Source organism: uncultured Dokdonia sp., assembly GCF_947496725.1.
In the GTDB taxonomy this organism is placed as follows: Bacteria; Bacteroidota; Bacteroidia; order Flavobacteriales; family Flavobacteriaceae; genus Dokdonia.
This window is the reverse complement of the sequence record NZ_CANMDS010000002.1, coordinates 576,714-634,384: the sequence shown is the minus strand read 5'-3', so window position 1 is coordinate 634,384 and position 57,671 is coordinate 576,714. Positions and strand designations below refer to the sequence as shown.

Sequence of the window (57,671 nt, the reverse complement as noted above, 5' to 3'; positions counted from 1 at the left end):
CCTTTAATATATACCATTGTTCTTCTAGTATTGAGCCTGAGTTTTTCGTGCTCGAAAGAAGAATTATCAATTGAAAATTAAAATAGTCTTGGAGAAATTATATATTTCGAAAGCAATGAGACTTTTAAAAATACGCTAAATTTATTTAATTCTTTTAATGAAATCTCTGAATTTGAAGATTGGAGTAGACAACAAAACTATAATTCCCTTTACTCTGACAAGAACATTACTCTAAAAGAGCAAGAAGATTTGCCTCTATCATTCCTATTCCTATTAAATGAAAAAAGAGAATTTCAAATAGGAGATAGAATTATTAATTACAGTGAAGGTGTCTTTTATGAAAGGAATCTAAATGGTTTAAACCAATCTAATAAAATATTTGCAAAAGTCGAGCAATCCCCTCTTTCAACAGATAACGAAGATGGCTTAACAGATAAAATCACATCTAATAGGGTTTCAATTAATGCTAATGGAGGGGAATACAAACAAGGATGGCGCGAATATAATAGACAAAAATATCGTACTCGCTGCGGCACACCATACAACAAAAGCCTAAAGTACAGACTCGTACACTACTTAGTGGTACGAAAAGTATCTGGTCCGTTTTTTACTCAGTCAGATCTAATTTTTAAATTGAGAATGAGTCAAAAGACGGGATCTGGTTGGAAATATAACAATACGACAACTGAAAGGTTATATGACCTCAATTTATCTGGAAGTTGGTACATTAAATACAAATATGGAGGAAATATAACCTCAGTTAAATCTTTTTCAATTAATGATAAAAATTATTGTTCTTCACCATTAAAAGGAACCAAATCCTTTTGGATAGGTAATTATAATTTTGTTAGTTCTACCCCAATAAGTCATTATGAATGGCGAGTTAATTTGAGTGGTTCAATATTTCACAAAGTTAATGGTGATACGAATCAGTTAAATACAACTATTAATTGGTAATATTTTTATAAATCGCAAATCCGTATAGAGAGATTATAGTTGGGGCTTATTTTAAAAATCCTAATAAAGAAATTAAGAAACTCTTATTGTGAGCGGTAAATATAAAGTCAATAAAAATCTAAAACATTCCTATATAAACTATAGGAATGTTTTTATTATTTGGGAATTTTATTTGTTCCTACTTACATTGCTTATTTGTTGTCACGCTCAATGCCAAGAACGAAAACTTATAATAGTTGACAGTTTATCAAATAAGCCTATTGCATTTGCTCATATTTTTACAGGCAATAACAATGAAGGTCTTGCAAGCGATGTAACTGGAGCCGTGATTTTAAAACAAGGATATAAGGAAGAAGCCATTACAATAACCCATCTAGGCTACTACACAAAAACCTTAAAAAAAGAAGTATATAATGATACTATCTTTCTAAAAGAAAAGAACACAAACCTAACAGAGGTTATAGTACAGAATAAAAAAGTGCAAACCTTAGGGTATACAAATCTTAAGAAAACTCGTTATATCACAACCTATGGTGAAAATATTATTCTAGCACAACACATACCTAATAAAACAGGCGCTGCACATACCCTTAAATCGCTTAACTACAAGATACGATCAAAGAAAAAAGATAGCCTTTTAGTAAGAGCCCACATTTATAGCGTTGACCCCATAACTAAAAAGCCCAACAAAGAGTTATTGTCAAAATCAATTATCTATCCCGTACGTAGAAAAAAAGGCACACTTAGTATAGATATTCAAGATCAATACATAGAGATGCCTAGCGAAGGACTGTTTATAGGCTTAGAATGGCTAGGAGAAAATAATGATGCTGCCTATGGATTTACAGCTGGCAACGACTCATCTATAAATGCGTTTGTAACGCTTGCCAGGCTCAAAGATAAAATCTGGTTGCAGTCACAAGCAAATGGTTCTTACGTAAGAGCATCTTTTGGCGTAGAAGTTTATTAATTAAGGCACCAGCTCCTTCACCTTTTCATATACTAGATCACCTTCCCAACCTCTGTAGGAGAGATAGTCTGCGAGTTTTTTACGCTTGCGGTATTTATCGGTTTCTGAGGAGAGTTGTTCATAACGCTTTCGCGAAAGCGTATTAAAAACCCTATCATACTCCGCTTCTTCTATCTCAAGTAGGGCTGTTTTGAGATTATAAGCGCTTATGCCGCGTTGTTTTAACTCACGAGTGATACGTACCCTCCCCCAGCTTTTATGACGAAATTTACCCCTTGCAAAGGCTTTTGCAAATCGCTCCTCATTTAAAAAGTTGTGCTCAAGTAGGTGACCTATCACTACATCTATAGCTTCTGGTATCATACGCATATCTCTAAGCTTTTGTGCTACTTCTTTATGACAGCGGTCTTGATAGGCGCAGTAGGCTTCTAGCTTGCGTTTTGCCTCTTCTACAGTATATGTTTTTACGGGTTGTTGCACTGGGCAAATGTACTTGTTTTACCGCGATATCATTTTTACAACAAGGCATAAAAAAACCCCATCCTCTATTGAGAATGGGGTTTTTACTAGTTTACAATCTTGATATCCTTGCCAGAAGCGTCTGTAAAGTTATACTCGAGATACGTGTATGCATCTCGTGGCATTACCTTTACCCACTTTTTATGTTCTAAAAACCATTTAGAACGTATAGAAGGAAAGCCTTTTGTTAAATAGGCTGCAACAAAGGGGTGCGCGTGTAGCGTTACCTTTTTTGCACCAGATTTTAAAATACGGTTGAGTTGTCCTTGAAGCTTCTCTACTATTACAATAGGTGCTTCTATCTCATTAGATCCCCCGTTAGGATTATCTTCACGGGTCTTAATGTTCATCTCTGGACGTACTCGCTGCCTAGTGATCTGGATAAGTCCAAATTTACTAGGAGGTAATATTTTGTGCTTTGCGCGATCTTCTTTCATCTCATCTCTGAGGTGGTTAAAGAGTTTGCGACGATTTTCGGCTTTACCCATATCGATAAAGTCTATTACGATAATTCCTCCCATATCACGGAGGCTAAGCTGTCTTGCTACTTCTGTAGCAGCAATCATATTTACCTCGAGTGCTGTATCTTCTTGACTCTTGGCTTTATTAGATCTGTTACCACTGTTTACGTCTACGACGTGTAGGGCTTCTGTATGCTCAATCACAAGATAAGCGCCACGGCTCATTGATACTGTTTGTCCAAAAGACGTTTTAATTTGTCTCTCGATTCCAAATTTCTCAAAAATAGGCACCTGGCTATTGTATAATTTTACAATGCTCTCTTTGTGAGGAGCGATCTCGCTTAGGTATTCTTTAATTTGATAATAAAGTGTTTCATCATCAACAGTGATGCTCGTAAAGCTATCGTTAAAAATATCCCGCAGGATAGACGATGCACGGTTCATCTCTCCTAGAACTTTACTAGGGTGGTGAGCACCTTTAATTTTTTTGCTCATAGTGGTCCATTTGTCCACTAGATTTTGCAGGTCCTTATCTAGTTCTGCAACTTTTACACCTTGTGCAACAGTGCGCACAATCACGCCAAACCCTTTAGGTCTGATACTTGTTACTAGTCTTTTAAGACGTGCCTTTTCTTCTTTGCTCTCAATCTTTTGTGAGATAGAGATGCGGTCTGAAAATGGTACGAGAACAATATAACGGCCAGCTATAGACAACTCGCTACTTATGCGAGGTCCCTTAGTCGAGATAGGTTCTTTTGCAATCTGTACAAGTACACTTTGTTTAGACTTTAGAACATCGGCTATTTTGCCATTTTTATCTATGTCTTTTTCAAAGGTGAAGTTTTGTAAGGAATAGTCTTTTAATTTACCTGTGCTTATACTTTTGATGTACTTCTGTAAGGTAGGTAGCTTAGGTCCGAGATCGTGGTAATGCAAAAATGCATCTTTCTCATAGCCTACATTTACAAATGCAGCGTTGAGACCAGATACGGCCTTTCTCACGTTTGCGATATAAATATCACCTACGTTAAACTTATTTTCATCTTCATCTTTATGAAGTTCTATAAGTTTTCCATCTTTTAGTAAGGCAAAATCAACTACGGAGGAACTAGATCTTATGATCAATTCTTTATTCACGTTGTAGTAATTTTATCCCAATATAAATCGGGATGGTTGATACTTTTAATTTATCACAGGTGTATAGTGTATGTGTTTACATACTGTGTGTAATAAATACCGTTGCAATAATGACGTATCTTAGGTAGAAGATAGTGCTGTTATTGCGATGTCAAAGAACGCGTTATTGCACCCTTAGGGTGTAATAAAAGAAAAAGTAGTCTTAAGACTACTTTTTCTTCTTGTGGCGATTTGCTCTACGTCTTTTCTTACGTTTGTGAGTCGCTACCTTGTGTCTTTTTCTTTTTTTACCGCTTGGCATAAAAATGATAGTTTAAAATATTACTTATTAGTCTACACTAACGTTCGTTTTTACACCTTCTACAAATACTTTAGCAGGCTTGAACGCTGGAATATTATGTGCTGGAATCTTGATAGTTGTATTTTTTGAAATATTTCTACCAGTCTTCTCGGCTCTAGTTTTGATTATAAAGCTACCGAATCCTCTTAAGTACACGTTATCTCCTCCTTCTAATGAAGTTTTTACTTCCTCCATAAAAGATTCAATAGTCGCTTGTACGTCGTTCTTTTCGATACCAAGTTTCTCAGAAACTTTCGCTACGATATCAGCTTTAGTCATAATGTCAAATATATTAGGGGGTTAAAATTCAAGACTGCAAATATAGGAATTAAAATATCAAAGAATCAAACATAATCTTTTAAAAAATAGACACATAACATCTAGCTTTGTATAAAACCCTATTTTACATTGTCTTTTTCTAACAAACTCATTGCCTGGTATTTAGAACACAAGCGCGATATGCCGTGGCGCAATACCACCCATCCTTACCACATCTGGCTCTCAGAAATTATTCTTCAGCAAACGCGCGTAGCGCAAGGATTACCGTATTATATCGCCTTTACAGAAGCCTTTCCCACAGTACAAGATCTTGCTCAAGCCACAGAAGAAGAAGTACTTAAATTATGGCAAGGTCTAGGCTACTATTCTCGTGGTCGCAACCTGCACGCAAGTGCAAAAATGATTGTAGAAGAGATGGATGGCGTTTTTCCTAGCACCTATGAGGAGATTAAAAAACTTAAAGGTGTAGGAGATTATACGGCCAGTGCCATTGCAAGCATATGCTTTAATGAGCCTACTGCCGTAGTAGATGGCAATGTGTATAGAGTGCTATCTAGAGTATACGGCATAGACACTCCTATAAATAGTACTGCCGGAGTAAAAGAGTTTAAAGCACTGGCACAAGAACTTATTAATGAAGACCGCCCTGCAGATTTTAACCAGGCTATAATGGAGTTTGGGGCGATACAATGTAAACCTCAAAACCCTTACTGCTTGCACTGTATATATAATGACAGTTGTGTGGCGCTACAACAAAATAAAGTATCTGAGCTTCCTGTGAAGCTTAAGAAGACTAAGGTGAAGCACAAATATTTCCACTACCTATATATTAAAGATAAGCAAGAGCAAACTATCATAAAGCAACGCACGGGCAAGGGCATCTGGCAGGGACTGTATGAGTTTCCGGTTATAGAAGAACTTGCGGCGCTGCAAGAGGGGGAAGAAGACCGCTTTCGCGAAAGCGTAAAAAACCACTCCTTATTACAAGGTCTGGTTATAAATGATATTGATAGATATAATGACACACCTATTGTGCATAAACTGTCACACCAGCATCTACACACCACATTCTGGATAGTAACGGTAGATGAAATTACTGATAATGCCACACCTATAAATAGAATCACCGAGCTGCCTGTACCAGTGCTGATAGGAAATTTTATAGAGAAGTTACTCTAGTACGGTTCTAAGCTCTTTTCTATACTCTGAAGGATTTTGCCCCACAAAGGCCTTAAATTTTTTATTAAAGTGAGAGAAATTATTAAACCCGCTTGCAAAACATACCTCTGTAATACTAAGGGGTTGCTCTGCTAGTAATTTTGACGCGTGTACGAGGCGATACTCATTTACAAACTGGGTAAAGGTTTTATTTGTAATCTTTTTAAAGAAACGGCAAAAACTCGGGATGGTAAGGTTAGTAAGATCTGCCATATCTTCTAGTGGGATTTCTTCCTTAAAATTAGTCTTCACATAATTAAATACGAGATTAATGCGGTCGTTATCTTTTACATCTGAGAGTAACGAGAAGCCATCTGCATTGAGAATTCTATATTCTTCTGTCTGAGCAAGATCACTTAGGATGTTGAGTTGTGATACTAGACGTTCAAAATCTGTTTGATGCTCCATTGCTTCCATCATCGCCCCTACTCTCGCCTTTGTCTCTCCAGAAAACACAATCCCACGATTTGCTACGTGTAGTAGTCTTTTAATATTTGCCATCTCTGGAATATTAAAGAAGTCTGCTCCTAAAAAATCGGGTTTCATATGTATGACGGTCTCACAGCTGTTACCTGTATCCTCATTTGTAAAACCACAGTGAGGTAAATTACTCCCTACTATTATAAGTGTTCCCCAGGTATAATAAGACACGTTACTCCCAACCTGCCTTCTCCCTGTACCCCCGTTTACAAAAACGAGCTCTATCTCGGGATGATAATGCCACACATTATTAACGTTTGTAGTGCGCTCATCAAACTTCTGGTAGGCAAACGAGGTTCCAAAATCTGGAGAAATAGACTCAAAAGTAGGTTTTTGCAAAATCATAGTAGAACTGCTTTACGAGGCAAAATTAAATAGGTTTAAAACCTTACATCACTAGAGATTTACCTCAATTATGTGCTAAATTAACATTTTATGATTTATTAACACATTACCGTGTTAATTACACACATATATTTGAAAATATGCGTGTAGTAGAAACTTATAATCGACCGTATGTTTGCAGTGTAAAAAATTAGAAATCAATCTTTTAAATTGAAATATTATGAAAAATGCAATCAAATTACTAGCAGCCTTTGCAATTTTAGTAACAAGCATTCAAGTTAATGCTACAGGATTAAATAATCCTCCTAAGACATCTGCAGAGAGCTTAGTTTTAAAAACAGACGGAGAGGTCGTGTATCTTAACCTACTTAATCTTGACCAAAGCCCGGTAAATGTAGTAGTACGTGACGCAATGGGACGTATTGTTTTTACAGAAACTATTGAAGAGACAAAAACGGTACACAAGGCTTTTAACTTTACTAAAGCTTTCAAGGGTACGTATTATGTAAAAGTAAAAGACGGTGACAAGAGTTACACCAAAGAGGTGGTTATCGGATAAACAAGACTAGTTTATTTTGTGTAAAAATTAGTATGCTTAGTTTAATCCCTAAAAGGTGGTTCTTTTAGGGATTTTTTATGTCTTGTTGTGAGGTATCACTGTTAGTTAAGGAGATTAGAACACTATGGCCTTTATATGATACAAGTGTGTTTTGGTAAACTTTCGCGAAAGCATAACCGCCTTGCATCGCAATATTTATTACATTTGATACTATGGCAGGAACTATCAATAAAGTGATCTTAATAGGTCACACCGGAGATGACGTAAAGATGAATTACTTTGAAGGAGGTAATTGTATAGGAAGATTTCCTCTAGCGACTAACGAGGAGTATGTAAACCGTACCACGGGAGAGCGCGTAAGTAACACTGAGTGGCACAACATTGTTGTGCGTAATAAAGCTGCCGAAATCTGCGAGAAATATCTAAAAAAAGGTGATAAAGTATATGTAGAAGGTCGCCTTAAAACTCGCAAGTGGACAGATGATAAAGGTATGGACCGCTACTCTACAGAGATACAGTGTCAAGAGTTTACCTTCTTAACACCTAAAGGCGAGAGTCAAGGGCAAGGGCAGCAAGCCCAGCAACCAAGACAAGCTGCTCAACCAGCACAGCCTAAAGCGCAACCTTATAATACAAATCAACCATCTCAACCTGCGCAACCTACTACAGACACTAGTGATGTAGATGATTTGCCATTTTAAGTTAATTTAAATTTTTGAACCTTTGGATCCCGATCCCGAACCCTTACTTATACTTTTACTCGCCCTTGACACCTCAAGTATTTTGAGTCTTGTGGCACTTGTTATACTGCTTACGTGCTCTGCGCTTATAAGCGGTGCAGAAGTAGCTTTTTTTTCATTATCACCTAGTGACTTACTAGAAACCGAAGAGCTGGTAGCAGATCGCAAGATGATGGTGGTAAAAAAATTACTCACCAAACCAAAAAAACTACTAGCAACTATACTTGTGGCAAATAATGCCATAAATATTGCTATTGTACTTCTATTTGCCAGCCTGGGTGAAGTCATATTTGCAAATATTACGGCAGAGATTCTTACCATCCCCGTGCGCTTCTTACTGGAAGTGGTACTTATCACGTTTTTGATATTACTCTTTGGAGAGATTTTACCTAAGGTATATGCAAACAGAAACAATAAGAAGTTTGCAGCGCTAATGGCATACCCTCTGCGTTTTTTAGATATGATCTTCACACCACTGAGCAGCCCTATGCGACTTGCTACGATGTGGATACAAAATAAGCTAGGTGAACAAAAATCTAGTTTTAATGTAGATCAATTATCACAGGCACTAGAGCTTACAAGTGAAGAAGACACAACAAAGGAGGAACAAAAAATTTTAAAAGGCATTGTATCTTTTGGTAATACAGATACAAAACAGGTAATGCGACCACGTATGGATGTCTTTGCCCTTAATAAGGATGACGATTACCAAAAAGTACTTAAAGAAATTACAGAAAATGGTTTCTCCCGCATCCCTGTGTTTTCTGAGAGTGTAGATACTATAGTAGGTATTCTCTATGTAAAAGATTTACTACCACATCTTACTAAAAAAGACTTTGACTGGACAAAACTTATACGCGAGCCTTACTTTGTGCCAGAAAATAAAAAGCTAGATGACTTACTCGCAGAGTTTAAAGAAAAGAAAAACCACCTAGCCATCGTAGTAGATGAGTACGGTGGTACTAGTGGCCTTATCTCTCTAGAAGATATTATAGAAGAGATCGTGGGAGACATCTCAGACGAGTTTGATGATGAAAATATTATCTATTCTAAACTTGATGATTATAACTGGATCTTTGATGGTAAGACATCGCTCAAGGATTTTTATCGCATCATAAAACTAGAAGACACCACTATCTTTGAAAACAAAAAAGGTGAAGCCGAAACCATCGCTGGCTTTGTACTAGAAGTATCTGGAGGCTTTCCTCGTAAAAATGAGGTAATAAAGTATGACACCTATGCGTTTACTGTGGAGGCTATAGATAAAAAGCGCATCAAGCAAATTAAATTTACCATTACATCTTGAAAAACACAGCAGCCATACTCATCTTAATCATTGTAAGCATATCACTTATTTCTTGTGGAGGCGACACCTTGCCTAAACCTAAGAGCCAGCTTAGTTTATCATACCCTGCGCCTAACTACAAGACTACTGCTAGCGAATGTGATTATAACTTTGACCTCAACAAACTAGGGATTGTACGCTACAAAGATGACTGCTCTGCAGTAATAGATTACCCAACCATAAACGGCAGCATCTTTTTAACCTACCGCAAGGTTAATAATAATATTAATGCATTGCTCAATGACGCTCAAAAGCTCACCTATGAGCACGTGCGTAAAGCAGATAATATTATAGAAGAAAAGTATGTAAACGAGACCCAAAACGCCTACGGGATGTTTTATGATATAAAAGGAGATGCAGCCTCACAGTCTCAATTTTATATTACAGATAGTACAAATCACTTTCTAACGGGGTCTATATACTTTAATGCAAAGCCTAACTATGATAGTATCTATCCTGCAGCTATGTATCTCAAAAATGACATACGCCACCTTATGGAAAGTATAGAATGGCGTAAATAATATCGCACTACTTTACCTCACAAACCTTTTAGATTTTTACCTTAAAAACGCCGACCTTTGCATTCTTAAATCAAAGCAATGCCAAACAAGTCTTTAAAATGGATATATCTCTTTGTATTATCCATTATCTGGGGTAGTTCTTTTATCCTTATTAAAAAAGGGCTTGTAGGTCTAGACCCATTGCAACTAGGGGCTTTACGTATTTTATTTTCGGCAACGGTGTTATTGCTCTTTGGGTGGAAAAGTCTCAAAAAGATTAAGAAATCAGACTGGAAATGGATAGGTATTACCGGTATACTAGGCACAGGGCTGCCTGTATTTTTATTTGCCTTTGCAGAGACAGAGATAGATAGTGCTGTGGTAGGTATTTTAAACTCTAGCGTACCCTTATTGGCATTTATTTTTGGGATACTACTCTTTGGTGCACAATTTATACAACGGCAATTTATAGGCGTGCTTCTAGGGCTTGTGGGTGCTGGGGCTCTTATTTATATAGGCGCTCAAATTAATGAAGGTCAAAATTATTGGTATGCCTCACTGGTCATTATAGCAGCCTCCTTTTATGCACTTAATGTAAATATTATAAAAAGACACCTACAAGAAGTGCCTGCCATCGCTATTGCGGCTGGTAACTTTGTCTTTCTCATTATACCCGCGGCAATTATACTCGCTATTTCTGGGTTTTTTGATTTACCCGTTACTACAGACGCTACGCTACAGCAGTCTATAGGGTACATCGTGATCCTCTCTATATTTGGCACTGCACTAGCAAAAGTGATGTTTAACAAACTTGTGCAAATGAGCAATCCCGTCTTTGCATCTTCTGTCACCTACTTGATGCCTATTATATCTGTAATGTGGGGCCTGCTAGATGGAGAGGCCTTTACAATGCTTCAGTTTATTGCCACCCTTATCATTCTTGTCGGTGTTTATATAGGTAATAGCGCCAGAAAAAAAGCATAAGCACTGTAAAAACAACTTTTACTTATAGGTTAACGCTTTCGCGAAAGCGTGAAAAAAAGAAAAGCGGTCTACCTAAGTAAACCGCCTTTCACCAACTAAACTGTCGTTTTTCTAGCCTAATGGTGGCTGTCCATTCATAATCTCTTCACTTGCAAATGCTTCAAACTGCTTGAAGTTTTCTTTAAAAGATCTTGCGAGCTTGTTTGCCGTTTCATAATAACCTTTGTCATTATTCCACGTTGCGCGTGGGCTCAATACTTCTGTAGGCACTCCTGGACACGTACGTGGTTGTGCTAGTCCAAAAACTGAGTGTATGTGATAGTCATCGTGCGTAGTTTCTTGTGGTAACTTACCTTCCATCGCAGCTTTAATCATTGCACGCGTGTACTTTAACTTCATACGTGATCCTACTCCGTAAGGTCCGCCGGTCCACCCTGTATTGATAAGCCATACGTTTACTCCAGCCTCTGTCATTTTCTTACTAAGCATCTCTGCATATTTTGTAGGGTGAAGCGGCATAAATGGCGCTCCAAAACACGCTGAAAATGATGGTACAGGCTCATTTACTCCTGCTTCTGTACCAGCAACCTTTGCAGTATACCCACTTATAAAGTGGTATGCCGCTTGACCTGGTGTGAGCTTAGAGATAGGAGGTAGTACTCCAAAGGCATCTGCCGTAAGGAAGAAGATATTTTTTGGATTTTTACCTAGTGATGGTACCTGTATGTTCTCAATGTGATCTATAGGGTAACTTACACGTGTGTTTTGTGTGATAGATGTATCTTCAAAAGCTACATTACCTTGCTCATCTAGTATGACATTCTCTAGAATGGCTCCTGGCTTTATAGCATTGTAGATATCTGGTTCATTTTCGGCAGAGAGGTTAATCACTTTTGCATAACAGCCACCCTCAAAGTTAAAGATGGTGTTATCTTTAGTCCACCCGTGCTCATCATCACCTATAAGCTTGCGCTCAGGGTCTGCAGAGAGTGTGGTTTTACCTGTTCCAGAAAGTCCAAAAAAGATAGCAGTCTCACCGTTATCACCTACGTTTGCACTACAGTGCATAGGTAATGTCTCTTTCTCTACAGGAAGTATAAAGTTAAGTGCAGAGAAGATTCCTTTCTTAATCTCACCTGTGTAACCTGTACCCCCTATAATGATGGTTTTTTCTGTAAAAGATAATATCGCAAAGTTGCTCTGGCGTGTGCCATCTACAGCTGGATCTGCTAGAAAGCCCGGTGCGTTTAAGATAGTCCACTCTGGGTCAAATCCTTTAAGCTCCTCTTCTGTAGGTCTAAGAAACATATTATATGCAAACATATTAGACCAAGGGTACTCGTTTACAACGCGTATGTTGAGTTTGTAATCTTTATCTGCACACGCATAACTATCACGCACGTAGATTTCTTTTTCTGAGAGATAGTTTGCAACTTTTGTTTTAAGTTTTGCAAACGCCTCTTCTCCAAAGGGGAGGTTTATATCTCCCCACCAGACTTTATCTTCTGTTTTTGCGTCCCTTACGATAAAACGATCCATAGGAGATCTACCTGTAAACTTACCTGTGTTTACAGCGAGAGCGCCAGATGATGCGGTTTTACCCATATCATTTTCTACAGCAATTTGATGTAGTTTTTCGGGAGAAAGTTGGTAGTTGATTTTGGCATTTTTTATGCCAATTTTTTCTAATGAGAGTGTCTTCGATGCTAAGCTATCTGCGACCATACCAATGAGTTTTGTGTTGTTTTATGACACAAAAGTAAGAAGTCTAATCTAGGTACTATAACGTTTTCGCTGTTTTATTTAGATTTTATGAATTGTACTAGGAGTATTACCCAGCTCACAATGAGCAAAGTACCTCCTAGAGGGGTGATAAGAGCAATTTTTGTGAAGTTAAAACTGGTCAAATCATTAGTAGCAAGCCCATAAATAGAGCCAGAAAAGAATAGTATACCTATAACCGTAAGTATGAGAAGTATCCTCTTTGACTTTTCGCTTAAAGCGAAAACAGATATGAGCAATAGCAATAAGGCGTGATACATCTGGTATTTTACACCTGTCTCAAATGTAGAAAGTGCATCTGCATCAAGAACTTTTTCTAGCCCGTGAGCCCCAAAGGCACCAATAACTACAGCCGTTAACCCAAATATCGCACCCGCTATACGTAACTTTTTATCCATAATCTTACTATTATATGCTTTGCAAAAGTGTACATTTAAACCTGCATAAATCAAACACAAAACTACAAAATACACCATCAATGCGAAAGATTCTAGTCATAGGAGCCGGTAAATCTACTAGCCAACTCGTAAACTATTTACTCAATAAATCTGCAGCAGAAGATTTGCACATTACCGTAGGTGACCTCTCTCTTGAAAATGCTCAAAAGCTTATAAATAATCACGATAACGGGACAGCCATCTCACTAGATGTTTTTGACAAAACACAACGAGAGCAAGCCATACAAGAAGCAACCATCGTTATCTCAATGCTACCCGCACGTTTTCACATAGAGGTGGCAAAAGACTGTGTGACCTTTAATAAGTCTATGGTGACCGCATCTTATATTTCAAAAGAAATGGAAGCCCTAGATACCGCTGTTAAGGAAAAAGGGCTTGTGTTTATGAATGAGATAGGGCTCGACCCAGGTATAGACCATATGAGTGCTATGCAGGTGCTAGATCGCATACGAGATAAAGGCGGTAAGGTGATACTTTTTGAGTCTTTTACTGGAGGCCTTGTTGCGCCAGAGAGTGACACAAACCTCTGGAACTATAAATTTACTTGGAACCCTCGCAATGTTGTACTTGCCGGTCAAGGTGGTGCGGCAGAATTTATACAAGAAGGTACTTATAAATACATCCCTTACCAAAGACTCTTTAGACGTACAGAATTTTTAGAAATAGAAGGCCACGGAAGATTTGAAGGATACGCAAACCGTAACTCCCTTAAGTATCGTTCTATATATGGCCTGGATGACATCCCTACGCTTTACCGAGGTACCATACGTCGAGTAGGCTTCTCACGTGCCTGGCAATTATTTGTGTTACTAGGTATGACAGATGATAGTTATACCCTACAAGACACAGAGACAATGAGCTATCGTGATTATACAAATCTCTTCTTACCCTACTCACCTACAGACTCTGTAGAGCTCAAGCTACGTCACTATCTTAAAATTGACCAAGATGACTTGCTATGGGATAAATTACTAGAACTAGACATTTTTAATCCTTCAAAAAAATTAGGGCTTACAAACGCTACGCCAGCACAAGCACTACAACGCATACTAGAAGACAAGTGGACACTCGCTCCAGAAGATAAAGATATGATTGTAATGTATCATAAATTTGGCTACGAGCTCAATGGTACTCGCAAGCAAATAGATGCGACTATGGTAAACATAGGAGAAGATCAAGTAGAAACTGCAATGGCAAGGACCGTGGGACTCCCAGTGGCGATGGCCACGCTACGTATACTTAATAGTGAGATTACCACACCGGGCGTTCAGCTACCTATTAATCGTGAGGTGTATGAGCCTATTCTCAAAGAGCTAGAAGAGTATGGCATCACCTTTAAAGAGTACGAGGTAGACTACCTAGGTTACAACCCAGATAATGTAGGGGGATAGTTTTACGCTTTCGCGAAAGCGTCACAAAAAACACGCAACTCAATTACACATTACCAGTTATTACGTATCTTTCTCTTTCAATTTACAATCACAAGCGATGAAAATAGTTAAAGACGAACTGGTTATAGATGGTATAGATAAAATTATCTTGCGCCAGCTTATGGAAGATGCTCGTAAACCTATACTTGAGATTGCTCGTAAAGTGGGTATCTCTGGTGCTGCAATACACCAGCGTTTACGTAAACTAGAAAAATCTGGACTCATTGCAGGTTCAAAATTTATTATAGACCCAAAAGTACTAGGCTATCGCACGCAGGCTTTTATAGGAGTTCACTTAGATCGCGCTGCAAATAACGCAAGAGCCGTAAGACAACTTAAAGATATACCAGAGGTAATAGAGTGTCACTACACTACAGGTAACTGGTCTGTTTTGATCAAGATTCTTTGTAAAAACAATGAGGATCTTATGAACTTACTTAACAAGAAAATACAAGCTATAGACGGGGTTTCTCGTACAGAAACCTTTATCTCCCTAGACCAGCAAATAGACAGACAGATAAAAATATAAACTAGAGCTTATATATACTTCATAAAAAAAGCCTCTCAAAAATGAGAGGCTTTACTTTTTTAAAGAAACTATAAATTATAGTCCTGGGTAGTTCTTTGTGATTAGATCGATAAGATCTACAATAGCCCAGATTCCTAAACCTCCTAGCGTAAGGATGTATAGAATATTCCATCCTATTGGACTTCCTAAATACCATCTGTGAGCTGCAAAAAGTCCTAAGAAGAACCATAGCAATAGTGCAACAACTTGCTTGTCTGCAGCAGTAGCGGCAGGTGATGTAAGAACCTCTGTAGTATCCTCCTCAGCAAGGGTTACCCCGTTTACTGTTGCTACTGCAGTTCTCTGTACTGGAAATCCAGCATAAGTATTTGTAACGGCTAGCATTACAAACGCAAATAATAGTGTAATTTTGAGTCTCATTTTTTGATTTTATTTTGTTAGACGAATCTAATTTACTAAAAAAATACTATGCCCTTTAAATATATACTACTATTTCTCAATTGTTTAATTACAGCTATTTGCTTTGGGCAATTAGAAGATTATGAATATATGGGTGTGATAAAGCTTAATGACTCCGCCTTTATATCATACAAGCTAGCCTTTGAAGAGTTAGACGGGAAGATACAAGGCTACTCTATGTCTGATCTAGGTGGTAAGCACGAGACCAAGTCTAATATAAAGGGGACTTATGATAGTGACAAAAAAGAACTCTCATTTGCAGAGTATGATATTGTGTATACAAAATCACCTTTAGGAGAAATTGATATGTGTCTTGTAAACTTTTCAGGAGGTCTGAGAAGTTTAGAGCGTAGCAAGGCCTTTAGCGGTCCATTTCAAGGGCTTTATCCTGACAAAAATCCTTGTCTAGATGGTATGCTCATAATGTCTGCGTCTGAAGAAGTACAGAAAAGAATAGATAGAATGGACCGCAAGATTCAAAAATCAAAAAAGGTAAGCCAAGAGGTCAAGGATAAGATTTCGGCTAGAAAGCTGGTTGACACACTTACAATGAGTATTGTAAAGAAAGACGAGAACCTTAACATCTTTACAAAGGGCAAAGAGATTATGGTATCTATATACGACTCTGGAAAAGTAGATGATGATCGCATTAATCTATACGTAGATGACAAGCTTATACTAGAAAACTACTCTATCACTCGTGAGAAGAAAAACATACCCGTAACTATTACAAATAAAACCGCTGTCGTGCGTGTAGAGGCAATAACCGAAGGAACCTCATCACCTAACACAGTGAAGGTAGAAGTAAAAGACGGGCCAAGTCTTATAACCACAAGGACAAGCCTCAAAACTGGTGAAAAAGCAGAGCTTACACTTGTAAAGCAATAAGCACACTTCCAAAATTAATAAAGCCCTTATGTTATAAAACATAAGGGCTTTAGACTTTAAAAGAGGTATGTGTTTTTACTGCACGCTTATCTCTATACCTGTCATATTTCCGCTTGTTACAAATAGCAACTCATCTGGCACGGCAACGTTTTCAAGATCTCCAGTAAATGAACCAAAAACAAAATTAAGGTCTAGGTCAAAACTGTTAAGGTTTATTGCACCTACAGTTTCTAAGTTAGTTCTATAAGTCACCCCTCCTGTTTCAAATTGTATAGAAGCTGGTAATGTTTCATTTGCTGTGTTATAAGACTGTTCCATCACTAAGGGCGCATCTGGATTTGAAGAGCCTACTGTGAGAGTAAATGTCTCGCTTCCTACATCGTTTGTAGCGGTTACTACAAAGATTTTACCGTCATTACTTAATACTGCCGTCGGGGTGTCTGAACGAAATACCGCGCCACCTACAGAGGCTCTAAATTTTACGCTAGGTGCTTCTGCTGGTCCTTCATCATCACCACAGCTTGTTATGAAGCCAAATGTTATTAATAGTACTGCAATCTTTAGAAATCTTAAATTCATTAGTTGTTTTTTGAGTGAGCAGCAAAAGTAATCAGTTTCAAATAAATCTACGGCAATAAAAAACCCACGCTATAAACGTGGGTTTTTCTATTTAACATTTTCGCGAAAGCGAAAAAAAATGTTCTGTCTATACGACTCGCTCTTAGTATCTGTAGTACTCAGGCTTAAATGGCCCTTCTACTGTCACGCCGATGTAATCTGCTTGATCTTTAGATAGTGTTTCTAGCTCTGCTCCTAGTCTTGATAAGTGCAATGCTGCTACTTTCTCATCTAGGTGCTTAGGAAGCATATAAACTTCGTTATTGTACTTCTCGCTATTGTTCCAAAGCTCGATTTGTGCTAGTGTCTGGTTTGTAAATGAGTTACTCATTACAAAACTAGGGTGACCAGTTGCACAACCTAAGTTTACAAGACGACCTTCTGCAAGAACGATAATATCTTTACCATCTATAGTATACTTATCTACTTGAGGTTTGATCTCATCCTTTGTAGCGCCGTGGTTACCGTTTAACCAAGCCATATCGATCTCATTATCAAAGTGCCCTATGTTACAAACGATTACTTTATCACGCATTGCCTCAAAGTGCTCACCACGTATGATGTCTTTGTTTCCTGTAGTTGTGATAACGATATCTGCATTACCTACTACGTTTTCTAGTTTCTTAACTTCAAAACCGTCCATTGCTGCTTGAAGTGCACAGATAGGATCGATTTCTGTTACTGTAACGATAGATCCAGCTCCTTTAAAAGATGCTGCAGTTCCTTTACCTACATCTCCGTATCCACATACTACTACACGCTTTCCAGCAAGCATAGTATCTGTAGCACGACGTATAGCATCTACCGCACTCTCACGACATCCGTATTTGTTATCAAACTTAGACTTAGTTACAGAATCATTTACGTTTATAGCTGGCATAGGTAACGTTCCATTCTTTACACGCTCGTAAAGACGGTGTACACCCGTTGTAGTTTCTTCAGAAAGTCCTTTGATATCTTTTGCAAGTTCTGGGTAACGATCTAATACCATATTAGTAAGATCTCCTCCATCATCAAGAATCATATTAAGCGGCTTGCGATCTTCTCCAAAGAAAAGTGTTTGCTCGATACACCAGTCAAATTCTTCTTCATTCATTCCTTTCCAAGCATATACTGGGATACCAGCATCTGCAATTGCTGCAGCAGCCTGATCTTGCGTAGAGAAGATGTTACAAGAAGACCAAGTTACCTCTGCTCCTAGTGCTTTTAAAGTTTCTATAAGTACTGCAGTCTGGATAGTCATATGTAAACATCCAGCAATACGAGATCCTTTAAGTGGTTGCTCGTCCTTATACTCCTCACGTAAAGACATAAGCCCAGGCATCTCTGCCTCTGCTAGTTCTATCTCTTTACGTCCCCAAGCTGCAAGGGAAATATCTTTTACTTTGTACGGTACGTACGGTACTGTCTTATTGCTCATTTTCTTATCTTTATCTTAAATTCATAGACCCGTTAAGGCGGTGCAAATTTACGCAATAACTTAGACACTCTAATGCCTCTTTACAAAACGATAACAGTTTCCCCTACTACAGAAGTGTACATCTGGAAGATTGAGGAAAGTCTAGAAACGCTTAAATCTACCCTACCCTTAGGCGAAGGACAAACCCACATCCTTACACCGCATTGCCAAAAAAGACTTGACAGTATGAAGTCTGACCTGCACCAGCGTGGCTTTATGAGCATACGCCACCTACTCGCAGAGGCGGGTTATACAGATTTTGACCTATATTACTCTCCATCTGGCAAGCCTCACCTGCACGATGGCAAGCACATCTCAATAACACATAGCTACACATTTACCGCTATTATTATAAGTGATAACCCAGTAGGAATAGATATAGAGAAGCAGCGCGATAAGATTTTACGCATCGCTCATAAGTTTACACCTATTGAGGAGTATTACACCCTCACCAGCTCTGAGGCTCGCATACGTAAACTCACCTATGTATGGGGAGCAAAAGAATCGCTATATAAACTATATAATCAAGAGGGGTTGAGTTTCTTAAAACATATAGATGTGCAAGACTTTGAGATGGACGCCTCACAAACTACAGCAAGAGTGGTCTATAATGGAGCATCTTCAACCTATGCAATTTATCTTATGGAGTTTGAAGGTTTTACCTGCGTGTACGGTTTATAAAGTCTATTTATTCATTACTCAAAGGTGTTGTAGCAACTCTCACAGCAAGCACTTATTAATCCACATAATTAATTGTAAATTTGCCCCCTTAAATAGGGATGAGTACGCTTTCGCGAAAGCGCATATATAATACACTTACAATGAAATATCACTTTAACGAGATAGAGGCCAAATGGCAAAAATACTGGGCAGATAAGGGCACCTTTAACGCCTCAAACAACAGTGACAAGCCTAAATATTATGTGCTAGATATGTTTCCTTATCCATCTGGAGCAGGACTGCACGTGGGGCACCCGCTAGGGTATATTGCCAGTGATGTGTATGCGCGTTACAAGCGCCTTAAAGGCTTTAATGTATTGCACCCGCAGGGGTATGACTCTTTTGGACTTCCAGCAGAGCAATATGCAATACAAACGGGACAGCACCCTGCCGTAACTACAAAGGTTAATATAGAGGGCGGTGTAGATAACCAAGGTAATGAGATTGCCGGGTATCGTAACCAGCTTGATAAAATAGGATTCTCTTTTGACTGGAGTCGCGAGGTACGCACCTCAAATCCTGAGTATTACAAATGGACACAGTGGATTTTTACAGAGCTATTTAACTCGTGGTACAATTACGACACAAATAAAGCAGAAGGTATAGAGACTCTAGTTTCCGCTTTCGCGAAAGAAGGAAATGGAAATATAAACGCTGCTTGTGATGATAACATTGAGCCATTTACCGCAGCACAATGGAACGACTTTTCTGAAAACGAAAAACAAGTCATACTCCTACAATACCGCCTCACCTACCTTGCCGAAACAGAAGTAAACTGGTGTCCAGCACTAGGTACTGTTCTGGCAAATGATGAGATTGTAAACGGCGTTTCAGAACGTGGAGGGCATACTGTAGTGCGCAAGAAAATGACACAGTGGTCTATGCGCATCTCTGCTTATGCAGAGCGTTTACTACAAGGGCTTGACAGCTTAGACTGGAGTGAGTCTATAAAAGAAACACAACGCAACTGGATAGGTAAATCTGTAGGAGCTACTGTATCTTTTAACTTAAAAGATCACGACAAAAAGATAGAAGTATTTACCACACGCCCTGACACTATTTTTGGTGTAAGTTTTATGACACTTGCTCCAGAGCTAGATCTTGTACAAGAGATTACTACTCCAGAGCAAAAAGAAAAAGTAGATGCATACATCGCCTCTACCGCAAAGCGTTCTGAGCGCGAGCGTATGGCAGATGTAAAAACAATCACGGGAGCATTTACAGGAGCCTATGCAGAGCACCCATTTACAAAAGAGCCTATACCTATCTGGATAGGTGACTATGTACTTGCCGGTTATGGTACAGGTGCGGTAATGGCAGTACCTTGTGGTGACCAGCGTGATTATGACTTTGCAAAGCATTTTGGGATTGCTATTCCTAATGTTTTTGAAGGGGTAGATATTTCTGAAGAAGCCTTTGCAGATAAGGCAGCTACCGTCATTGCAAATTCTGATTTCTTAAACGGATTAAAGTATAAGAAAGCAGTAAAACTTGCCATCTATGAGTTAGAAAAAGTAGGTGCAGGTTCTGGTAAAACAAATTACAGATTACGTGATGCGGTTTTTAGCCGCCAGCGTTATTGGGGAGAACCTTTCCCAGTATATTACAAAGACGGGATGCCACATATGATTGATGTGGAACACTTACCACTGGAGCTGCCAGAAATAGAAAAATACCTCCCTACAGAAGATGGAGAACCACCACTAGGCCGTGCAGATGTATGGGCGTGGGATAGTAAGACTAATAAAGTTGTTTCAAATGACCTTGTTCGTTCAAGCGCAGTCGAGAACTCCGAGGATAATGGAATTTACCCATTAGAATTAAACACAATGCCAGGCTGGGCAGGTAGTAGCTGGTACTTCTTTAGGTATATGGAAAAAGCACAGCGTGATGCTGTCTTTGCCTCAAAAGAAGCGATGGACTACTGGGGTAATGTAGATTTATACATAGGAGGATCTGAGCACGGTACCGGTCACTTATTATACTCGCGTTTTTGGGTAAAATTCTTAAAAGATAGAGGTCACGTATCTGTAGATGAGCCTTTCCAAAAGATGATTAACCAAGGGATGATCTTGGGGACGAGTGCTTTTGTTTACAGAGAGGAGAATAGCAATACATTCTTGTCACTAGGATTAAGTAAAGACAAGCAGGTACAACCTATACACGCTCCAGTAGCATTTGTAAATGCATCTGATGAGCTAGATGTAGAAGCTTTCAAAAAATGGAGACCAGAATTTAAAGATGCAGAGTTTATCCTTGAGGATGGGGTTTACAAAGTAGGCCGCGAGGTTGAAAAAATGTCTAAGTCTAAGTACAACGTCGTAAATCCAGATGAGATTTGTGAGCAGTATGGAGCAGACACCTTACGTATGTACGAGATGTTTTTAGGGCCGCTCGAACAAGCAAAACCTTGGAACACGGCAGGTATTACGGGCGTACATAACTTCTTAAAGAAATTCTGGAAGTTATATCATAATGGCGCAGAGGCTACTTTTAATGTTACAGATACACCAGCAAGTAAGGACAGCTTAAAAACGCTACATAAAACCATAAAAAAGGTACAAGAGGATATTGAGAATTTCTCTTTTAATACCTCTGTATCTACATTTATGATTGCAGCAAATGAGCTAAGTGCTCAAAAATGCACTTCACAAGAAGTTCTTGAGCCACTTGCTATTCTTATTGCACCTTATGCACCACACATTGCAGAGGAGTTATGGAGTAAGCTGGGTCACACCGAAAGTATTTCTGAAGCTGGCTTCCCGGTTTTTGAAGAAAAGCACCTTGTAGAAAGTGCAAAAAACTATCCTATCTCTTTTAATGGTAAAATGAAATTCACCCTTGAGCTACCATTAGATATGAGTAAGGATGAGATAGAAAAAACCGTGATGGCACACGAAAAAACACAAATGTATCTTGATGGCCGCACACCAAAAAAGGTGATTGTTGTGCCTGGTAAGATTGTAAACATAGTGGGTTAACACACATATACTCTTGCCTGTAAGTCATATTATGGGCAAGATTTAATTACATACTAATGTCTGAAATAGATGATATAGAGATCATAGGTCTCATTGCTGCTACACTTACCACTGCAGCCTTTTTACCCCAAGTATATCAAACTTGGAAAACTAAGGATGTATCAGGGTTGAGCTTACCTATGTTTACAATGTTTTTTGTAGGCATTGTGTTCTGGCTTATTTATGGAGTGCTTAAAGAAAGTCTATCTATCATACTGGCAAATGCTATTACAGTTATCTCCTCATTTTTACTATTGTATTTTAAAATCAAATACGGCAAAAACTAGCATTTACATATTGTTAAAAATGGCAGTCTATTTTTAATAATATCACTTTTTACACCCCTGATTTTTAATATTTTATCAGCTTTCATTTTTTACATTTCTGCTACCTTGCCGCAAAAATTTAAGCGATGGTTATAGGGGTACCCACTGAGATTAAAAACAATGAAAACCGAGTGGGCATCACCCCAGGAGGTGTATATGAACTCACAAAACGCGGTCATACAGTATATATTCAAAAGGATGCTGGCGTAAACAGTGGTTTTGTAAACCAGCAATACATAGATGCTGGAGCAAACATACTAGACACCATAGAAGAGGTATATACAATTGCTCAAATGATTGTAAAGGTTAAGGAGCCTATAGCTCCAGAATACACGCTTATTAAAAAAGACCAGATTGTCTTTACCTATTTTCATTTTGCCTCTAGCGAGCCACTCACAAAAGCAATGATAGCTAGCGGCGCTACTTGTATCGCATATGAAACGGTAGAAGAAGCAGATAGGTCTCTACCACTTCTTACCCCTATGAGCGAGGTCGCTGGGCGTATGTCTATACAACAAGGAGCAAGATATCTTGAAAAACCCGTAAAAGGGCGCGGTGTACTACTAGGTGGTGTACCAGGCGTGAGCCCTGGTAAAGTACTCGTTCTGGGTGCAGGCGTAGTAGGTATACAGGCAGCCAAAATGGCTGCAGGTCTAGGCGCACACGTCACTATACTTGACATAAGTATGAAGCGACTACGCTATGTAAATGATATAATGCCACCACACGTAGTTACAGAATTCTCAAACGAATTCAACATAAGAAAACATATCAAAACACACGATTTAATCATAGGAGGTGTATTGATACCTGGAGCAAAAGCACCTAAGTTAATCACACGTGATATGCTCAAGGAGATGCGACCTGGTACCGTAATAGTAGATGTAGCGGTAGACCAAGGTGGCTGTGTAGAAACCTCAAAACCTACCACACACCAAGATCCAGTTTTTATCATAGATGATGTGGTGCACTATTGTGTTGCAAATATGCCGGGAGCAGTGCCTTACACCTCTACGGTAGCTCTCACAAACGTTACATTACCCTATGTGCTCAAACTAGCAGACAAAGGCTGGAAAACAGCCTGTGCACAAGATGAGGTTCTTAAAAAAGGGGTGAATATTGTTTCCGGAAACGTGGTTTATGAAGAAATCTCTGAGGTTTTTGATATCCCATACACACCACTAGCGATTTAAAAAGGAGGTTGAGTACGCTTTCGCGAAAGCGTAAAACTCTTTATAGACCTATCACTCCACTAAAGCAATAGATCTACCGACTATTGACACGAAAGAGGTGAGAAAATGTCGTTTTATATTTTGGCGTAGTTTATGCGCTATACTTTTGTAACTTTAAAAACGTAAAACAACTAAAAAAATAAACGACTATGCTAGCAGGATCTATGGGTTACTACATTATAGTAGGAGCCATTGCACTCATAAGCGGACTTGTAAGTTCTAAGCTTAAGAGCAAATTCAAACATTATTCTAACCTACAACTACGCAACGGGATGTCTGGCGCTGAGATTGCCGAAAAAATGCTTGCAGATAATGGAATTACAGATGTAAAAGTAATCTCTGTTGCAGGCCAGCTTACAGACCACTATAACCCTAGAGATAAAACGGTAAACTTAAGTGAGGTTGTTTACAGCCAGCGCAATGCCGCAGCAGCTGCCGTGTCTGCCCACGAGGTAGGTCACGCTATACAGCACGCTACAGCATACAGCTTTTTACAAATGAGATCTAAGCTCGTACCTGTGGTAAATATTGCTTCTAAGATGAGTATGTGGGTAATTATGGGTGGTGTTGCACTTATGGCTACTACTAAGATAGGTGGTACTGTTGCCATTATAGGTCTTGCACTTTATGCAATGGGAACACTCTTTAGCCTTATCACACTTCCGGTAGAGTATGATGCAAGTAATAGAGCACTTGCCTGGCTCAAAGCCGAAAATATGGTAACACCAGAAGAGTATGATGGTGCAGAGGATGCCTTAAAATGGGCAGCACGCACCTATCTTGTTGCCGCTTTAGGATCACTTGCCACTCTCTTATATTTTGCACTACAAGTTTTTGGAAGTAGAAGATAAAAGACTATATAGTAGTTAATTACTTACTATAACCTGCCACAATGACGCGATAGTCAATCCTGATATGCGCATTGTAAGGTTTGGAATTATTATTGACTAACTTTGTATTACAAATTAGAATAACAATTTAACACGATATAGTTATGGCATTAGAAATCACAGATGCAACATTTGAAGAACAAGTATTAAAAAGCGATAAGCCAGTATTAGTAGACTTTTGGGCTGCTTGGTGTGGACCTTGTCGTATGGTAGGGCCAGTTATCGAAGAGATTGCTGGAGAGTACGAAGGTAAAGCTATCGTAGGTAAAGTAGACGTAGATGCAAACCAAGAATTTGCTGCAAAATACGGTGTACGTAACATCCCTACAGTACTTATGTTTAAAGACGGTGAAGTAGTAGGACGTCAAGTAGGTGTTGCTCCAAAGGCTACTTATACTGAAGCAATAGACGGACTTTTATAGTCTCCCCTATTTTAATAAGATTATCAGAAAGGTTTGGCACAGTGCCGAGCCTTTTTGTATTTTTAAAGCATTAGATAGAAGGTGTACGCTTTCGCGAAAGCGTAAAATGCACACTTTACTATTTATGAAATTTATATTGTCTAACACCAATAGATTTTTGCGCAAGCGAAAATGACTAATAGCTGCCAGAGCAGCGATATTTATGGAAAAGAAAATAAAAGTACAAGACGCTATTGACAACCAGTTGCTCAATGATAGAAAGGTATTCCTTTGGGGAATGGTAGATGATAAGAGCGCAAAGCACGTTATAGATAGATTACTATATCTTGACGCACAAGGGCACGATGAGATTCAGTTATTTATAAATAGCCCTGGTGGTTATGTAACTTCTGGATTTGCAATGTATGACACTATAAAGATGATTAAGAGCCCAGTCTCTACCATCTGTACAGGTCTAGCTGCTAGTATGGGGTCACTATTACTCTCTGTAGGAGAAAAAGGTCGCCGCTTTATACAGCCACACGCTCGTGTTATGATACACCAGCCTTCTGGAGGAGCTAGAGGTCAAGCATCTGATATAGAAATTACTGCACAAGAAATTGTAAAAACAAAAGAGCTTAGCGCACAGATTCTTGCAGATAACTGTGGGCAAACTTTTGATAAAATAATGAAAGATTTCCAGCGTGATCACTGGATGGGTGCAGATGAGTCTGTAGACTACGGTATCGTAGACGGCGTTTACCAAGGATAAACCCGCTACTCTAATCACACATCGGAACTTGTTCTTCTTTTAGGGCAAGTTCCGATTCATTTAAGAGCATTTCTAACCGCTACACTCGCATAACGATGGATATAAAATCAGAACTTCATAAAACCTCAGGCTTTGGTAATTTAGAGCTACTAGCGCGCCAGGTGGTAGAGGGGTTTATATCTGGTATGCATAAGAGTCCTTTTCACGGCTTCTCGGCAGAGTTTGCAGAGCATAAGATTTACAACCCCGGCGAGAGCACAAAACACATAGACTGGAAACTCTATGCAAAGACAGACAGGCTTTATACAAAGCGATATGAAGAAGAAACTAACCTGCGCTGTCACCTTATTGTAGATAATAGTAGTTCTATGCACTATCCTGCTGTAAAAGAGCCGAGCATAACAGAGCTTAACAAGATAAGCTTCTCTGCGCTGGCTAGCGCAGCTATTATGAATCTTATGAAGAAACAGCGTGATGCTGTGGGAATGAGTATCTATAGTGATACTTATGATTTTTATACAGGAGAAAAAGGTAGCGATAGGCACCACCATATGCTACTAGACCAACTTAATGGTATTATAAATACTACTCGCTCACATAAGGAACAACCTAAAGGCACAGACACTTACAAACACCTTCATCTTATTGCAGAGAAGTTAAAACGTAGGTCTCTAGTTTTTCTTTTTTCTGATATGCTACAAGATGACGTGGAGCAAGAGCAACTTTTTGAAGCCTTACAGCATCTTAAATACAACAAGCACGAAGTAATTTTGTTTCACACCTACAGTAAAGAGAAGGAATATAACTTTGATTTTGACAATAGCCCAAAAAAGTTTGTTGATGTAGAAAGTGGAGCATCTATTAATTTATATGCAGATAGTATACGTGATATTTACAAAAGCTCTGTAGAAACTTATTTTAAAACACTGCAAATCAAGTGTGCACAATATAGAATTAAGTACATTCCTGCGATTATAGAAAACGGCTTTAGCCCTATACTCACGACGTTTTTAGTAGAGCGTCAGAAATTTTTATAAAAATTTTAAAAAATTATTTGGTGCAATTAAAAAGGTGTTCTATATTTGCACCCGCAACAGAGCAACGATGAGTTGTTAGTTCTTGACAAAGGAAATGTAGCAAGTAAAATATTGAAGAATTAAGACAACCTCCAAGTCTATAACATAAGGGAACGGTCTGGTAGTTCAGTTGGTTAGAATATCTGCCTGTCACGCAGGGGGTCGCGAGTTCGAGTCTCGTCCAGACCGCATAATTAAGCCCACATTTGTGGGCTTTTTTTTTACAGTGTTGTGTTGGCCACGTCACACGTGGTAAGGGTTTGTAGTTGAATCCGATGAAGAGCTTTTCCTGATTGGAAAGGCTTTTTTTGTTTTCGGTAAGTTCTGGATAAAGTAAAGCACAAAAAAAAAGAGCACCCGAAGATGCTCTTTAACAAACAAATGCTTTAAGCCCCCCAAAAACTTAAAGCATTACAAGTATATAAGATTGTACTTTCTATACTTTACGGGAATCCACAATTAGAACATTTTTTCTTTTAAATGAGCCCCATATCCTTCACCAGAGCTACGAGGTGTATTGCATTATTTGCTCTAAATTGAATTTTCAACTTATTTAGCTTCTTTTCAATAGCACTTACGCTAGAAGGTGATACATTCTTTTCTTTAAGATCATTACTTATTTCTTCTTGAGAGTAGCCATATGAGAGTAATCTCATAAGTGTAATGTCGTACTCATTTATTTCTAGATTTGCATTATTAGATAACGCCATTGCAACTTTAGGTGAGATATAACGGTTACCCTCAAAAACGGTTTTAATTGCGTCCTTAAGCTCTGTAATGCCATCTCTGCCTTTACACACAAAAGCATCTATATGGACATCATTATAGAGTTGACGCACTCTTTGAAAGCGGTCTTCTACAGAGTAGACTATTACTTTGATCTCGGGGTGTTCTTTTTTAACAACCTCTGCAAGGGCGTCTCCAGAAGAAAATCGCTGCTTTCTATAATCTGCTGTAAAAGACAAGTCGGTTATTAATAAGTCATAAGGTAAATTATCTCTGTCTGCCTTCTTGATTTGTAAATACGCCTCATCACAATATGTGACCTGTTTTGCACGATTTATATTTAAACCACTAAGTGTATGCGACACACCTTCGTTAATACTGACTAAGTCATCTGCAATTAGAACTTTTTTAAACATTACATCTGGATATTTGCCTGAAAACCTTTATTCTTTTCACTTTCAAATGTAATAGTTCCCTTAAAGGCTTTTATACGGTTTTCCACATTCTGCAATCCATTTTTATTAGATAGTTCTGATCCTATGCCATTATCCTTATATCTGATTGCAATTTTTTTATGATCTTGATTAAACTCAATAAGAACCAAACTTGCCCTACCGTGTTTTACTGTATTTGTTATAAGCTCTTGCAAAACTCTATAAATAGCATTCTTCTTCTCGTTAGATATTTGTGTCCATCTCACGCCATCACTATTTCTAGTAACAATATTTAATGAGTCACTTTGATACCCCAGTAAAAGATCACTTAATGTAGTCTGAAAATTTTTATTAATATCTATTGGACTTGTCTCTCTTGAAATATCTCGTGTTCTATTATAAATACTTTCTAGGTTATCCATAAGACCAGGATCCAGCTCCTCACTGCTCTGCATATGTGCCATTACTTTATAAATATCATTTGATACCTCATCGTGTATTTTTTTAGAAAAACGAGCCTCTGTTTTAAACATCTCCTCCATCCTTTTTTTCTTGTTTAACAGCCTGGAAATAACAAATACAGCAACAGCAAGAAGTATTAAGAAAATGACTAAAAACTGATAAAATCTATTTTTAGTTTTTTCCTTTTGAGCAACTAACTCACTCTCCTGAGCTTCATTTTGAAAAACACTGTAGTCATATTTTTGAGCAACATATTTATTTGCCACTTGTTCTTGCACACTCTGTAAACTATCTGACAGTTGCTTATAGGCTAAGGCGTCTGTTGTTATACCTGCCTCAATGAGAAGTCCTAAAGCTTCTTTTTGATAAGTAGTACTTCCTAGTGAGTTTGCAATTTCATTAGCTTCTTGCGCATACTTACTTGCTTTAAGAAAATTTTCATTATTGCGATAATATTGAGAAAGATGCCTTTTAACAGAAAATAGGCCTCGCATATAACCGGTCGTCTTATTGATATCTTCTGCGCGCTTCATAAAAGAGAGCCCTTCAAGAGGACGTAAATGTGACAAACTATAACCGTAATTATCAAAAATAGTAGCCAGATATTTTTTTTCTAATATAGAAGTTGAATCAATTACAAAGGGAGCAAGCACGTCTACTGCTTTTTGATAATCTTCACGATCCATATGGATTGAAGCTATATTATTTGAAAGGATTAAACTATCTCTGTTTTTTGAAAGAAAAGGGAGTGTATTTTTATAATACTTTAGTGCATTATCATCATCTCCTAGCCTTCTATAGAGTCTACCTAGACGGTTTCCTAATCTTATTTTGATATCCTCTCTATCTGTAGTTTGTGATGCTAGGTCAAGAGCCCTATAACTTTCTATAGCAGAGATTTCGCTTTTAAAAAACTCACCCATATTAAAGTATCCTAGCGAAATAAGGTCAAAAATCTGTGCTCTATAATGTGGATCCTCTTTTTTAGTATTAGATTTTAATTCGTTTTCAAAGAAAACCACACCCTTTTGTATAGATTCTTTACTAGTAGCACCCATAATAGAATTATAGTAGAAGGTTGTGCTATCAACCTCCTTAGTCTGGCTATGGGCGTGAGAAGAAAAAATTAAAAGATAAAATAGGGTAAGAAAAAAAATAGGGAAGCTTAGATCGTATTTCTTCATCTCCCAAATATATTATAATTTCTGTACCTAGTTTATTTCTTACGCTGAGAGAGATAAAATAGAAGTTTCTATTTTTTTAGTACTTTTAACATCGTTGTGTTGGCCACGTCACACGTGGTAGGATTTGTAGTTGAATCCGGTGAAGAGCTTTTCCTGTAGGAGAGGCTTTTTTTGTTTATAGCACATTCTAAAAAAGATAAGTGCAAAAGAACTTATTATAACCAAAACCCTGCACAAACTATTGAGCATAAAAAAAGCCACACGGACTGTGTGGCTTTTACTTACTAGCTCCTCAACTAAGACTCGAACTTAGGACCCTCTGATTAACAGTCAGATGCTCTAACCAACTGAGCTATTGAGGAGTGTTACTTTTTGTAAGCGGATGCAAATATAAAGCTTTTTTACAATCATCAAAAAAAAATTGACATTTTTTCCACTTTTTTTAGTGATTTATTTTGCCTTCATAACTTAAGGAAAAACCTACCCCCACAAAAGAAATCTACAACTACTTTTTAAACAGCTTTTTACGTGATTACATTATGAATTTCGCGAAAGCGTATCTATTCAAAATGAAAAAATCCCAAGTACAAAAGTTTCTTGGGATTCTTCAAAAATGTTTCTATTTACAACACTTCTAGTAGGAGAACTATTGTTTCCGATTATGAATTCGGGGAAGTCATAGTCGGGTAGTTTTAAATAAAAACAATATACCAACACTTGGTATCAACTATCATTTAGTAGGATTAAATGCTTTGGTTATGAAACAGTCTACTCAAAAAAACTCCTACCCTCATTTATTAAATTTTATAGATTGATGGATAACTGGCGACATATTGCTACATTTATAACAAGTACATCATACCCATAAATCCATAGTAAACAATGAGTAACCGCAATTCTATTATATACACGGCTGTTTTTATTTTTTTTGCTTTCGCGAAAGCGTTAACCCTCACAGCCCAGACTAATACAAATCTCTCAAAGGAGGAACAACGCATACTTAGCCTAGTAGAAAAAAACTCGGCAGAGAGTATCGCATTTCTAGAAGAGGTGGTAAACATAAATAGCGGAACTCTAAATGTAAAAGGAGTGAAAGAAGTAGGTAATCGCTTTTCTAGCGCATTTACAGACATAGGCTTTAACACAAAGTGGATTGATATGCCCACAGAAATGGACCGTGCAGGACACCTCTTTGCCTCCACAGAGGGCACAAAAGGTAAACGGCTACTACTTATAGGTCATCTTGATACCGTTTTTGAAGAAGACAGCGAGTTTCAAAAATTTGAAATGATAAACGACACCGTAGCAAAAGGTCCCGGAGCAAATGATATGAAAGGTGGTAACGTGGTGGTGCTTTATGCGCTCAAAGCTCTAAGAGAAGCAGGGATGCTAGACAGTGCACAAATCACAGTAGCCTTTACTGGAGATGAAGAAAGCACAGGAAAACCGCTCACTATAAGTCGTAAGGATCTTATAGACGCAGCAAAGAGCTCAGATATTGCCCTTGGTTTTGAAACTTCAACAGGTTTTGATAATGCAACCGTAGCCCGAAGAGGTTCTTCAAACTGGAATGTAACCGTTACAGGAAAGAGAGCACACTCAAGTGGAATTTTTCGCGAAAGCGTAGGTGCGGGAGCAAATTTTGAACTTGCACGTATTCTCAACGGTTTTTATAACGACGTAAGAGGTCCAGAGTTACTATCCTTTAATCCTGGTATGATGCTGGGAGGCACAAAAATGGATCTTGAAGCAAAACAAAGTAAGGGAAGCATCTTTGGCAAAGGAAATGTAGTAGCACAAACTGCATACGTACAAGGTGGCCTACGCTTTATATCTGAAGAGCAAAAAGAAGAAGCTCGTGATAAAATGAGAGCCATTGTTGCAAATAATTTACCGCAAACAAGCGCTGTAGTTGAGTTTGAAGATAGTTATCCAGCAATGCAGCCTACTCCTCAAAATTATGCGCTTTTAGAAAAATTAAGTCAAGTAAGCCTCGATATGGGAGGGCCAGCTGTGGCTGCATACGACCCTGGAAAACGTGGTGCTGCAGACACCTCTTTTGTCGCAGAATATGTGGCTTGTCTTGACGGTTTAGGCACAATGGGAACAGGAGCACACACGCCAAATGAAACGGTATACATAAACACCATAGAGATGCTTACTAAACGTACCGCCCTATTAATTTACAGACTCATAAATGAGAGAAGATAAGTCCGCTTTCGCGAAAGCGTAAAAAACACTTTATATTAAAAAAACTAGTATTCTATGAGGCTAGTAAATGCTCGTAGTACTTTTTAAGTTTAGCAATTTTGGGATCAATCACGACTCTACAGTAGCCTTGTAATCTGTTTTCGTTGTAGTAATCGTGATGCTCTTGCGTAGCCTCATAAAACGTAGGTAACTCAGACACCTCTGTAACTATAGGGTCTTCATAATACTCTTGTACAACTTTTATCACTTGCTCGGCTTGTTCTTTTTGCTCTTCATTGTGATAAAAAATTACAGATCTATATTGTGTACCTCGGTCTGCCCCCTGCCTGTTTAAAGTAGTAGGGTCGTGCGTAGTCATAAAGACTGTAAGAATCTCTGCATAAGTAATCACAGTAGGGTCATAATCAAATTGTATCACCTCTGCGTGACCCGTAAGACCAGAGCAAATCTCTCTATATGTAGGGTGACCGGGCACGGTCCCTCCAGCATAACCAGAAACTACATTTGTAACTCCTTTGAGACGTTGTACTACCGCCTCTGTACACCAGAAACAGCCACCTCCTACGGTTGCTTGTTGTAAGTTATTCTTCTTCATCTATAGGTGTGTCTATGCGGTTCCAAATTTTATCTGCTTTAAGCTCAAAAGTGCCTACAAAGTCCCAGTTACATTCCTCTGGCGAGATGAGTGATAAAAAAGGCTCACCTCCTCCTCTCTTGTATAAATGATAAACGGCGCCTACTATAGGCTCAAAAGAAAACTTTGCAGAGTATATAAGGTTATTATACTCAAACTGCTCCATCATTTTATCATACTGCGCTTTAAGCTCTTGATACTCTGTCTTAAATTGATGGTTAACCTTACTTATATTTGAGTTTTTCCAGGTAGTAACATCATCTGTTACTATGGCTGGAGCACCTAGGTTTGTAGCATATGGAGTTAAGGCAGCATCATACTTCCCTTTTTCTTCATTATATACAACCTGATCTGGTTTTTTCTTTGTCATCTTAAATTATCGTGCTTGGTGAGCGGAGTTATAAGTACGCTTTCGCGAAAGCGTGACAACTCATTTTTTGTACAAAGATAATGCTCAATCATTAAACAATATCTTAAAACGAAAAGCTTAACAGCGTCTTCACAGTTTAACCTACTGCGGTTTGCACTTATCTTCTCTTAGATATTTTATTATGTGTAATCTGTTTCTGTCTACTACACTTAAAACGGGCATCATCTATTCCATAGTTACGCTTTGCGGCGTGCTTTGTACTTCTACCCTGCACACGTGCGCGCCACATTCTAAAACTAGAAGGCTTCATCTCACGACGCATAATATCTATAACCTCACGCTCACTTATCCCAAACTGAAATTGAATCGCATCAAAAGTAGTGCGATCTTCCCAGGCCATCTCGATAATACGATCTAACTGTCTATCTGTAAACTCTTTCATATTTCTTCTTTTTTGTAATCTATTATTAATCCCATACCTGTCTATCTACTAAGGTATGTCGTTTTAAAATGCGCACAGCATCTTGCTTTACAGCGGGACGCTCTTTGTATTTCCACATTGTATCTGTAGCATATTTTTGGGTCTCTTTTATATTTACAATAGGTTGCGGGTAGTCCTTACCTATGGTTGTATTACAAAACTGCTGCTCGAGGAGGCTCATCGTCCACGGTTCGTGTATGTATGACAGCGGTACATCGCGTAGTTCTGGAATCCACTTTTTTATAAACTCTCCTTCTGGGTCGTGTTCATAACTGTTTTTTACAGGGTTATAAATACGCAACATATTAATACCGGTTTCCCCAGCTTGCATTTGTATTTGCGGGTAGTGTATACCTGGCTCAAAATCTAAAAATTGCCTCGCAAGAAATGCTGAGGCATCTTGCCAGGGTTGCCACAAGTTGTGTGTAAAAAATGACAACGTAAGCGCTCTCATTCTAAAATTGAGATAACCCGTTTCTACAAGGCATCGCATACAGGCATCTACTAGCGGGTAACCCGTTTTACCCTCTTGCCAAGCCTTTGCATAGACTGGGTTAGACTTCTTCTTTAAGCTATGGAAGCCTCTATTTACACTTACAAACTCCATTGTATCTTCCATCTCAAACTTCTGTATAAAATGGGCAGACCACCTAAGGCGCGAGGTAAAACCATCTATCTGTCTTTTATAAGGTGAGTCTTGTCGCAACTTTTTTGCTCGCTGCCATACCTCGCGCACCGACAGATTACCCCAAGCTATATATGGAGACAAGCGACTACAACTCTTTCTAGCTAGCAAGGGTTTTGAGATATGAGCGTTATAATTTTTGATTCTGTCCTTCAAAAAGCTATCATAATAACGCAGTCCCATTGTAGTGCCTCCTTTTTGAAATACTGTATCTCTTGGTGTTTGTAAAGAGATGCACTCAAAATACTGCTCAAGAACCCCTATTTCTTTCTTTGTAACAAGGTCTCCGCATTGCGGCACAAAAATGCGTTGTGGCTCACTCATCCACCATTCCCAACCTTGTACCCAGCCTACTCTGTTGCTTAAACTGCGCCTTACTCCATTATTTATAAATTGTATCCATCGTATGTCTTGAGACTGCTGGTAGACCTTAAATGCAATATCTCTATCATAAGTTTTTCGAATCCCAGTTTCAACGTGAGAATAAACCCGCTTTATAGTGTAATGCTGCTGTAATTTTTTAAACACGGGTATCACTTCATCTTGAACAACAAGTATCTTGCTGCCATAATTTTCTAACCTGTTTTGTAAATCCTGAAGTGATTCTTTTATAAAATTAAAATGTCGCTCACTATAATGCTCATCATTTAGTAAAGAAGGTTCAAAGATATATAGCAATATTACAGGTTCACTATGTTGAAGTGCCTGCCACAAGTTTTCGTTATCTTGTAATCTTAGGTCTCTTTTAAACCAGTGTACGGTGATATGTGGTTTACTATTACTCAATAATTCTCTGGATGCTCTATAATATCTTGCGCTCGTTCTTGGTGTGCTTGCAAGGTCTTCTTATCCATTTTATTAAGAAGGCTTAGCATCATATTCATTCTATTATTGTTTTCAAAATGTGCACGCTTCTCACTTAAGAAATTCCAATACAAAGCGTTGAAAGGGCAGGCATCTTCTCCTGTTTTCTTACTCACTTTGTAATGACAACTCTTACAATAATTAGACATTTTATTAATATAACTACCGCTTGACACATAGGGTTTTGTAGCAATCTTTCCGCCATCTGCCCATTGTGACATTCCTCTTGTGTTTGTAATTTCTACCCACTCTATTGCATCTATGTAAATACCCAAATACCACTCATCTACCTGTGATGGATCACACATTGTAAGCAGTGCATAATTACCAGTCACCATAAGTCGCTGTATGTGGTGTGCATAGGCATTATCAAGACTATTATTTATACTGCAGCTCAAGCAGTTCATCTTAGTTTTACCCGTCCAGTAAAAATCTGGTAAATCATTAGTATTTTCTAGCGTGTTTACGGTAGCAAATTCTGGCATTTGCATCCAGTACATTCCTCTCATATACTCTCTCCAGCCTAATATCTGTCTTACAAATCCCTCTACCTGACTTATAGAAATATCATCGCTATGGTCTCTCCGGTAGTCTATAACCGTTTCAATTACTTCTTGAGGATCTAGGAGTTTACTATTCATCGCAAAGCTCAATCTACTATGATACAGATATGCTTGGTCTGGATCCATAGCGTCCTGATAATCGCCAAAATGCACCAACAGGTTCTCACAAAAATATCTCAACACAGAAAGTCCATCTGCTCTACTAGTGGGCCAGTTAAAGTGTTTTTCGGTAACGCGGCCTATGGTTTTTACTCCTTCTTTTTCTAGTAGCTCAACAATCTCTCGTGCATCTTTTCTAAAACCACGCTCGTGTGGGATGAGGGTCTCACCCTTCCACTTATTGCGGTTACTGTGGTCAAAATTCCACTTTCCGCCTTCTGGATCTTTGTCATTTATCATCATAATGTCATACCTCTTGCGCATCATACGGTAGAAGTATTCCATTGTAAATTGCTTCTTCCCTTTAAAGAACTCTTGCAAATCTGTGCGCGAACTCATAAAATGCTCTGTGTCGCAAGATTGTACGGGAATGTTTACGCTTTCGCGAAAGCGTACTAATAACTCATCCAGTCTATACTCGTCTGGTAACTGATACTCAAACTGCTCAATATCATACTGGGCTATAAGCTGTTCAAGATTTTCTGTAAGACTTTGTGTGTTACGAGCATCATCTAGCTGGTAATAAACGATCTTATGACCTCGCTCTTGTAGCCAGCTTGCAAACTCGCGCATAGCCATAAAAAAGGCAACCACCTTTTGAATATGATGTTTTACATAGTCTGTTTCTTGGCGCATTTCTGCCATAAAGTACACCACCTCATCGTCCTGCTCTTGATACCAAGAGTGTTTATGATTGAGCTGGTCACCTAGTATAAGTCGTAATTTTTTCATTTAAAAAAGTTCTTCCTGCGTCCATAGTCTGACATATTTCCCGCTTCCATCATACATATCTTGCTGCCTCTTGATGTTAAATTTACGGTCACGAGGGTCGTTACCTACCCCAGCATTATACATCCAGTTACCCCAGTTGCTGTGTACATCATAATCTATGAGTATACTTTCAAAATATGCTGCGCCTACACGCCAGTCTTGCTCTTGTTCTTTTGCCCAAAAGCTAGCAACATTTTGACGACCGCGGTTAGACATCCAGCCAGTTTCTTTGAGCTCAATCATATTTGCATTTACAAAATCATATTTTGTATTCCCATTAATCCACTCGCGTTGGGCTTTATTGTTATGCTTCCAGTCGTATTCTTTATTGAGAATACCTCCTATTTTAAAAATGTTATCACCGTGTTTAAGAGAGACGTACTTAAAATAATCTCTCCATATAAGCTCAAATATGAGCCAGTAGGTGTCTTGATTTTTTTTGACTTCTTTTTCAAATCTTTTTACCTCCCAATAAATCTGCCTTGTAGATATGGAGCCATTTGCAAGCCAGGCTGAGAGCTTAGAGCTATAACCTTCACCTATGAGACCGTTACGGGTTTTCTTGTAGTATGCAAGCTTTTGTGTGGTCCAGAAATAGTCATTAAGACGAGCCCAAGCAGCATCTTCTCCACCTTCCCAAGGGAATGCTGTGCGGTGATCTTTTACAAAGGTGTCTAATCTTAAGTCTTCTAGTGTAGGTATAGGAGTTACGGTAGTTAAGATATTTTCTTGCGGTAGTTCCGTAAGCTCTTTGAAGATAGGTCTCACATTACTTTCTTTCTCGCACTTTTTTCTAAACTGTGTAAAAATTTTAGGAACCTCTGTTATGGTATTGAAGGGAATATCATCTGGGTGAAATAGAAACTGATCATACACCAGCTCGTGACTTACTTCAGGTATTGCGCGCTCTACAGCGTTTGTAACTTTAACCTCTTCTGCCGTCCACTCTTTTTGAGAATGCAGGCTAGTTACTTTATAACTTTTAACTACAGAGGTTATATGCTCTTCGGGCTTGTGGTTATAAACTAGCAAGGTGATATTGAGCTTGTCTAGATTTGCTTTTAGATTTTCTATTGTTTCAATAAAAAACTTAGCTCTATATTTTTCGGTCTTTTTAAAACCAAAATCACCCTCCTCATAATGACGAGGATCAAAATAATAAACACCGACAACTCTTTTACCAGTAGCAATAGCCGCCGTAAGTGACGCGTTATCTTGAACTCTAAGATTATTTCTAAACCATACCAATGCGGTATCCATATCCTAATTTTAGAATAAAGATACTATTGTTTATTGTTTTGTTAAAAAGATTAAACAAATTTTAACCTCATTATACAACATTAGCATTAAGATTGAGTGGTTCGCTTTCGCGAAAGCGTAATAAAAAACATTTCACCTAACCTGATGAGCTGGTTTAAGGAGATCATTTACCGTTTTTACAGGATTGAACGTTAAGAGCGGTACTTCAATAAAGATGGTATTCCAGTGTGCCATTCCTCCGTTCCAAAGACCGGGGTGCTCAAGTGCTTTTATTTTCTGTCCCTCGTAACTTTTTGAAGCTATGAATCCGGCTTTATAGTCTACAAATTTGAGAAGGTCATATTTCTCACCTTTGTAATTTTTTACTCCGCAAACAATATCTACTGGGTTGAAGTGAGTAGCATTTGTAACAATTTGCTGCTGTGCGTTATCACCAGGGTTGATTTGTACACTCTCTACAATCTGGAGACATTCCTTCCCATTTTCGTGACGAACCCAAAACGGACCTCCACCTGGCTCTCCTTCATTTTTTACCATACCACAAACGCGTAGTGGCCTGTCTAGAAGCTCTCTCAAGTACTCCACTTGATAGCTAGGCGAGTATCGCTCAAAATCTGATGCAACCTTTATAAAAAGATCATTTTGTAGAAATGTAGCAATCTCTAAAATAACTTGCTCATTTATAGCTTCGGCATCATCTAGTTTATGCAAGTAGGCAAAAGATTGTTCTTGTATTTCAAGCAACTTACCTGCTAGCATCTTTTTACATTGAGCAACCTTCTTACGATACTTGCTTACCACTACGTTATCTATGTTTTTTATAAAAATAACATCTGCATCTTGCTCATTAAGGTTGTTTATAAGTGCTCCGTGACCACCAGGTCTAAAAACTAGTTGTCCTTCTTTATCCCTAAGCAATTCTCCATTACTTGCTAGTGCAACAGTATCTGTAGCTGGAGATTGAAATGAGTATGAAATGTCAAAAGAAGTGGCAGTTTTTTCTTGTACGTAGTCTTTACGTTTTTCAAACTGTTTTTGAAAACGTTCTAAATGTGCCTCAGAGATTGTAAAGTGCAAACGCGCTACTCCATCTTTTGCCGCATAAGATGCGCCTTCAAATAGGTGTTCCTCAAAAGCTGTAGCAATATTTTTTTTATACCTGTGGAATGGGAATAAGCCTTTAGGTTTGTTTCCAAAATTAAGCTCATCTTCATTGAGCAATATTTTTATAAACCGCAGTCTATTTACATCTATATCTAGTGATTCTCCATCACTGTATCTCTTCTTAATGCGCTTACGCACCTTTTTATAAAAAGGGAAGCTATCTAATCCCACAAAAAATAAGCGTAGTTCTGGAACTCCTTTCTTATTAATGTAAGCATTTATTGAACCCTCTACGGGATTGTAATCATCATAAAACTGAAAGAGAAATTTAAACATTCTAGTTGCCGCACCAGAGGCTGGTGTAAACTTTAATAACTCGAGGTTACTACTAGATTGATCAAATTTTTCTACAAGTGCTTTTTCTTGATCTGAAGATAAGATGAGTATTCCATTTCCATCTGTGGCGGCATCCCTTAAATCTGCAAAAGGAATTCCTTTGGTTAGACTCTCAAACTGACTCTGTACTTGCTCTAGTGCAATGCCTCTTTGGTCCAGTTGCTTTTTATCTTCTTCTGTTATTTTCAAACTAATAGTGTGTTAATTACCTGAGTTGCCTCAGTCACTCGCTCTTGTACTCGTCCCTTCATTAAAATGTAAGGTCTGTTATATTTTATCAAAGCGCCTTCAAAAGCTTTAAACATTTCTAACCGCCGGTCTGGCCTATCTCGTAGATCATCTTCTTCCCAAGGTGTATCTATGTAGGTTAAAAGATACAAATCATATTGATTCTCTAACGCTACTTTCTCTAATAATTCTGGGTACCACCCATCATAATATGCTTCACTATAGACCTTTGTAGTAAGTACATCTGTATCGCAAATGATAAGCCTATCTGTGCTTGCGGCTGCTTTATTTTCTAAATCCATCTGTCCAGCAGCTATGGGAAGTAAATCTTTGGGTCTACAGATTTTCTGCTCCTTATCCCAAAGTTCTTGTAAATATTCTCGGGCGAATTCTTCTACCAGGGGAGCGTTGTAATGCTCTGATAGCTTTCGCGAAAGCGTACTTTTCCCACTACTCTCTGGTCCAAAAAGACATACTCTTATACAACTGCTAGGGACTTGTCTAAGTTTTTCTTCCATTCTAAATAACCGAAAACGGCAATAATTGTTAATGCAAAATACAAGATACTACTAAAGGTTAAACCTTTATAAAAATATAAGGGCACAGTAATGATATCACCTATAATCCAGTAAATCCAGTTTTCTATTTTACGCTTTGCCATAAGCCACATTCCTACAAAGAAAATGCCTGTAGTAATCATATCTATATATGATGTCCAGTGTGAAATTTTATCAAAAGTGATGTATACCACATATGTAAATACCGCCGCGGCTATAAAAATACCCACAGTGATAATGTGTTCTTTTTTTGAGGTAGTGGTAATAGGAGTGACTGCTGTACCATCTACCGTTCTGGTCCAGACATACCAGCCGTAAACACTCATAATAAAGTAATATGCATTAATCATCATATCACCTAGCAAACCCCATTTGAGTAATAAATACACAAAAATGGCTGTACAAATCATCCCCGTAGGAAAGACCAGAACATTATTCTTTTTTGAATAAATAACCGATGCTATTGTAAATACAGAGGCAAGTAACTCTAATACGATATCTAGTGTATCATAACTCGCATATTGCCCAAAGAGGAAATCAAAAATCTGCGACATAGTCTGAGCGATCTGTTTTTACCATTTTTATGTAAAAGAGGCCTATACCCACTTCTTTAAAACTGCGCTTCATCTCTACAGTGAGAAGCCCCATCACCTCATCATAATCACCATAAACCTGCGTCGCAAGAGGGTTTTCTATAACGGTGAGGCCTGAGTCACGTAGCCTTTTTATAAAATTTATAATATGCCCTTCATAATCATCCTGCAAAGGACTAAAAGTAAGGTCTACAGATATATTCATAATTTCTTATTTATTATAGATGTGCAAAAGTGCTCCCATCCCATAGTTTACGTGACCTGTCTTTACTAGTGCAGAATTCTCGTTATAAGATTTATCAAACACTTGCCATTTTTTATTATTAAAAAACACCCTTCTTACAAATGTCTTTTGCGCAGGAAGATCATTTGTAAAAGGCAACAGCGGTCTAAAAGTGATAGATACCTTTTGTATACCTCTAGGCGTTTCTATCTCATTATATTTTTTAGTCTGTATCAATTTTCCTTGAGGGTCTGCATAGCCTAGTACTTGTAAAGATGCATATAACCCACCTTTAGGGATAAAGATTTGGAATTTTGAAATGTCTAATTCATACATCTCATCATCTTGCTCGCTTACGCGAAAAACGATATCATCGTGTACCATAGCATCACCAGGTAGTCCGTTATCATTTTTATAAAACTGAATTCTAAAAAGAGTAGAAAACTTCATATTACCCTTTTTACGAAACTCCTTTTCTGAATTAATAGGTAGCCAGAGTTGCGCCACTTTTGTAGACTTACCCTCTTGCCTTTCAAAAAACACAGCCACCTCACTTTCTACTGTAGGAAGCCAGCTATTATAATAGTTGATGTGTGTAGTTTCTTTGAGCTTTTTCTTTTTATACTTTCCTTTTTTTTCTGAGGTGAGAACCACTTCCTCTAGCTGGCTTGCTGCAGGCTTTAAGAGTACTTGAGAAATCAGTCCCTTTGTAGCAACTGCCTTACTCTCAAAACCTATTGCCGAAATGTAAAGACTGTCAATGTCTTTATACTTAGACGCCTCAAATCTAAACTCTCCCTCTTCTCCAGCAAATGTACCTCGCCCATCTCCAAAAGAGATAGTTGCAAAAGAAACCGGCGTCTTTGTAACTGCATCTTTAACAAAGGAAGTTTGGCTATTTACAACCGCAGTTAATGTAAGTACTATGGCTAAGAAGAAAACTTTCATATAAACAAATGTAGTGGTTTTAAACCGTTAGTTATTCCAGGTATTATCTTCAAAAGCCGTGCCTATCACTACCATTGTAGCCCCAGCGGTAAAAGCCGCTTGCATAGCACGCTCTGTACGTATGCCCCCACCTACAATTATGGGTATGGTAATCGCCTCACGTACTGATGTTATAATATGAGGCTGTACTGCACTTCTAGCACCGCTTCCCGCCTCTAGATATATTAGTTTTTTGCCCAGATATTGTCCCGCTAGAGCAGTCGTTATTATAGTTTCTGGTTCATTTTGAGATAGTGGTTGCGTATTACTCACTCTCTCAACTGCCGTTTGCGACCCGCCATCTATGAGAAGGTAACCCGTAGGTATGACTTCAAGATTGCTTTGTTGCACTACTCGTGCGGCTTTTACTTGCTGCCCTATCAAAAACTCCGGATTATCGCCAGAGAGTAGTGATAAAAACAGTAGCGCATCTGCCTCTGGAGTAACTTGTGTGTAATCTCCCGGAAATAATAGTACTGGCAAATCTGTTTCGGCTTTGAGGAGTTGTACTACTTTTTCTGTTTTGTGGTTGTGATCTGTACTACCACCTATAAAAAGATGTGTAGTTTGCGCGGGGATTTTTTTTAAGTACGCTTTCGCGAAAGCGCTACTCTTCTCATCACCATCCACCTCAAACTTATCTGGATCTATGAGTATGGCGAGCAATTGCTTTTTATACTGAGCAGCCCTTATTATGTTTTCTAGTATAGACATTATAAACGAAGGTAGGGATTTCATTGAGTTTTGAGAACGGAGTTGATGACCGATGAAAACATAGCAATAACAACTTAAACAAAATTACAAGGCACTTTAAAATGAAATATTTCAATATAAAACCAACCTCAAGGTCTAAGTAAATTCATAACGACATAGATGAAAATAACTTTACTTTCGGGATGAGATAACATCTTAACATATCATCAAATGAACACTTCACTTAACTAAAGAACAACTCGTTAAAAAAAATTACTTTCAAGATTTCATTTATATAGTAAGAAATTTCTTAAGTTTATAGCCATTAATTATTTCATCAATCAATCAACATATTTATGATCACAAAATTACGCGCACTTGTAGCGGTTCTATGTCTATTCTCCTTTGCCATAAACGCTCAGTCTACCTCTAGAGACATTGATAAGATTCTTGTTTCTCACATTGCAAAACAACAACTTAAACCTTCTGATATCGCTGCTTACCAAATAACAAGTGAGCACACTAGTTCTACAAGCGGTATACAACACATTTATTTTAGACAAACGTATAATGGTATTGAGGTTATTGGAACAGAAAGTAGTGTTCACGTTAAAAACGGTAAGCCAGTACAGAGTCACATTAACTTCTATAGGGATATAGAAACTCGTGTAAAGTCTACCTCGCACGTACTTAATGAAACCGCAGCAATACAATCTGTGATGACTAAAATGGGGTACACATCTGGTGGATTAAATCAAATATCTTATGATGCAAAAACAAACACTAGAACCTTTAAGAATGCGTACATATCTCGTGACCCTATTCCAGTAAAAAAAGTCTTTACTGTTACAGATCAAGGAGCCCTAGTTGCTACTTGGGAACTTTTTATAAATGAGACCCAAGGCAAAAATTGGTACAACTTCTTTGTTGATGCTACAAATGGTGATATACTTTCTAAAAAGAATAGAACCTTAACCTGTACTGTAAATCACGATCACAGTGAGAGTGCTCATAAAACCGCTTTCGCGAAAGCGGAAAATAAAATATTGAAAGCTTCTCCTCCAGTGGATGCGTCTTTTATGGAGGGTACGTATACAGTGTATCCACTACCACTAGCTTCACCTTTTGATGGTGATCGCTCTCAAGTTTCTGGAGTTTTTAATACTGTTGCCTCACCGTTTGGGTGGCACGATACAAATGGTGTCACTGGTGCTGAGTATACAGTTACACGAGGAAATAATGTAAATGCATATGAAGATGGTGATAATCCTGGATTTCAACCAGATGGAGGAGCAGGCCTTTTCTTTGATTATCCATTAAACACTGTTTTTAGTAGTGGAAATCAATCTGAAAGCGCAGCTATTACAAATCTTTTTTATTGGAATAATGTCATACACGACGTACTATACCAGTATGGTTTTGACGAGGCTAGCGGTAACTATCAAGAAAACAATTATGATAATGGAGGTATAGGTAATGACCAAGTGAATGCTGAGGCTCAAGACAGTTCTGGTGAGTGTAATGCAAACTTTAGTTTTTCTCCAGATGGAGTTTCAGGTAGAATGCAAATGTATACCTGTGGCTCTAGAGACGGAGATTTAGACAACTTAGTAATCATACACGAGTATGGCCACGGCATCTCTACACGTCTTACCGGTGGGGCTGCAAATTCTGACTGCCTATTTAACGATGAACAAATGGGAGAAGGATGGAGTGACTGGTATGGTGCTGTTATGACAATAAAGCCAGAAGATGTTGCAACAGATTTAAGACCTGTAGGCAACTGGCTATTCGAACAAGGGCCTGATGATCCAGGTATACGTGACTTTCCTTATACAACAGACTTATCTCAAGATCCTCGTACATATAACAGTATTCAAAGCACTTCTGTCCCTCACGGTGTAGGTTCTGTATGGGCAGCAATGCTATGGGAGATGACTTGGAACCTTATTGAAGAATACGGTTTTGACCCAGATATTTATAATGGTACTGGCGGAAATAATATTGCTATTGCCCTCGTTACAGAAGGACTCAAATTACAACCTTGTAATCCAGGTTTTATAGATGGTCGTGATGCAATACTCGCGGCAGATCTTACACTATATGGAGGAGCAAATCAGTGTCGTATCTGGGATGCTTTTGCAAAACGAGGTTTAGGGTTGAGTGCTAGTCAAGGTTCTTCTTTTAACCGTTTTGATGGTGTAGAAGCCTTTGATTCTCCATCAACATCTTTTCAATTAAATGAAGAGCCTATATGCCTCTCTGCAGATGTTGTTGTTTTAGGAGGAGGCTTACCTACTGGAGGTATATACTCTGGTCCAGGTGTAACAGATAATGGAGATGGGCAAACTTTCACATTTGACCCTACAATAGCTGGTATAAATAATCACGTTATTACTTATGTTGCAGACTCTACTTGTGACGATGGAGGCGATACAGCAACGGCAATCCTGAGTGTTAAATCTGACGAACCTATTATTGAATGTCAAGACATCACAGTAACACTTGACGCCGAAGGAAATGCACAAATCGCTCCTCAAGATGTGGTGACTAATTTTTTACCTGGAGATGGTTATACCATAGATCAATCTGGCATATTTTCACCGGAGAATATTACTGGAGGCACTAGCTTAAACTTATCTGATGATCAAACCTCAGGACCTGTACCTCTAGGGTTTGATTTTAATTTTTTTGGAGAGACATACTCAACTGCTATTATTTCATCTAACGGGTTTTTAACTTTTGAAAATAATAGTAATTCTGGTTGTTGCTCTGGAGAATTTATTCCAAGTCAAAGTGCCATAAACAATTATATCGCTTTCGCCTGGTCAGACCTTTTTCCTCCAGGAGGGAATGGAATCGTTAAATACACGACAATAGGTGCTGCTCCTAACAGAGTATTTGTATTAGATTTTATTGATATATCCTTATGTTGTGATTCTACTCCAGAAGTAACAACACAGTTAAAGTTGTTTGAGGGTAGTTCAGTGATAGAAATACATACCACTGAAATAATACAATCTGGGACAATGAGCCAAGGGATAGAAAATGCTGACGGCACCGAGGGTTACGTACTTGATGAACGTAATAGCACGCAGTTTACTCTAGCAAATGATTTTATAGCATTCATTCCTAATGCTGGAGGTTTTCCTGATAATTGTGGAAATGCAACTACTGTAACTTTAGACATTGATACCTTTACCTGCTCTGACTTAGGAGAAAATATAGTAACAGCAACTGCAACAGATAGTGAGGGTAACACATCAAGCTGTACAGCTACGGTTACTATAATCTCTGATGTTTCTGTAACATTTGAACAAGAAGAAGTATTATGTGCTGATCAAACTAGCGTCACTTTAGGTGGAGGGCTTCCTACTGGTGGAGTATATTCTGGAACAGGTGTTATAGATGATGGAAATGGGCAAACATTTACAATTGACCCATCTGTGACGGGCGAAGGTTCTGTCACGGTTTCTTATGAATCTGAAAATTCTTGTGGTATAAATGGTACAGCCGCTATTACACTAGAAGTTATTTCTAGTATTCCGGATGTATCTTGTCAAGATATTACCGTTTCTTTAAATGACGAGGGAGTAGCAACCGTATCTTGGGAAGATATTTTTGACTCAAGTACCTTTACGGGAAATCTTGAAAGCACATTGTATGCATTAAATCCAAATTCTGGGGTATTGAATATCGCTGAATATCAATTTAATCAAACTAGTAGTGACCTTGAACTTAATTCAGGCTTTAATTACTCTACGGGATTAGATCGTAATTACGGTTTTGACAAGCACCCAGAAACTAGTCAAGTATATTTAGTAGCTTCTGAAGTGGCTGGAGGAGTAAGATCTCTTTACAGAATTGATCTTAATGCTCCCTCAGAAGACCCACTACTTATTTCTGGTTTAGTCTCGTCAAATGGCAGTAATCAAATAGTAGATATCACTTTTGACAACAACGGCAACCTATACGGCATATATAATAATGGAGAACTTGAAATTATAAACACAGAGACAGGGGCTTCATCTCCTTTTACGTTTATAAATGTTTTTGGCGCTATAGGTATTACATATGATTTTGACAATGATCGTTTATTATATGCTACAGGCACTGGACCAGTAAACATCTATGATGTAAATATCTCTAACGGAAGCTTTAACAATATAGGAACCTTTTTTACACCAGGGCCTAGTGAGTTTTGTTCAGCGCAAGCCTTGGAATACATAGGAAACGACACTTTAATGGCAGGGGGAACATCTTCTTGTGACATCCTTTATAAGGTAAATCTCACTTCTTTTGAGACGTCTCTTCTAGCTAATCCTACAGGGTCATACCCAAATATCAAGGACCTATTATTGTATTCTCAAAAGCCCCTTGATAATTGTACTAACGAGCCTTTAACTTTAGAGGTGAGCCCTAGTACTTTTGACTGTTCTAATTTAGGAGAAAATGTAATTACTCTTACAGCAACAGATAGTCTAGGGAACACAACAACTTGCACAAGTACAGCATTTGTTTCAACAACAGTTGATGTTACATTTGCAACAGACAGCACATTTTGTCTAGATCAAGGTGAAATTATTCTGGGAGGAGGGTTTCCTGCTGGTGGAGTATATTCTGGTCCAGGAGTAACCGATAATAATAATGGTATAGATTTCACACTAAACCCATCAATAGGAGAAGGATTTTATGAAATCACCTACTCGTACACTAACGCTTGTGGACTTCAAGACCAAGCAACACAGACTATAGAAATACTTGGTGCAATTCCAGATTTAGATTGTACTGATATAACCGTAAATCTCGATGAAAATGGTGTAGTTGTCCTAGATGCTGCGCTCTTACTAGGTGCTGCTGGCGAATCTGAAATGGGAACACTCTACGCTTTAAATCCTTTCTCTGGTAATCAAAACATTGCAAAATATAGTTATAACACCACGACTAATGACTTAATTCTAGATTCTTCTTACTCTTATAGTACTGGATCAGATAGAAATTATAGTTTTGACCAAAATCCGTTAACTGGTGAACTATATCTATTAAGAAGGGTGCCAGAAACAGGAAGTAGAGCTCTCTATAGTATTGATTTGCAAGAGGGGGATGGAGAACCTACTTTTATTTCGGAAGTACTTTCTGTAAATGGATCAAATCAAGTTCAAGATATGGCCTTTGGGACAGACGGAACACTCTATATGGTGTTTAATGGTGGTGAGATTAACAGTTATGATATAGATTCTGGCAATACAGAAGCTATTGCTACTGTTGACTCTGCTGGAGCTGTTGGAATGACCTATGATACTGATCAAAATAGAATTCTATACACCACAGGATCTAACCCAGTAAATCTTTTTGCCATTGACAACTCTACTGGTACGGTAACAGAGTTATTTTCTTTCTTTACTCCTGGAAGTAATGGTGGCTGTAGTGCTCAAGGTATAGAATATGTTGGGCAAGGCAAGGTTATTGCGAGTTCCACATTTGGCTGCGATGTTATATACACTGTTGACCTCACTAGTCAAGAGGCTAATTTACTCTTAAACCCAACAGGTTCATATTCTGATATAAAAGACTTAATGTTTTTAGGAACATTACCTGTAGACAATTGCAATGGTGAAGCGCTTACTTTTACGGTAACTCCTAATCAATTAGATTGTTCTAACATTGGTGAAAACATAGTAACTGTAACAGCAACAGATGCAGATGGAAACACGAGTGAATGCACCTCAACGGTTACTGTAATTGACAACATTGCCCCTGTGGTTAACTGCTTACCCTCAATAGACGTGGTTTTAGATAGTTCTGGTGTTGTAACTTTAACAGCTGAGGATCTTGTTACAGGTGATATTTTTGATAATTGTGATACAAATCTTGAGATAGAGATTTCTCCAGCGCAGATTACTTGTGATGAATATGCTGGAATATCTCTCACTGAGATAATTGAAAACGGAAGTTTTGAAAACGACTTAAATTTTTGGACCTCTACAATTGAAAATGGAAGTGATGACGGAGGATGTACTCAACCCTGGAAAGTTGAAGAAAACTCTCAAACCATATGTTGTTGTGTAGACGAAGTGTCTCCCACAGACGGTTCTTATGCCGCTTTCACCTCTTTTGATGGTGGTGAAAACACACGGTATAGACTTTTTCAGAGTGTTTTAATACCTACTACTGTTAATGACAATGACTTTGAAGCTAATTTGAGTTTTGATTGGGTGGCAAACTTTGATTATAACGGCAATGAAAGTAGAAAACTTGAAGTAGCTCTATATGACAATTCTGGTTCTGAAATTGAGGTTATTTATGAAGATCTTATTCCTGCAGATGGGGTCACCTCTAGAAATGAATCTATCTCTCTAGATTTGACGGCTACCTTATTAGCCTATAGAGGTCAAGAAGTGACGCTAGAATTTAGTGCATTTATTCCAGAGGATTTTTCTGGACCTGCAAAAGCAATGATAGATAATGTTTCACTCCAAGCAGCTGCAAGTAACGTAGATGTAGTAATTACTGTAACAGATGATTCAGGTAATGCTACGTCTTGTACTGTTGAAGTAAACATTACAGATCCAGATAATGTTTGTGGATTAAGTACAGAAGAATTTATTAGGAATGAAGTTTTACTTTTTCCAAATCCCGCATCATCAAGTGTTCAAATCACTTGGGGAAATAATACTCTAAAGAGTATTACAATTTATGATATGCTAGGAAAGCTCATTGTTACTGAAAAGATTAGGAATAATCAAATTCAAACTAGTTTTGATATTAGTAACCTTAATACTGGTATTTACTTAGTCCAACTAAGTGACGAGTCTAATAATTTGACTACCAAAAGGCTTATTGTAGAGTAATCCTAATTGCAACTCTTTTGTTTAATCCGAATAGGCCAGAAATTAAAATTTCTGGCCTATTTGATTTGTATAAGTAATGTAATGCGTGTATTTATGACCTATATTGGTTTAAAATTTACTCGCATAGTATGCTTGATAATCAAAAACTCTAGTATATCTTTGCGGCATCTCAAAGGGGTGCTTTTAAATAAGCTGAGATTATACCCATTGAACCTAGAACAGGTAATGCTGTTTAGGAATGAGAAAGAGATCTTACTAAAACTACAACTGCGTAGTTTTATGAAGGTAACACTACTCTTGAGACGTGCTTTTATAGCACACCCTCTTCAATATGTGCGCATAGCACAGGTATGTTTTATACTAACATTTAAGGAATATTTGCCCTTTGTATTCGTAACCAAACTAATTACGGATGAAAAAGATCCTATTAAGTATGATGGCACTTGCAGCAATCACTGCTACTGCCCAACAAACTACTGTTATTGACACCACAAAAGTGGAGTCGCTAGATGAAGTACTGGTACGCTCTGTAAGAGTAAAAGCAGACTCACCTATCACGCACTCTAACCTTACAAAGGCACAAATCGCCCAGCGTAACTTAGGTCAAGACATCGCTACACAGCTTAACTTTTTGCCTAGTGTTGTCACCACATCAGATGCTGGTGCGGGAATAGGGTATACAGGTTTTAGAGTACGTGGTACTGGTAACCAAGGTATCAATGTAACTATAAATGGTATCCCTTATAATGATGCAGAGAGCGCAACTACGTTTTTTGTAAACCTTCAAGACTTTAGCTCTTCTGTAGAGAGTTTACAGTTACAGCGTGGTGTAGGGTCTTCTACAAACGGACCTGGAGCCTTTGGAGCAAGTCTTAACATTCTTACAGATGCTATTTCTAAGGAGGCTTATGGTGAGATTTCTAACTCATTTGGATCTTTTGCAACACGTCGTCACAATGTGAAGTTTAGCACAGGGTTACTTAATGATCATATAGAGATATCGGGAAGATTATCACAAATAAAGTCTGATGGATATATAGATAGAGCATCTTCAGACCTTAAGTCTTACTTTTTACAAGCAGCTTATACAGATGATAACACGCTTATTAAGTTAGTTAACTTTGCAGGATCTGAGGTGACATATCAATCTTGGTTTGGCATAGACGCAGAGACACTTGCAGAAGATAGAACGTTTAACCCAGCTGGTCAATTTACAGATGAGAATGGTGTAACGCGTTTTCACGATAATCAAGTAGATAATTACAAGCAAGATCACTACCAGCTACACTGGAACCAGCGTTATGATAACAACTGGAGTACACAGCTTAGCCTTAACTACACGTATGGTCGCGGCTTCTTTGAAGAATATAAAGAAGATGAAGATCTCGCATTTTACAGCATTGCTCCTGTAGTTATAGGTGATGAGACGTTTGAGACCTCAGATATTATAAGACGTCGCTGGCTAGATAATGACTTTTATGTGGCAAACGCTACGGTAAATTATAAGGACACAAGCCTAGACTTTGTAGGTGGATTATACGGAAGTGTATATGACGGTGACCATTTTGGCGAAGTGATTTGGGCACGTTTTGCCAGTGATAGTGAACTAGGTGATGATTACTATTTTGGAACTGGTAAGAAGAAGGAGTTTTCTGCTTTCGCGAAAGCGAACTACCGTTTCAACTCAAAATGGAGTGGTTACCTTGACTTACAGCAACGTTTTATCTCATACACAACAGACGGGATTAACTCTGACATTGCCGAATTTATTGTAGATGAAGATTATAGTTTCTTTAACCCAAAAGCGGGGCTTTCTTATAGAGTAAATGATAACAACCAGCTGTATGCATCTTTTGCTAGAGCAAACAGAGAGCCTAACCGTACAGATTTTGAAAACGGAGCACCACGTCCCGAGCGTCTTAACGACTGGGAGTTAGGATGGCGCCATAATACAGAAAAGGTAAGCCTTAATGTAAACGGATACTATATGGGTTACCGTGACCAGCTGGTACTTACTGGAGCGCTAGATGACGTAGGAGCACCTATACGTGCAAATAGTGGAGAGAGCTTTAGAGCTGGTATTGAGATAGACGCGGCAATCGCTATAACAGATAAAATTACTGTACAGCCTAATGTTGCAATAAGCACAAATAAAAACAGAGATTTCTTTTTTGAGAGAGACGGTGAGCTTACTAACCTAGGTAATACAGATATCTCATACTCGCCTAACCTAGTTGCCGGTAACACCATTTCTTACAAGCCAGCACAAAACTTTAGAATAAGCCTTTTATCTAAATATGTAGGTGAGCAATACTTAGGTAATATAGACAGTGAGACTTCTAAACTAGATAGCTACTTTACAAATGACTTAAATGTTACTTATGAGCTTAAAGATATCCCGGTATTTAAGTCTATCGTGTTTAACGCGCTAGTAAATAACATATTTGATATTGAATATGTATCAAACGGTTACTTCTTTACCTATGATGATGATTTTTCTGTACCAAATGAGATCACAACTATAGAGGGAGCAGGCTTTTATCCACAGGCTGGGATTAACTTTCTAGTAGGTGCTACGATGAAGTTTTAAAACTAAATTTTGAATTTATGTTTTTTTAGCTTACTTTAAGTGTCAAATAATCAACAATTTGTAGCAGTTGGGGGACTGTAATACACTTTGTAACAAAAGAAGCCATCTTGTTAAGATGGCTTCTTTTCATTTAATTAAACACGGTAATCGTTCCTCCAGATTCATTTACTCTGTAATTAAGCATCGTGTAAGGCAACACCTCATCATTAGACTGCCCTGTAAATAAGTTATAACTATGCGCATCATCACACTGGCAGAAAACGTTTATACCGTTTATCACCATTCTAGAGCAGTCGTTTGGAGCGTGGTTAGGATCTGATGCTTCCCAGGCAATAAGACCACTACCGGTGTTAATTACAAAAAAACCTCTCAAACCACCATTAGACACATAAATAGGGTTACTAGGTATCTCAAGATCGAGCACCTGTATCGCACTAAGTTGTGTAGAAAAATTTACATCTAGCAAGAAGGGATTGCGCTGGCCGCCATCATCACTTTCAGAACAAGAAGTAATAAGAACTAGAGTAAAAAGTAAAGCACAAATGTGACGCATAATATTGTTTTTGATACGCTTTCGCGAAAGCGTAATTTTAATCCTATAAAGCTCGCAAGGTACTATAAAACGAGAAAGGATTTAAAATATTTCGTATATTCGTAAGGCACGTCCCGAAGAGGGACTTTTTTTGTGTTTGAGAGATTGACACATCATTTTAATACTAATTATACTAAAAACCGGATCTATTATGAGCAAGGTAAATTACTATACCCCAGAAGGACTTAAAAAACTTAAAGACGAACTTAATCACCTACGTGATGTAGAGCGCCCTAAGGCATCACAAGATATTGCAGATGCACGTGACAAGGGAGATCTGAGTGAAAATGCCGAATATGATGCTGCCAAAGAAGCACAAGGAATGCTAGAAATGCGTATCTCAAAACTAGAGGAACTTGCCTCAAACGCGCGCATTATAGACGAGTCGCAACTAGACACCTCAAAGGTGCTGGTACACTCTACCGTAAAAATTAAAAACCAGACTAACGGCGCGACAATGACCTACAAACTAGTAGCTCAAAATGAAGCCGACATCAAGAAAGGACTTATCTCTGTAGACTCACCTATAGGTAAAGGACTTCTAGGCAAAGAAGTAGGTGACGTTGCCGAAATACAAGTGCCTAGCGGAATAATGAAATTTGACGTAGTATCAATCACTAGAGACTAACGAACTAAGTTGAACTCGAAATTGAAGTTACAAAATGAAGTTGGCTAAATAATTATAGTATGAGCGACAAACCTTTCGATTTAAGTGAGCGACTGGAAGATTTTGCTGCTGCGATTATTATACTTTACAACAATAAGCCTTCATCATTTGCCGGAGAATATCTAGCCAAGCAACTCATACGTTCTTCTTGCTCTTCTGCTCTCAACTATGGAGAAGCTTTAGGAGCTGGAACCGCTAAAGATAAGATTCATAAGCTCAGAATATGTTTAAAAGAACTTAGTGAAAGTTTGCGAAATCTCAACATTCAAGTAAAAGCAAATATATTACCTGAAAATAGCCTCAACACGCTAAGAGATGAAAACGACCAACTCATAAGAATTATCGTCACCAGGATTAAAAATAGTAATTAAGGAAACTGTTCAAGGTTCAAGTTCTATTTCAGTTTCGAGTTCAATTTCAGTTTCGAGTTCAATTTCAGTTTCGAGTCCAATTTCAGTTTCAAGTTCAATTTCAAGTTCAGTTTCAATTTCAATTTCAATTTCTACATATGTCAAGCATTTTTACAAAAATCATAAACCGAGAAATCCCCGGCCACATTGTTGCAGAGGATGATAAGCATATCGCAATACTAGATATAAACCCTAATGCAAAAGGTCACACCCTTTGTATCCCTAAAAAAGAGGTTAACAAGATTTTTGACCTAGAGGAACAAGAGTATCTTGACCTGATGCGTTTTTCTCGCAAGGTAGCAATCGCTCTAGAGAAGGCAGTTCCTTGTAAACGTGTAGGCGTATCTGTCATAGGTCTTGAAGTACCACACGTGCACGTACACCTCATCCCGCTACAAGATATGGATGACATAAGATTTGAAAAAAAAGTATCTCTTACAGATGATAAATTTAAGGAGCTTATAAGTGATATAAAGAAAGCTTTATAGAATACTACTAGTAATATGTTATTACTCCATAAATAACGACACATAAAATAACTAAAAGTCCAAGTCCTATAATATAGGTTTGGGCTTTTAATTTTTTATACGTTTCCTTTTTGGCAAGCTTATTATGGTACTCATAAAGGCGCTCAATATCTTCGGTCCAGCTTACGGGGTAGATAGGAAAATCGCAATGTTTACAAACCAACTCTTCTCTCACGACATCTGTTGCCTTTTTTGACCAGAAGGTATCTTTCCACTCCTGTTTAAAGCTTAACTCTAAGCCACTATTACTATAACACTCTGGGCAGTTGCACTGCAAGGCAGCCGTATGTATGGTTTTATAAGTTGTTTTCATAAATGTGATACGCTTGCACGTTACAAATTGGATGTTTTCATCACACCAGAGAGTGCCAGGTGCTGTAATAAGATAATTGTTTTGGCATCTTTAATAACACCTTTTTTTACGTCTTGTAACGCTTTCGCGAAAGCGTACTCAACCACCTCAATATCTTCGTTTTCACTATCTAGACCGCCACCATCCGTTACTTTTTGAGCATCATCATAAGGTGCTACAAATAGAAAAATGCGCTCTGTTACCGCTCCAGGAGAGGTAAAAATATCACCCACACTAGTAAGTGCTGGTATAACATAACCGGTCTCCTCCTCTATCTCACGTATAATGGCTTGCTCTGGCGCCTCGTCTTCTATAATACCGGCAGGCACTTCTGTTAAAAAACCATTGTCTCCAGCAAGATATGCAGGTAGTCTAAACTGTTTTATGAGAATGACCGTTTGCTTTTTTACATTATAAAGCAAGGCACAGGCTCCGTGGCCTCTGTCATATACCTCGCGCTTTACATCGCTCCAAGATTGGTCTTGGTTTTGATAACTGTAGGTTACTTTTTTTAGCGTTGCCCACTCATCACTTATGATCTCTTCTGCTACGTTTTTTATTCGATTACTCATTATGCGAGACGTAAAGCTATTTGCATTGTTGTTCCTTTATTAACCTCAGACTCCAGTACTTTAATGCGGCCATCGTGATACTCTTCTATGATACGTCTTGCGAGTGATAGGCCTAGTCCCCACCCTCTTTTTTTTGTGGTAAAACCTGGTTCAAAGATTTTATTAAACTTAGACTTAGCAATGCCTTTACCCGTATCTGTAATTTGAACAATCGCAAAGCGTGTATCACGAGTGATAGTAATGGTTAACGCACCTTTACCCTTCATCGCATCTATGGCATTTTTTATGAGATTTTCAAATGTCCAGCCATATAGTTCTTTATTAAGCATTACTGGTAGTTGCCCTTGTGGGATGTCTAGTGTAAAGGTGATAAGTTTTGAGCTGCGCTTGCTTAAATAATCATAAGCCTCTTGCGTCTCTGCAATGAGGTCTACTTTTTTAAGATCTGGCACAGAGCCTATTTTACTAAAACGATTTGTAATAGTCTCAAGCCTATTAATATCTTTAGTCATCTCTGCAATATAGTCTGGATCTACATTTTCTGTTTTGAGAATTTCTGTCCATCCTACGAGTGATGAGAGTGGTGTCCCTATCTGGTGTGCTGTTTCTTTTGCCATCCCAGCCCATAGTAAGTTTTGAGAACCCGCTTTTGAGGTGAGATAGTAAAAGTAAATTAAGGCTATAAAGAGAATAACTATCACGATAAGGGCAATAGGAAAGTACTTGATCTGGTTTATAATAGCCGAGTTGCCATAATATAGTGTTTGCTCCTCTACGCCGTCAAAGGTGATAGCAATAGGTTCATTTACCAGGGCATACTCTTCGGCTAGCTGTCTCAAATCTTCTTGCGAGAGCTTATCTGCATCTGGAATATTTTGAGGCACAAAAGTATCTGCCTCTAGTTGATACAGTAATAATGGGATTGTTCTATTATCACTTATGATAAGGCTTTGTAAAGAGGTAAGCTCATTAGATAATATGCGGGTATCTCTATTACGACTTTCTAGGTCAACCTCACTTGTATTTGCAAGGGCTCTCATTGCGGCAGCATAAATCTCTACCTTAGACTGCTCTGCATCTTTAAGTTGATCAAAAAATAGCGACACATTCCACAAGATGAGTGTGGTAATGATAAGCGATGAGATGATAATAAACCATCTCGCAATATGCGGCTGTGCGCTAAAATTCATACAATGCTATTTGGGTTAAAGATACAGACAATTCAAAAACCAACTATTTTATAACACACGCTCAATATCTATTAAAAAAATGACCGCATCTTTATGAGATACTTGTAGTTAATTTCTACCATTTTCATTGGGATATAAAGTTGGTAATGGGTCACTCTGCCAGTACTCCTTAGTATGCACATCCATTACGGTAAGCGGTCCTTTAAAAGCGGCTCCTGTGTCTAGATTCCAAACGTTAGCTTTATTTACAGGCGTTGTTTTATTAATACGAGTAGTAGGCGTATGCCCTATAAATATCTCAGTAAAAAGCTTTAAGCGCTTAGGGTATAAAGCATCACTCTCTGCTATATCATCTCGCATAGCACATACCATTTCCCATAAAGTTCTATCCCAAAAGAAAACTGTGGTGTGCCACTCGTGCTCAGGCCCGTTAAGGTTCTGAAATCCTGCGTGACAAAACATTCTATTATGCTCATCTATATGATAGTCTTTAAACGTTTTGTAAAAATCTAGATGCGTCTTGATCTCTTCTTTAGACCTACGACTGTAAGAGTCTATAGTGCTTTGTCCCCCGTGCTGTAGCCACTTAGGCGACATCTCTTTACCTTCTAGCCACTGCTGTACGAGGTCATCGTGATTGCCTCGTATAAAGGTTGTTTTATTTGATTTTTGAAGCTCCATAAGCTTATCTATAACCTCTGCACTCTCGCTCCATCCATCTACATAATCACCTAAAAAAATGAGATGATCTTCTACTGTAACCTTTGCCCTCTCCATAGCTTGCTCTAGGGCACGTAAACCACCGTGTATATCTCCAAAAATTAATGTTCTCATAAATCGTAACTGTACTTCTTTTATACTTTATTCATACCTCACCTTTCTCAAAATACGCATTGTCTCCCGATATCTACCGTAGGCACCTCCTCTTATCTTTTTCATAAAAGGTTTGAGCTCTACTAGTTTTTGCATTGCACTATCAAAACCGTTGAGATAACAAATTAAATATGTGTTTGATAGATTATATAAATCCTTCCACTCACCTTGATTGAGCGCTATACCACGTTTAAGCTTATAAAAAATAACATTGTTATTATTAAAAATATGATACAACGTCTTTCTATCTACCTGAGGTGGCTCAAACACCAAATTTGTATGAATGGTGTAGGTTCCGCTTTCGCGAAAGCGTATCTCAACCTCTTCTAGTGGGTAATATTTAAACTGCTCTTGTACCCCGAGATGCACATACTCTAAAATCTTAAAACAATCTTCATCATAGGTAATTGAAACCTCGTCCAGCGAAGAGTAAAATAGTTTTACCTGCTCATTAATAAGCTCTATATCTACTCTTGAGTAATAAGTCTCACCCTTAACCACTTTTTTTACTCCTGCCCAGCACAGTACAAACTGCTCTTTAAAGACTTTATATGTGCTATCCCTATCT

Annotated in this window: 54 protein-coding genes, 2 tRNA genes and 1 riboswitch (1 of these 57 only partly in view); of the genes, 26 read left to right on the top strand and 30 right to left on the bottom strand. The window is 38.2% G+C overall.

Annotation, left to right across the window (positions count from 1 at the left end; genetic code table 11):
- Positions 1 to 249 precede the first annotated feature (249 nt).
- Positions 250 to 957: a hypothetical protein gene (locus tag Q0948_RS06790; RefSeq protein WP_298350170.1), complete on the top strand. Its 708-nt coding sequence runs from the start codon at positions 250 to 252 to the stop codon at positions 955 to 957.
- Between the two features lie 172 nt (positions 958 to 1,129).
- Complete coding sequence (locus Q0948_RS06785; protein ID WP_298350168.1) at positions 1,130 to 1,927, top strand: hypothetical protein; 798 nt, start codon at positions 1,130 to 1,132, stop codon at positions 1,925 to 1,927.
- Here the strand turns inward: Q0948_RS06785 and Q0948_RS06780 are convergent, their stop codons facing one another.
- From Q0948_RS06780 to Q0948_RS06770, 3 genes are all read right to left on the bottom strand, one after another.
- Positions 1,928 to 2,407, bottom strand: a complete 480-nt coding sequence (locus tag Q0948_RS06780; RefSeq protein ID WP_298350166.1) for a regulatory protein RecX — start codon at positions 2,405 to 2,407, stop codon at positions 1,928 to 1,930.
- 86 nt (positions 2,408 to 2,493) lie between these two features.
- Positions 2,494 to 4,044, bottom strand: coding sequence for a ribonuclease E/G (locus Q0948_RS06775; RefSeq protein ID WP_298350164.1), 1,551 nt, complete (start codon positions 4,042 to 4,044; stop codon positions 2,494 to 2,496).
- A gap of 328 nt (positions 4,045 to 4,372) precedes the next feature.
- Positions 4,373 to 4,663, bottom strand: a complete 291-nt coding sequence (locus Q0948_RS06770; RefSeq protein WP_013750876.1) for an HU family DNA-binding protein — start codon at positions 4,661 to 4,663, stop codon at positions 4,373 to 4,375.
- A 129-nt stretch (positions 4,664 to 4,792) separates the two neighbouring features.
- Between Q0948_RS06770 and mutY the strand changes: the two genes are divergently transcribed.
- Complete coding sequence (gene mutY / locus Q0948_RS06765; RefSeq protein WP_298350162.1) at positions 4,793 to 5,842, top strand: A/G-specific adenine glycosylase; 1,050 nt, start codon at positions 4,793 to 4,795, stop codon at positions 5,840 to 5,842.
- On the opposite strand, the gene Q0948_RS06760 is transcribed toward mutY, so the two are convergent.
- Complete coding sequence (locus tag Q0948_RS06760) at positions 5,834 to 6,706, bottom strand: AraC family transcriptional regulator (RefSeq protein ID WP_298350160.1); 873 nt, start codon at positions 6,704 to 6,706, stop codon at positions 5,834 to 5,836. The genes mutY and Q0948_RS06760 overlap by 9 nt on opposite strands.
- 220 nt (positions 6,707 to 6,926) lie before the next feature.
- Here Q0948_RS06760 and Q0948_RS06755 point away from each other — a divergent pair, with 220 nt between their 5' ends.
- The 5 genes from Q0948_RS06755 to Q0948_RS06735 all read left to right on the top strand — a co-directional run bounded on the left by Q0948_RS06755 (position 6,927) and on the right by Q0948_RS06735 (position 10,834).
- Complete coding sequence (locus tag Q0948_RS06755; RefSeq protein ID WP_298350158.1) at positions 6,927 to 7,265, top strand: T9SS type A sorting domain-containing protein; 339 nt, start codon at positions 6,927 to 6,929, stop codon at positions 7,263 to 7,265.
- Between the two features lie 212 nt (positions 7,266 to 7,477).
- Positions 7,478 to 7,966: a single-stranded DNA-binding protein gene (gene ssb, locus Q0948_RS06750; RefSeq protein ID WP_035326717.1), complete on the top strand. Its 489-nt coding sequence runs from the start codon at positions 7,478 to 7,480 to the stop codon at positions 7,964 to 7,966.
- Between the two features lie 22 nt (positions 7,967 to 7,988).
- Positions 7,989 to 9,311, top strand: coding sequence for a gliding motility-associated protein GldE (locus tag Q0948_RS06745; protein WP_298350155.1), 1,323 nt, complete (start codon positions 7,989 to 7,991; stop codon positions 9,309 to 9,311).
- On the top strand, positions 9,308 to 9,871 hold the full coding sequence (gene gldD / locus Q0948_RS06740; RefSeq protein WP_298350153.1) for a gliding motility lipoprotein GldD: 564 nt from the start codon (positions 9,308 to 9,310) through the stop codon (positions 9,869 to 9,871). The genes Q0948_RS06745 and gldD overlap by 4 nt, the downstream gene beginning before the upstream one ends.
- A gap of 78 nt (positions 9,872 to 9,949) precedes the next feature.
- Positions 9,950 to 10,834 (top strand): EamA family transporter, encoded by an 885-nt coding sequence (locus tag Q0948_RS06735; RefSeq protein ID WP_038598581.1) that lies wholly within the window; start codon positions 9,950 to 9,952, stop codon positions 10,832 to 10,834.
- 111 nt (positions 10,835 to 10,945) lie between these two features.
- On the opposite strand, the gene pckA is transcribed toward Q0948_RS06735, so the two are convergent.
- Positions 10,946 to 12,559: a phosphoenolpyruvate carboxykinase (ATP) gene (pckA, locus tag Q0948_RS06730; protein ID WP_298350149.1), complete on the bottom strand. Its 1,614-nt coding sequence runs from the start codon at positions 12,557 to 12,559 to the stop codon at positions 10,946 to 10,948.
- A 74-nt stretch (positions 12,560 to 12,633) separates the two neighbouring features.
- Complete coding sequence (locus Q0948_RS06725; RefSeq protein WP_038601163.1) at positions 12,634 to 13,014, bottom strand: DUF423 domain-containing protein; 381 nt, start codon at positions 13,012 to 13,014, stop codon at positions 12,634 to 12,636.
- 80 nt (positions 13,015 to 13,094) lie between these two features.
- Between Q0948_RS06725 and Q0948_RS06720 the strand changes: the two genes are divergently transcribed.
- Both Q0948_RS06720 and Q0948_RS06715 read left to right on the top strand, forming a co-directional pair.
- The gene (locus Q0948_RS06720; RefSeq protein WP_298350146.1) at positions 13,095 to 14,465 is read left to right on the top strand and encodes a saccharopine dehydrogenase C-terminal domain-containing protein; all 1,371 of its coding nucleotides are present in this window, start codon (positions 13,095 to 13,097) and stop codon (positions 14,463 to 14,465) included.
- Positions 14,466 to 14,562: 97 nt separating this feature from the next.
- Positions 14,563 to 15,033 (top strand): Lrp/AsnC ligand binding domain-containing protein, encoded by a 471-nt coding sequence (locus Q0948_RS06715; protein WP_298350145.1) that lies wholly within the window; start codon positions 14,563 to 14,565, stop codon positions 15,031 to 15,033.
- A gap of 75 nt (positions 15,034 to 15,108) precedes the next feature.
- On the opposite strand, the gene Q0948_RS06710 is transcribed toward Q0948_RS06715, so the two are convergent.
- The gene (locus Q0948_RS06710) at positions 15,109 to 15,453 is read right to left on the bottom strand and encodes a TM2 domain-containing protein (protein WP_298350144.1); all 345 of its coding nucleotides are present in this window, start codon (positions 15,451 to 15,453) and stop codon (positions 15,109 to 15,111) included.
- A gap of 48 nt (positions 15,454 to 15,501) precedes the next feature.
- Between Q0948_RS06710 and Q0948_RS06705 the strand changes: the two genes are divergently transcribed.
- Positions 15,502 to 16,380, top strand: a complete 879-nt coding sequence (locus tag Q0948_RS06705) for a hypothetical protein (RefSeq protein ID WP_298350143.1) — start codon at positions 15,502 to 15,504, stop codon at positions 16,378 to 16,380.
- Positions 16,381 to 16,455: 75 nt separating this feature from the next.
- On the opposite strand, the gene Q0948_RS06700 is transcribed toward Q0948_RS06705, so the two are convergent.
- Positions 16,456 to 16,959: a DUF6252 family protein gene (locus tag Q0948_RS06700; RefSeq protein ID WP_298350142.1), complete on the bottom strand. Its 504-nt coding sequence runs from the start codon at positions 16,957 to 16,959 to the stop codon at positions 16,456 to 16,458.
- Between the two features lie 142 nt (positions 16,960 to 17,101).
- Positions 17,102 to 18,418, bottom strand: coding sequence for an adenosylhomocysteinase (ahcY, locus tag Q0948_RS06695; RefSeq protein WP_298350141.1), 1,317 nt, complete (start codon positions 18,416 to 18,418; stop codon positions 17,102 to 17,104).
- Between the two features lie 72 nt (positions 18,419 to 18,490).
- On the opposite strand from ahcY, the gene Q0948_RS06690 reads away from it, so the two are divergent.
- From Q0948_RS06690 to Q0948_RS06650, 9 genes are all read left to right on the top strand, one after another.
- Entirely contained in the window at positions 18,491 to 19,138 is a 648-nt protein-coding gene (locus Q0948_RS06690) for a 4'-phosphopantetheinyl transferase superfamily protein (RefSeq protein ID WP_298350140.1), read from the top strand.
- 140 nt (positions 19,139 to 19,278) lie between these two features.
- Positions 19,279 to 22,158, top strand: a complete 2,880-nt coding sequence (gene leuS / locus Q0948_RS06685; protein ID WP_298350139.1) for a leucine--tRNA ligase — start codon at positions 19,279 to 19,281, stop codon at positions 22,156 to 22,158.
- Positions 22,159 to 22,214: 56 nt separating this feature from the next.
- Complete coding sequence (locus tag Q0948_RS06680) at positions 22,215 to 22,484, top strand: SemiSWEET family sugar transporter (protein ID WP_298350138.1); 270 nt, start codon at positions 22,215 to 22,217, stop codon at positions 22,482 to 22,484.
- A 125-nt stretch (positions 22,485 to 22,609) separates the two neighbouring features.
- Complete coding sequence (gene ald, locus Q0948_RS06675; protein ID WP_298350137.1) at positions 22,610 to 23,716, top strand: alanine dehydrogenase; 1,107 nt, start codon at positions 22,610 to 22,612, stop codon at positions 23,714 to 23,716.
- Between the two features lie 188 nt (positions 23,717 to 23,904).
- The gene (locus Q0948_RS06670) at positions 23,905 to 24,606 is read left to right on the top strand and encodes a zinc metallopeptidase (protein WP_236626648.1); all 702 of its coding nucleotides are present in this window, start codon (positions 23,905 to 23,907) and stop codon (positions 24,604 to 24,606) included.
- A 143-nt stretch (positions 24,607 to 24,749) separates the two neighbouring features.
- The gene (gene trxA / locus Q0948_RS06665) at positions 24,750 to 25,067 is read left to right on the top strand and encodes a thioredoxin (RefSeq protein WP_035326672.1); all 318 of its coding nucleotides are present in this window, start codon (positions 24,750 to 24,752) and stop codon (positions 25,065 to 25,067) included.
- Positions 25,068 to 25,269: 202 nt separating this feature from the next.
- The gene (locus Q0948_RS06660; protein WP_298350131.1) at positions 25,270 to 25,818 is read left to right on the top strand and encodes a ClpP family protease; all 549 of its coding nucleotides are present in this window, start codon (positions 25,270 to 25,272) and stop codon (positions 25,816 to 25,818) included.
- A 95-nt stretch (positions 25,819 to 25,913) separates the two neighbouring features.
- Positions 25,914 to 26,855 (top strand): DUF58 domain-containing protein, encoded by a 942-nt coding sequence (locus Q0948_RS06655; protein ID WP_298350130.1) that lies wholly within the window; start codon positions 25,914 to 25,916, stop codon positions 26,853 to 26,855.
- 154 nt (positions 26,856 to 27,009) lie between these two features.
- Positions 27,010 to 27,083: transfer RNA gene (locus tag Q0948_RS06650), tRNA-Asp, on the top strand.
- Positions 27,084 to 27,370: 287 nt separating this feature from the next.
- Here Q0948_RS06650 and Q0948_RS06645 read toward each other — a convergent pair.
- The 3 genes from Q0948_RS06645 to Q0948_RS06635 all read right to left on the bottom strand — a co-directional run bounded on the left by Q0948_RS06645 (position 27,371) and on the right by Q0948_RS06635 (position 30,062).
- Positions 27,371 to 28,036 (bottom strand): response regulator, encoded by a 666-nt coding sequence (locus Q0948_RS06645; protein WP_298350128.1) that lies wholly within the window; start codon positions 28,034 to 28,036, stop codon positions 27,371 to 27,373.
- Complete coding sequence (locus Q0948_RS06640; protein ID WP_298350126.1) at positions 28,036 to 29,700, bottom strand: ATP-binding protein; 1,665 nt, start codon at positions 29,698 to 29,700, stop codon at positions 28,036 to 28,038. Before Q0948_RS06640 ends, Q0948_RS06645 begins: the two co-directional genes overlap by 1 nt.
- Positions 29,701 to 29,988: 288 nt before the next feature.
- Positions 29,989 to 30,062: transfer RNA gene (locus tag Q0948_RS06635), tRNA-Asn, on the bottom strand.
- A gap of 520 nt (positions 30,063 to 30,582) precedes the next feature.
- Here Q0948_RS06635 and Q0948_RS06630 point away from each other — a divergent pair.
- Complete coding sequence (locus tag Q0948_RS06630; RefSeq protein ID WP_298350124.1) at positions 30,583 to 31,911, top strand: M20/M25/M40 family metallo-hydrolase; 1,329 nt, start codon at positions 30,583 to 30,585, stop codon at positions 31,909 to 31,911.
- A 52-nt stretch (positions 31,912 to 31,963) separates the two neighbouring features.
- Here Q0948_RS06630 and msrA read toward each other — a convergent pair whose 3' ends face one another.
- The 12 genes from msrA to Q0948_RS06570 all read right to left on the bottom strand — a co-directional run bounded on the left by msrA (position 31,964) and on the right by Q0948_RS06570 (position 42,524).
- Complete coding sequence (gene msrA / locus Q0948_RS06625; RefSeq protein ID WP_298350121.1) at positions 31,964 to 32,506, bottom strand: peptide-methionine (S)-S-oxide reductase MsrA; 543 nt, start codon at positions 32,504 to 32,506, stop codon at positions 31,964 to 31,966.
- Complete coding sequence (locus tag Q0948_RS06620) at positions 32,493 to 32,915, bottom strand: DUF2452 domain-containing protein (protein WP_298350119.1); 423 nt, start codon at positions 32,913 to 32,915, stop codon at positions 32,493 to 32,495. Before Q0948_RS06620 ends, msrA begins: the two co-directional genes overlap by 14 nt.
- Positions 32,916 to 33,072: 157 nt before the next feature.
- Positions 33,073 to 33,357, bottom strand: a complete 285-nt coding sequence (locus tag Q0948_RS06615) for a TIGR03643 family protein (RefSeq protein WP_038601158.1) — start codon at positions 33,355 to 33,357, stop codon at positions 33,073 to 33,075.
- A 25-nt stretch (positions 33,358 to 33,382) separates the two neighbouring features.
- Positions 33,383 to 34,867 (bottom strand): cryptochrome/deoxyribodipyrimidine photo-lyase family protein, encoded by a 1,485-nt coding sequence (locus Q0948_RS06610; RefSeq protein WP_298350111.1) that lies wholly within the window; start codon positions 34,865 to 34,867, stop codon positions 33,383 to 33,385.
- Positions 34,864 to 36,399 carry a cryptochrome/photolyase family protein gene (locus tag Q0948_RS06605; RefSeq protein ID WP_298350109.1) on the bottom strand — a complete coding sequence of 512 codons (1,536 nt, stop codon included), beginning with the start codon at positions 36,397 to 36,399 and terminating at the stop codon, positions 34,864 to 34,866. The genes Q0948_RS06610 and Q0948_RS06605 overlap by 4 nt, the downstream gene beginning before the upstream one ends.
- The gene (locus tag Q0948_RS06600; protein WP_298350107.1) at positions 36,400 to 37,698 is read right to left on the bottom strand and encodes a DASH family cryptochrome; all 1,299 of its coding nucleotides are present in this window, start codon (positions 37,696 to 37,698) and stop codon (positions 36,400 to 36,402) included.
- A gap of 132 nt (positions 37,699 to 37,830) precedes the next feature.
- Positions 37,831 to 39,387 carry a DUF4301 family protein gene (locus tag Q0948_RS06595; protein WP_298350106.1) on the bottom strand — a complete coding sequence of 519 codons (1,557 nt, stop codon included), beginning with the start codon at positions 39,385 to 39,387 and terminating at the stop codon, positions 37,831 to 37,833.
- A complete protein-coding gene (locus Q0948_RS06590) occupies positions 39,384 to 39,944 on the bottom strand; it encodes an ATP-binding protein (protein WP_298350104.1) in 561 nt (186 codons plus the stop codon). The genes Q0948_RS06595 and Q0948_RS06590 overlap by 4 nt, the downstream gene beginning before the upstream one ends.
- Positions 39,905 to 40,537 carry a nicotinamide riboside transporter PnuC gene (gene pnuC, locus Q0948_RS06585; protein ID WP_298350102.1) on the bottom strand — a complete coding sequence of 211 codons (633 nt, stop codon included), beginning with the start codon at positions 40,535 to 40,537 and terminating at the stop codon, positions 39,905 to 39,907. Before pnuC ends, Q0948_RS06590 begins: the two co-directional genes overlap by 40 nt.
- The gene (locus tag Q0948_RS06580) at positions 40,521 to 40,781 is read right to left on the bottom strand and encodes a hypothetical protein (RefSeq protein WP_298350100.1); all 261 of its coding nucleotides are present in this window, start codon (positions 40,779 to 40,781) and stop codon (positions 40,521 to 40,523) included. The genes pnuC and Q0948_RS06580 overlap by 17 nt, the downstream gene beginning before the upstream one ends.
- A gap of 6 nt (positions 40,782 to 40,787) precedes the next feature.
- Positions 40,788 to 41,747: a carboxypeptidase-like regulatory domain-containing protein gene (locus tag Q0948_RS06575; protein WP_298350098.1), complete on the bottom strand. Its 960-nt coding sequence runs from the start codon at positions 41,745 to 41,747 to the stop codon at positions 40,788 to 40,790.
- Between the two features lie 27 nt (positions 41,748 to 41,774).
- Positions 41,775 to 42,524 carry a geranylgeranylglyceryl/heptaprenylglyceryl phosphate synthase gene (locus Q0948_RS06570; protein ID WP_298350096.1) on the bottom strand — a complete coding sequence of 250 codons (750 nt, stop codon included), beginning with the start codon at positions 42,522 to 42,524 and terminating at the stop codon, positions 41,775 to 41,777.
- 311 nt (positions 42,525 to 42,835) lie between these two features.
- Here Q0948_RS06570 and Q0948_RS06565 point away from each other — a divergent pair, with 311 nt between their 5' ends.
- Both Q0948_RS06565 and Q0948_RS06560 read left to right on the top strand, forming a co-directional pair.
- A complete protein-coding gene (locus tag Q0948_RS06565) occupies positions 42,836 to 49,330 on the top strand; it encodes a M36 family metallopeptidase (RefSeq protein ID WP_299231209.1) in 6,495 nt (2,164 codons plus the stop codon).
- A 162-nt stretch (positions 49,331 to 49,492) separates the two neighbouring features.
- Positions 49,493 to 49,586: riboswitch (TPP riboswitch) on the top strand.
- Positions 49,587 to 49,742: 156 nt separating this feature from the next.
- Positions 49,743 to 51,920, top strand: a complete 2,178-nt coding sequence (locus Q0948_RS06560; protein ID WP_298350093.1) for a TonB-dependent receptor — start codon at positions 49,743 to 49,745, stop codon at positions 51,918 to 51,920.
- Between the two features lie 130 nt (positions 51,921 to 52,050).
- On the opposite strand, the gene Q0948_RS06555 is transcribed toward Q0948_RS06560, so the two are convergent.
- Complete coding sequence (locus tag Q0948_RS06555) at positions 52,051 to 52,473, bottom strand: hypothetical protein (RefSeq protein WP_298350091.1); 423 nt, start codon at positions 52,471 to 52,473, stop codon at positions 52,051 to 52,053.
- Positions 52,474 to 52,663: 190 nt separating this feature from the next.
- Between Q0948_RS06555 and greA the strand changes: the two genes are divergently transcribed.
- The 3 genes from greA to Q0948_RS06540 all read left to right on the top strand — a co-directional run bounded on the left by greA (position 52,664) and on the right by Q0948_RS06540 (position 54,077).
- Positions 52,664 to 53,140 carry a transcription elongation factor GreA gene (greA, locus tag Q0948_RS06550; RefSeq protein ID WP_298350089.1) on the top strand — a complete coding sequence of 159 codons (477 nt, stop codon included), beginning with the start codon at positions 52,664 to 52,666 and terminating at the stop codon, positions 53,138 to 53,140.
- 59 nt (positions 53,141 to 53,199) lie between these two features.
- Entirely contained in the window at positions 53,200 to 53,550 is a 351-nt protein-coding gene (locus Q0948_RS06545) for a four helix bundle protein (protein ID WP_298350087.1), read from the top strand.
- A gap of 137 nt (positions 53,551 to 53,687) precedes the next feature.
- Positions 53,688 to 54,077 carry an HIT family protein gene (locus Q0948_RS06540; protein WP_298350082.1) on the top strand — a complete coding sequence of 130 codons (390 nt, stop codon included), beginning with the start codon at positions 53,688 to 53,690 and terminating at the stop codon, positions 54,075 to 54,077.
- A 7-nt stretch (positions 54,078 to 54,084) separates the two neighbouring features.
- Here the strand turns inward: Q0948_RS06540 and Q0948_RS06535 are convergent, their stop codons facing one another.
- The 5 genes from Q0948_RS06535 to Q0948_RS06515 all read right to left on the bottom strand — a co-directional run.
- Positions 54,085 to 54,429, bottom strand: coding sequence for a hypothetical protein (locus Q0948_RS06535; protein WP_298350080.1), 345 nt, complete (start codon positions 54,427 to 54,429; stop codon positions 54,085 to 54,087).
- Positions 54,430 to 54,449: 20 nt separating this feature from the next.
- A complete protein-coding gene (locus Q0948_RS06530; protein ID WP_298350079.1) occupies positions 54,450 to 55,040 on the bottom strand; it encodes an NUDIX domain-containing protein in 591 nt (196 codons plus the stop codon).
- The gene (locus Q0948_RS06525) at positions 55,040 to 56,230 is read right to left on the bottom strand and encodes a HAMP domain-containing sensor histidine kinase (RefSeq protein WP_298350077.1); all 1,191 of its coding nucleotides are present in this window, start codon (positions 56,228 to 56,230) and stop codon (positions 55,040 to 55,042) included. Before Q0948_RS06525 ends, Q0948_RS06530 begins: the two co-directional genes overlap by 1 nt.
- 108 nt (positions 56,231 to 56,338) lie before the next feature.
- Positions 56,339 to 57,064 (bottom strand): metallophosphoesterase, encoded by a 726-nt coding sequence (locus tag Q0948_RS06520; protein ID WP_298350075.1) that lies wholly within the window; start codon positions 57,062 to 57,064, stop codon positions 56,339 to 56,341.
- 27 nt (positions 57,065 to 57,091) lie between these two features.
- A protein-coding gene (locus Q0948_RS06515) for an ATP-binding protein (RefSeq protein ID WP_038598480.1) crosses the window boundary here: on the bottom strand, positions 57,092 to 57,671 show its 3' portion. It continues 557 nt past the right edge of the window; only the last 580 of its 1,137 coding nucleotides appear in the window; its start codon lies beyond the right edge, outside the window; its stop codon occupies positions 57,092 to 57,094.

What these genes read in the sequence shown, in the direction of transcription:
- Q0948_RS06620 (WP_298350119.1), bottom strand. Translation starts at nt 32,915, where the DNA reads ATGACAAAGAAAAAACCAGATCAGGTTGTATATAATGAAGAAAAAGGG.
- Q0948_RS06560 (WP_298350093.1), top strand. Translation starts at nt 49,743, where the DNA reads ATGAAAAAGATCCTATTAAGTATGATGGCACTTGCAGCAATCACTGCT.
- Q0948_RS06670 (WP_236626648.1), top strand. Translation starts at nt 23,905, where the DNA reads ATGCTAGCAGGATCTATGGGTTACTACATTATAGTAGGAGCCATTGCA.
- Q0948_RS06545 (WP_298350087.1), top strand. Translation starts at nt 53,200, where the DNA reads ATGAGCGACAAACCTTTCGATTTAAGTGAGCGACTGGAAGATTTTGCT.
- pckA (WP_298350149.1), bottom strand. Translation starts at nt 12,559, where the DNA reads ATGGTCGCAGATAGCTTAGCATCGAAGACACTCTCATTAGAAAAAATT.
- Q0948_RS06640 (WP_298350126.1), bottom strand. Translation starts at nt 29,700, where the DNA reads ATGAAGAAATACGATCTAAGCTTCCCTATTTTTTTTCTTACCCTATTT.
- trxA (WP_035326672.1), top strand. Translation starts at nt 24,750, where the DNA reads ATGGCATTAGAAATCACAGATGCAACATTTGAAGAACAAGTATTAAAA.
- Q0948_RS06530 (WP_298350079.1), bottom strand. Translation starts at nt 55,040, where the DNA reads ATGAGTAATCGAATAAAAAACGTAGCAGAAGAGATCATAAGTGATGAG.
- Q0948_RS06735 (WP_038598581.1), top strand. Translation starts at nt 9,950, where the DNA reads ATGCCAAACAAGTCTTTAAAATGGATATATCTCTTTGTATTATCCATT.
- pnuC (WP_298350102.1), bottom strand. Translation starts at nt 40,537, where the DNA reads ATGTCGCAGATTTTTGATTTCCTCTTTGGGCAATATGCGAGTTATGAT.
- Q0948_RS06645 (WP_298350128.1), bottom strand. Translation starts at nt 28,036, where the DNA reads ATGTTTAAAAAAGTTCTAATTGCAGATGACTTAGTCAGTATTAACGAA.
- Q0948_RS06660 (WP_298350131.1), top strand. Translation starts at nt 25,270, where the DNA reads ATGGAAAAGAAAATAAAAGTACAAGACGCTATTGACAACCAGTTGCTC.
- ald (WP_298350137.1), top strand. Translation starts at nt 22,610, where the DNA reads ATGGTTATAGGGGTACCCACTGAGATTAAAAACAATGAAAACCGAGTG.
- Q0948_RS06710 (WP_298350144.1), bottom strand. Translation starts at nt 15,453, where the DNA reads ATGAGACTCAAAATTACACTATTATTTGCGTTTGTAATGCTAGCCGTT.
- Q0948_RS06690 (WP_298350140.1), top strand. Translation starts at nt 18,491, where the DNA reads ATGCCTCTTTACAAAACGATAACAGTTTCCCCTACTACAGAAGTGTAC.
- Q0948_RS06720 (WP_298350146.1), top strand. Translation starts at nt 13,095, where the DNA reads ATGCGAAAGATTCTAGTCATAGGAGCCGGTAAATCTACTAGCCAACTC.
- Q0948_RS06580 (WP_298350100.1), bottom strand. Translation starts at nt 40,781, where the DNA reads ATGAATATATCTGTAGACCTTACTTTTAGTCCTTTGCAGGATGATTAT.
- Q0948_RS06535 (WP_298350080.1), bottom strand. Translation starts at nt 54,429, where the DNA reads ATGAAAACAACTTATAAAACCATACATACGGCTGCCTTGCAGTGCAAC.
- Q0948_RS06600 (WP_298350107.1), bottom strand. Translation starts at nt 37,698, where the DNA reads ATGGATACCGCATTGGTATGGTTTAGAAATAATCTTAGAGTTCAAGAT.
- Q0948_RS06725 (WP_038601163.1), bottom strand. Translation starts at nt 13,014, where the DNA reads ATGGATAAAAAGTTACGTATAGCGGGTGCGATATTTGGGTTAACGGCT.
- ahcY (WP_298350141.1), bottom strand. Translation starts at nt 18,418, where the DNA reads ATGAGCAATAAGACAGTACCGTACGTACCGTACAAAGTAAAAGATATT.
- Q0948_RS06630 (WP_298350124.1), top strand. Translation starts at nt 30,583, where the DNA reads ATGAGTAACCGCAATTCTATTATATACACGGCTGTTTTTATTTTTTTT.
- Q0948_RS06525 (WP_298350077.1), bottom strand. Translation starts at nt 56,230, where the DNA reads ATGAATTTTAGCGCACAGCCGCATATTGCGAGATGGTTTATTATCATC.
- Q0948_RS06755 (WP_298350158.1), top strand. Translation starts at nt 6,927, where the DNA reads ATGAAAAATGCAATCAAATTACTAGCAGCCTTTGCAATTTTAGTAACA.
- greA (WP_298350089.1), top strand. Translation starts at nt 52,664, where the DNA reads ATGAGCAAGGTAAATTACTATACCCCAGAAGGACTTAAAAAACTTAAA.
- Q0948_RS06770 (WP_013750876.1), bottom strand. Translation starts at nt 4,663, where the DNA reads ATGACTAAAGCTGATATCGTAGCGAAAGTTTCTGAGAAACTTGGTATC.
- Q0948_RS06575 (WP_298350098.1), bottom strand. Translation starts at nt 41,747, where the DNA reads ATGAAAGTTTTCTTCTTAGCCATAGTACTTACATTAACTGCGGTTGTA.
- Q0948_RS06570 (WP_298350096.1), bottom strand. Translation starts at nt 42,524, where the DNA reads ATGAAATCCCTACCTTCGTTTATAATGTCTATACTAGAAAACATAATA.
- Q0948_RS06555 (WP_298350091.1), bottom strand. Translation starts at nt 52,473, where the DNA reads ATGCGTCACATTTGTGCTTTACTTTTTACTCTAGTTCTTATTACTTCT.
- Q0948_RS06700 (WP_298350142.1), bottom strand. Translation starts at nt 16,959, where the DNA reads ATGAATTTAAGATTTCTAAAGATTGCAGTACTATTAATAACATTTGGC.
- msrA (WP_298350121.1), bottom strand. Translation starts at nt 32,506, where the DNA reads ATGAAGAAGAATAACTTACAACAAGCAACCGTAGGAGGTGGCTGTTTC.
- Q0948_RS06605 (WP_298350109.1), bottom strand. Translation starts at nt 36,399, where the DNA reads ATGAAAAAATTACGACTTATACTAGGTGACCAGCTCAATCATAAACAC.
- Q0948_RS06705 (WP_298350143.1), top strand. Translation starts at nt 15,502, where the DNA reads ATGCCCTTTAAATATATACTACTATTTCTCAATTGTTTAATTACAGCT.
- Q0948_RS06615 (WP_038601158.1), bottom strand. Translation starts at nt 33,357, where the DNA reads ATGAAAGAGTTTACAGATAGACAGTTAGATCGTATTATCGAGATGGCC.
- Q0948_RS06520 (WP_298350075.1), bottom strand. Translation starts at nt 57,064, where the DNA reads ATGAGAACATTAATTTTTGGAGATATACACGGTGGTTTACGTGCCCTA.
- Q0948_RS06760 (WP_298350160.1), bottom strand. Translation starts at nt 6,706, where the DNA reads ATGATTTTGCAAAAACCTACTTTTGAGTCTATTTCTCCAGATTTTGGA.
- Q0948_RS06715 (WP_298350145.1), top strand. Translation starts at nt 14,563, where the DNA reads ATGAAAATAGTTAAAGACGAACTGGTTATAGATGGTATAGATAAAATT.
- Q0948_RS06655 (WP_298350130.1), top strand. Translation starts at nt 25,914, where the DNA reads ATGGATATAAAATCAGAACTTCATAAAACCTCAGGCTTTGGTAATTTA.
- Q0948_RS06590 (WP_298350104.1), bottom strand. Translation starts at nt 39,944, where the DNA reads ATGGAAGAAAAACTTAGACAAGTCCCTAGCAGTTGTATAAGAGTATGT.
- leuS (WP_298350139.1), top strand. Translation starts at nt 19,279, where the DNA reads ATGAAATATCACTTTAACGAGATAGAGGCCAAATGGCAAAAATACTGG.
- Q0948_RS06680 (WP_298350138.1), top strand. Translation starts at nt 22,215, where the DNA reads ATGTCTGAAATAGATGATATAGAGATCATAGGTCTCATTGCTGCTACA.
- Q0948_RS06540 (WP_298350082.1), top strand. Translation starts at nt 53,688, where the DNA reads ATGTCAAGCATTTTTACAAAAATCATAAACCGAGAAATCCCCGGCCAC.
- ssb (WP_035326717.1), top strand. Translation starts at nt 7,478, where the DNA reads ATGGCAGGAACTATCAATAAAGTGATCTTAATAGGTCACACCGGAGAT.
- Q0948_RS06565 (WP_299231209.1), top strand. Translation starts at nt 42,836, where the DNA reads ATGATCACAAAATTACGCGCACTTGTAGCGGTTCTATGTCTATTCTCC.